The organism is Clostridium boliviensis (assembly GCF_033342255.1).
GTDB lineage: Bacteria > Bacillota > Clostridia > Lachnospirales > Lachnospiraceae > Lacrimispora > Lacrimispora boliviensis.
This window is the reverse complement of the sequence record NZ_JAWONS010000124.1, coordinates 1-57,671: the sequence shown is the minus strand read 5'-3', so window position 1 is coordinate 57,671 and position 57,671 is coordinate 1. Positions and strand designations below refer to the sequence as shown.

Below are 57,671 nucleotides of genomic sequence, written 5' to 3'. Positions count from 1 at the left end.
GATTTCAACTCCGACCTGGCAAATTTATTCAAGTGTGCAAAGGAGCAGACTCTTGACCTGGTTCGGGAGCTGAACTTTTTGCCGCTGAACAGCCGAGATGAATTTAGTGTACTGCGCAGGTATCTCTCAAAGAAGGAATTCACCAGCGAGTATCTTTCAAAGGAGCTGGATCTTGCTGAGCGTCACCTACCTCCACCTGATTATGAGGACATACAGCAGATTCTAACGGAGCAAGCGGTAATGAATGACGTCAAGCGTGCCGCTGCATTTTTTAAGCTCATTCGCTACAGCTACGGAAGCGGCTGTACCAGCTTTGGCTGTCAGCCTTTCGATATTCGAAAGACCTTCCATCTGCTATGGCAGGCCAACCTTCGTTTAAGGGACACAGTCATTGAAAACAAGGACTTTGAAGATCTCATCCGGCAGTACGACCGGGAGAATGCCTTCATTTACTGTGACCCTCCTTACTACCAGACAGAAGGACATTATGCGGTAGAGTTCAGAAAGGAAGATCATTATCGCTTGCGGGATACGCTGACAGTCTGCAAGGGTAAGTTTTTGGTCAGCTACAATGACTGCGAATTTATCCGGGAACTGTACCAGGGCTTTCACATTGAAGCAGTCAGCCGTCTAAATAATCTGGCACAGAGATATGACAACGGAAGTGAATACGCGGAGGTATTCATCTCCAACTATGACACCGGGGAACGGTTGAGGGATAGGCCAATACAAATGAATCTTTTTGATCCTGAACTTTTTTTCAGTGAGTCTTAACCGGAAAAAACAAATATGAAGGAGAAACTTATTTTGAAAATTATGAAAACAAAAGCGGCAGTCGACCACCACGGGCTTCTGACTATTCCTGTGATTCCTGCCGGACTTAACCCTGGTGAACAGGTTGAAGTGGTGCTTGCATCCAGTGGAGATGAAGCAGCTCCACTTCTTTTACTTACGCAGGCAGGGATTGAAGTTGCCATACCACTGTGCGCTCTGCCGGAGGAGGTTACGCTGGATGAGAAGGATGAACCAGAGGATGAGGACGGTCTGAATCTTCCCGGAGAGGTGCTGGAGGGGGCGGGGATTTCTGCAGACAGTGATTTGGAAATCATCTGCGGCGATGGTGCGATTGTTATTTTAGCCTCGGATATTTTAAAACGTCTGCCGGAGGAACTAGCGGGGCTCTTTCAGGAGCTTGGAATTCACCCCGATACCATTCGGGAGGTAATGAGGAAGGAAGGATACTATTTATGAATTCAAAAAAAACATACCGAATTATTGACTGCAAGGGCCGTGTACTGATTCCAAAGGAGATGCGATCCGCGTCTGGATTGGACTATGGCGATATCGTAAAGATGAATGTCCGACAGGGTGCAGTCAGTATTCAAAAGGTGGAGCTCATCGAGGTGGGAGATCAGTCCCCGGAAGCGGTGGAAGCCTTCGTCCGTGCAGCCATTAAGCAAATGCCGGACGGCACACGTCTTGGACTGATCGGTGAATTGACTGAGCTTCTTAAGCAGCGGAAGGAGGACTAAGCTATGGAAGAAAATATGCTTTTTACCCCTCTGGATTGCCGGCAGATTGGATATGACTTTTCTATTGCCGGCAAGGTTGTCATACTTTGCGCCTCTTCTCTGCCTGAAAATGATAGAAGTGCGGAGAATCAGCTGTATTTTTGTACCGGAGGTTTCGGCAGCAAGCCCAATCCCAGCGGACGGGCGGTTTTTGCCGTGTCTCTGGAAAACGGGGAGCAAACGCGCTGGAACCGCAGCGATATCATGGGCATTGCAAAGCCGGAAATTCTCACAGACCATGCCAGGCTCCAGCTTAGTCAGATACGCCCGGCAGGAGCGCTGGATTTAAAAAGCCATCAACCGCAATACAGTGGCTATTGTTTTCTGCCAGATGGTCGCTACACCTCCGGCGTATGGCTTTGCAGCCAAAAGGAAATGCAGGAATTTGTTGAAATGCAGATGGATTACCAGCATAGAATTATGATCTGCGACCGGAATGACTTCTGCGTATTTGAGATGCAGGAGGGAAAGCTCCTTTATCCAACGCAGGAAATGCTGGAAGCACATCAAAAGGAACAGGAGCAAAATGGCGGCATGGAGTTTAAGCTATGAAGATTACATACTTAAATGCTTTTATCAAAAAAATGAAAGGAAGGTACTCTCATGACAGATAAAAAAAAGAAGAGGGTCGGCGTGCTTGCCATCCTCCTTCTATTCCTGCTGCTTGGCGGCGGTTTTTTTATTTATACCCAGGAGCGTCCGGAATTGTTTATACCGAAGGATGAAGTTATTACCCGCGGTGAATTTGCCGCAATTTTAGTACGAGACATTCCGTTGGATACGACGGATGCAAAAATGGATACAGCCAACTTCCCGGATACCCGCGGTCACTGGTCGGAGAAGTATATTGAGGCACTCATCAATGCGGGAATCATTGATCCTGCTGATTATCCGGATGGCTTTAAACCAGATGAACCAATTACCCGTGCAGAGATTATCAAGATGCTGGTGCGTATCAGCGGAAGGGATGAGGAAGCCAAGAATACCAAAGGTCACAGTGGATATGACGATGACAAGGATATCAAAAATGGTGATAAGGGCTACGTCATTATCGGCAGGGAGGATAACATTATTGGAGATGAGGATGGCGGCAAATTGAAGCCGAATAAACCAATCACCAAGGGGGAAGCAGAAAAAATGATTGATAAGACAAAGCCGCTGCCTATTCCAACCTCTGAAATACCCAAACCAACTCCAGAGCCCACTACGCCTGTTCCAGTGGAGTCAACGCCAATGCCGGTGGAGCCTACGCCAGAGAAGCCTACACCTACACCAAAACCCGGACGGGATTCGGATGACCACGGTGATTCCGGCGGTGGCTCCTATTCCTATCCAGATACGCAGGTGCGCTTTGAATTTCCCGTCACCGCTCATACCGATACTGAAATTAAAATCATGCCGGTATGGAAATACATGGAGAGCTTTTCCTGGTCATTGACGAAAACCACTGCAGATGGCTCCGAACAGCCAATGGAGCTTGCAGGTATCGGCACTCTCGGTCTGGAGGGAGGAACGCTCCAATTTAGGGAGCCAGGAAAATACACCCTGACCGCAGCTGCAAAAAGTATCAGAGGAATAGAAACTCTGCTGGCTAAAACAGTGACCATTTACCCGACGATTTACCTGACCTTTGCCCTGCCTGATACGACTCATACAGACAAATCCGTTACGCTGGACTATTCGTTGGAAGCACTCTATGGATATGACATTGTGTGGACGGCAGAAAAGGACGGAGAAGCGGTTCAGCCAGCCGATATTCTGGACGGTACTCTCTCTAATGAGGGAGGCAGCTTTGTCTTTAAAAGCAAGGGCACATACACCCTAACTGCAACGATCATGGATGAAACCGGGCGCATCTTTATCCATACGGAAAGAACAAGAGTCTATCCTGTCGCGGAGATTGCATTCACGCTTCCAGAAGCGTCTCACACCGATACCGCCTTGGAAGTTACTGCAGCACAAACGAATGCAGATGGATTACCTGTGGTCTGGAGCTTAATGAAAAACGGCGGATCGGCTGAAATCAAAGACGAGCTGGAAGGTTCCCTGACCAATGCGGGTGGAAAGATTCGATTTAAGGACAAGGGCGTGTATCGGATCACCGGAACGCTAACTGATGAAACCGGCAGAGTCTTTGAGGCTTCGCAAACCATTATTATTTACCCGGTAGGCTCCGTAGGTTTTTACCTGCCAGATATTACGCACACGGACAAGAGTGTTCAGGTAGAAGCTACATTCCAGAATCTTGGGACTTCTGAAATCCAGTGGTCACTGACCCGAAACGGTGAAGACATCCCTCTTTCTGATTATATTGAAGGAACGCTGACCGATAAAAACAGTACTGTCCGCTTTAAGAAAAAGGGAGATTATGTTTTAAAAGCTGCCTTTACAGACCCTGCCGGACGCAGCTACAGCTATACCTCACCCATTAAGGTTTATCCGGTTCCAAGTATTACCTACCAGCTGCCGGAAACAGCCCATACGGATACCCCCGTTTCTGTGATTCCCAAAACCATAGATTTGGATGGTTTAACTGTGGAATGGCTGTTAGAGAATAGCTTTGGATTCCAGAATCTTGCGACTTATCTTGATGATGAGCTGACAAATAACGGCGGAACCATCCGCTTTAAGCACGCCGGAGTTTATGAGCTCATTGCAAGAATCACCGATGAAACCGGGCGTGTATTCCTGTATGAAACTGGAGGGAAAATTGAAGTACTTCCGGTACTGTCTCTTTCCTTTGAACTTCAGGAAGCGACTCACACCGACCGAACGATTGACCTGCGCACTCGCGGTAACAATAACACACTGCCGATAGAATGGACGCTCACAAAGGATGGAAATCCTGCGGAACTTACCAATGCGCTGGAGGGCAGCCTGAATGCCTATGGCGGGAAAATCTGTTTTAAAGAAGTGGGAACTTATACCCTGACAGCTTCTATAACGGACGCATTGGGGCGGATATTTTCCTACAGTGCAAGTACTACAGTCTATCCAGTTCCTGCGATTACGCTAAATGTACCTCTCGTCTGGTATACAGGTGAAGCTGGAACAGTCACCGTCAGCGGTACGGACCTGGAGAATCTCACTGCCAGCTGGAAGATTATTCAGGACGAAGGAGGGGTGGAGCCTTATGGAGTCTACGCCTCCGGAACCCTTACCAGAATGGGCGGAACAATTACATTCCCTGCAAAGGGGAAGTATCAGCTGATTTTGACAATGACAGATCCTGCCAGCCGTACCTACGAAAGAACCCAAAGCTTTACCGTATACCCAATCCCTGATATGAACATAAATATTCCAGCATTGACCTACAGCGGAGATTCTATAGCGGTCGATGCCACAGGTTCCGAGCTGGATAATATGAGTATAGCATGGCTCCTTTCAGTGGATGGCGGGGCAGCAAAGCCCTATACCCAGCATGCTGAGGGCTCTCTTTCTACTGATGGCGGGAATCTGCGTATCTCTACAGACAAAACAATAGCTGTAAAGCTGATGGCAGAGGTAACTGATTCCAACAGTCGGAACTTCACCTTTACTTCCAATACCGGAACCATCAAGCCCATTGCCAGATTCCCGTTTACGGTTCCATCTAACGTTCACATTGGTTCCAGTTTTCAAGTATTCCTGCCGTCAGCTACCGGACTGGACGGTAGAATCCTTTCTTGGTCATTAACAAAAGGAGGCAGTACCGCCAGCTATACCGGAAGCCTATCTAACAGCGGCGGTAATATTTCTATCAATGTCACAGGAAGCTATATCCTGACAGCCAGCACTACTGACAGCATGGGCCGAACCTTCAGCTATTCCCAGAGCTTTGCGGTCACTAATAATGCGCCGAACAAGCCTGTAGGATATGCCTCAGTCTATAGAACTGCTCGGAGCGGTAAGCTGTTGGTAAACATTACAGCATCAGCAACAGACCCGGATGGTGATGCAGTAACGCTGGAATACTCCGGTAACACTGCTGATAGCTACTATGCTGTGGGTACCCATACCGTTAGGGTTCGTGCCAAAGATGCATGGGGGCTGTATTCCGACTGGATGGATATTACCTTTACCGTAACCAATTCTGCACCCAGCACTCCAGTCATTACCCGAACACCAAACGGAAACAGTATAGCCCCTGGTGTTCCTGTCACCATTACTGCTTACAGCACAGACCCGGATGGTGATGCCATTACCTATATTTGGGAGGGACGCCCTGCTGAAACCAGCATAGCGTATCCGCTGGGCAAAAATGTGGTGCGGGTAAAAGCAGTGGATTCCACCGGAGCCGAATCCTCCTGGGCAGCCATTGTATTCTTTGTAGCTGACCCAAACCGCGGTGGAGGTATGACCCTGACCGGTCCGGAGTCAGTGATTTTAGAGCAGGGTATTTCCGGTGCAACCATCACCAATTATACCTTTACTGTGCCGCCGGTATCAGGGCATTCCGGCAATGACTATGGCCGTGTCCGAGGCTACAACATCCTGACCCGGCAGTGGGATCAGCTGGATTACGGAACAACCACCAACGGCATTACCTTCAGCCGTTCACTTTCACCCGGCATCTACAGTCAGCTGGAATTTTACTACTACACAAATCACAATTGCATGTACAACAAGAGCAATATTACCTACAGTGTTGAGTTTTACTTCCAGTAAGGAGGTATCTATGGAAGCAATCCAAATCAAAAAGAACCGCATCCTCTACTATGGAAACACTGCGGGGTACCTTGATGCCAAGAGGAATACGGCCATTGTTGATCCCATGTTTGAAAATGATGAGCTGAAATCCTATTTATCCAACGTCAGAGGACTTGATATCCAATGGATACTCGGCACCTTTGACTGTCTGGCGGTAGGAACGCCCGATTCGGATGGAAACCTTCAGGTACTGAAAAAATGCAGGGTGTATCAGCTAACGCCGGATACCAACGTGATTATGAAATTCATTGGTTATGATGATTTTAAGAAACGCTTCGGGGAACCGGACCCGGCAAGCTATCAGGTAGTATATGACAGCGAGGTGGAAACCAACGATCTGGAGGTGCTCTATACCAAATTTAATCTGGAGCATCTGAACGGCTATAGAGGGCACAGCCTTTCTATGTCAGATGTGATAGAGCTTTATGATGCTTCCGGCAGCACATTTCACTACGTCGACCGCTTCGGGTTCCGGGAGATAACATTTCAGGAACCGGAACTAGAACAGATGCAAGGTCCGCAAATGAATATGTAACCTAACATGCAGCCAAAAGGCTGTTTTTTTCATTTCAAATAATAGGAGGATATTGACCATGAGTAGAAACCAGGCAGTGCCCAAAACTCCTCAGTAGATTCAGCCACTGCCCATGAAGGTAGATGTAAAAATCGGCTCTATTCGTCCGGAGGACAATATACGAGCCATTGCATCCGTTAACTTAAATGACTGCTTTGCCATCCGTAACGTGAAGGTCATGAACAGCACCAAAGGTCTGTTTGTTGCCATGCCAAGATACAAGACTGGCAACGGCGAATACAAAGATATCTGCTTTCCGGTTACGAAAGTATTTCGGGAACAATTAAATCAGGCAGTTCTTCAGGCTTACGAACATGTTCTAACACAAAACCATGAACAAAACCAGCGGAAAGCGGAGATGCCCACTTCTGACCAAATGCCAGAACAGAATACTGGCATACAAATGACAGGGCTTTAAGGTTCAACGTTTTTTCATCTGATATTAAATAATTATTTTGGAGGGAAATTGTCATGAGAAATCCATTAAATAAGGTAAGATACAAAATGTCAAGTATTTCTATAACTATTGAAAGAAAGCTGGTATCTCTTTTTGACAAAACAAAAGACACTCTGACTGTTTCAAACGCATGGAAGCTTCTTAACTCCCAGCGTGGGGAAGGTTTTGTGGATACTGCTATCAAAATTTTAATTTCTGTAGTCATTGGTGCGTTGGTGTTGTCGGGACTCTATGCCCTGTTTGGAGAGACGGTATTGCCGACTCTGAAAGAGCGCATTGTAGATATGTTCAACTACGGTGGATAAGTGAAATTGTTTTCCGTGATATAATTTTTCTGTGTAATAAAGCACAGAAAGGATAAAAACATGGAAAAACGATTTCAAGTAAAAAGGTTTCTGTTTGAAACCTCAATGGATGTGGCGGTTTGTAGGTTCATGCTGACAGACCGCATCCTTCCCTTGCTAGTGCCCAACCAGTATATCGAAATGAAAAGTGTCAACAAGTTTGGTACAGGCAAAAATCGTGCGTATTTTTCAACTTCCTGCATGAAAAATACCAAGCGGAATATGACACAGCGACAAACAGACAGGTGCTAGCTTGTAGACTATCCCATCTATGGAGATAGGGAGAATCTTAAGATACTGAATCCACAGGAGAGTCTCTGATTCAGTACAATGACCAGCTATGTGAGTGCCATTACTGACTTTTATCGTTGGCTTGATCAGACCTATAGCAGTGAAATGGTGTTTTATGAGGGAGAACGAAGATGCAGGACGCAATCCTATTTTTATAGACAAATCTATTCATACAAGTATAAAGCCCTACAATGGGAAATATGTGGTTTTTATTCTGACATGGAAGCAGAATGGCGGAAATATGGAGCCAATCCTTCGCTCAATTCACATAGAAGATACGGGGGATTGCCGGATACCTTCTGAATTGCTTTGGAAACAACAGACAGCGGCTATGGAGTTGCAGGAATATCTGCCAGAGGAAAAGAGGGGCAATCTTTTTGTTTACCGCAGGGTATTGCACTACAAGAAAGGCGGCACTTCTTGTCCGGGTAGAATTCAAACTGTCTTTCAGAGCGTGGTAGAGTATCACTTTAAACGAATCTGCAAGCAGTACAATATCTGGGATGAAAGCGGAAAGATTTACAACCTGACCTTCCATCAATTTCGGCATAATGGCATTACTGTCAGGCTGGAGGCGGGCTTTACGCTGGAGCAGATAGCCGATATGAAAGGCCATCACGGAACGCTATGATATGGAATTCCTATGCCCACCATGACTTGAAGCCTAAGACCATCCTGTAAAAGCAGAAGTATGTGCTGGTTGAGCCTGCATCTAATGAAATTCCGTACATTCTCTTTGGCGGACGGATTTTGGGCATGGAGGAAGTGATGGAAAAAAGACTGCTGAAAAATCTTCGTGACCGCAGGGCTTTGGGTGGAATCTGCAGCGATGTTACCGACTGTAAAAGTGATATGTGGGATTGCGTGGAGTGTGAACATTTCATACCGGACAGAACTGCTTTCCTATTTTAAGGAGCAGGCTGATTCGTGGAGGACAAAGGCAGACCTTTTTTCAGAATTTCCGGTCATTCATGCCAATGCACTGAGAAATGCAGGGGTGTTTGAACGTACCGCAGCCAAACTGACAGGGGTGAGAATATTGAATAACAAAGTGCCAAAGGAACTTCAGGCAAAGCAGGAACAGCAGCGTCAAATCACAATAAACACCGTGTTGGGGGCGATTTCGGAATTGAGAGCCGAAGGCCATCAATTGACGATTAAAAATTTAATGGAGTATTCAGGGCTTTCGCGATCCGTCTTTGTCAAGAAGCATATCCGGGATGTTTTGGTCAGTCAAGGAATTGCGACAGAAAAGGAAAGCGGGTCGTCTCAGATAAAGAGTAAAGCCTCTTACGGGTATGCGCTGAAACAAAAGCTTGAGAAGAGGAACGACAGATTTTTCTGCTTAAGGAAGAAAGAATGAATGCGAATTGCTGCAAGGCAGATTGTTTTTCTTGATGCATAGTCAGTGGTCGGAGTAAGTAAACATATGTAATAAAATAAATAAATGGATTTTAGATAAAAATCACCATCTAATAAAATATAAAATTAGATAATGATTTTTATTTAAAATAAGATATAATATAATTAGGAAGATTCAATAGAAAGTTGGGAACAAGAGTCCCCGAACTTGGATATTATCTGATTGTGACAGATACGGATAAAACAGAGATGAATTACTTTGAGGGTCTAAGGGACAGTATACCGGCAGAACCGAAAGACCGTCTTGTGATAAAGGTTGAAAAGGCTAAGACTGTGGAACTTGTAGAACGTGTGTTGGAGCTTACCAATAAGGAACCGCAGTACCGAGTTCCCTGGATTGTCTTTAATAGAGATCAGGTGAAGGATTTTGGAGAAGAAGGAAAGGCGATTCAGATAGCGGAACGATGCTATAAGAAGTGTGTGGATGATGGGAAGGAAAAGCCATCGGAGATGTGGCCGGCCTGTATGGTGCAGCGGTTGGTGGAAGAGATACAGGAGAAAGTAGGGGAGAATGAAACAGGTACATGAATATATAGAAGAATGGTGTGGAAACGATAGTATTAAAAAGTATTTAGCAAATGTTATTCTTGCAAAGCAGGAAATAAATTTGGAAGAAATTATTGACAATATATTTGATATTTACAGAAACAAAAAAGATATTACTATAGTTGAACACGACAATGGGAAGAGCAGTCCATTACAATTATGTATTAACAATGTTAAAAGACCCCAAAATATAGGAGCGCTTTGCGATGAAACCGAATTTGAACTTGGGAAAAAATTGAATGTTTTTTATGGGGAAAATGGTTCCGGTAAATCCACATATGTAAAAATATTCAGAAAATTGTCGGAAAATTATTTTACTAATGCGAAGGATCTCAGTTTAAAAACCAATATATATAAAGAAAAAAACGAGAATCTGCAAAGTTTTTGTATCAGCTATCAAAATGGAGATAGTAAAGTATCCGAAGAAGATGTGGATATTAATGCGTACCACCGGGAATTATCTAAAATTAACGTTTTTGATTCGGATTCCTTGCAGCCGCTCTTAAATAAGGATTTGTCTTTCAGCATATTGCCAAAAGGATTGGATAATTTTGTGAAATTGACAGAACTGCTTGGTAATATAAAAAAGCAGATTTCAGAAAGGATACTGGTTTTAGAAAATGAAATGTCTGGTGTTTTTCAAGATAGTATGTACAAAGAAGTAATTGAAAAGATCAATGAAATAGCCGAAAAGGCAACGACAGAAAGTGATGTGATTGATTTCTTAAATAAGCAGTATACATTAAAAGAAAATTTACAGTTAGAAATCGAGAATAAACAGTTGTCGATATCTCAAATGAAAACGACAAATCAGGCCAATTTAATACAGATATTGAATGCTCAACAAATAAAATTGTCAGAATTATCAAATGCTTTCAAAAGTATTGAAAAAGACTTTTCAAATGAGAAAATATGCAATGTAGTAAAATTACAAGAGCAGTATAATAGATTGATGAGCGAAGAAAAAACTGAAAATGAAAGGTTAGCTACACAAGTCAATAATATTACTATTAATTCAGAATGGAATAGTTTTATAAAAGTAGCGCAAAAGTATTATAATTCTCAGAAACAAACTTTGCCTACAAGTGGGAATAGATGCATATTATGTGGCCGACAGATAGAGCAAGAACAGGAGGCCTTTATAAAGTTTTGCTTTAAACATTTGGAAGGTAGTGTAAATAGTCTGAAAAGCAAACTGGAAGGGGACATTAAGAGAGAGATTCCAACGGATAAGCATTTGAGGTTATCTGAAGCAGACAAACAATTATTTGATCAAGATAGAGCAATCCTTCTAAGTAAAATTGAAGCCATATTGGAATTGATTGAAAAGAACATCACTTTATTTAGAAATTGTGTAGACAATAATAAGGAGGTCCCGAATAGCTGTAAGATTGATTTTTCTGGTTTGATATTAGAGCTTGAAAAGGCGCATATGGAAGTGTCAGAGCGGTTAAATCTGTTGAGTAAGTCCAATGGCGAAATATTAGATAATATCAAAAAGCAAGAAAATGAATTAAGAGAATTGGAGAATGCCTGCTTATTATATGAGTCTCAATTAAAATTCAAACAGCTGTTTGACTGTCGGAACAAGAAAAAAGAATATGGCGAAATACAAAAGAAAATGAGAACAACTGAGCTTACAACAAAGTCACAAGAGGCTTTTAATGACCTAATTGGAAGTAATTATCAAAAGATATTCGAGGAATATTGTGTACGTTTAGGAATTAAAAATGTCAGTGTAAAACTTACTCCTAAAAGGGGAGAAACAAAAAGAAGTAAATATCTGGTTTCAGAAAACAATGCAATAACTGATATTATGAGCGAAGGGGAGCAAAAGGCCATAGCCTTGGCAGAATTTTCTTCGGACTTAAAAATCAGAGAAAATATGTGTACGGTGCTTTTTGATGACCCGGTCACTTCTTTTGATTATAAAAGAGCAGAAATTATAGCAGAAATCATATATGAAATTTCAAAAGAGAGACAGGTTGTTGTTTTTACACATAACATAATGTTTTACTATAAAATTTATTCGCTAATTGAAAAGGAAAAGGATAAAGAGAATAGACTTTTTAAAGTGGATGAGTTTGATAGAGACAATAAGGGCGTGATAAGCCATACGGATTCGGGCAGGCTTGAAAATTTAAAGGATGTCACGAATAGAATAACTAATAGCAATCAAATCATCAATAGTAAGAAGTGTATGGGCGATGAGTTAGAACGAAATTTGCAAATTACATATTCGGATATTAGGACTTGGTGTGAGCTGATTGTGGAGGAGGGATTTTTGCGCGGTATTATCAGACGGTATGAACCTAACGTGAGGTTTACAATGGTACCGAAAATAAATCCGGATTTCGTCGGTGAATTACCAAAAGTGCATTCATTATATGAAAAAGCGTGCAGATATATGACGGGACATAGCCAACCTGTAGAAACATTAAATACAAAACCAACCAGAGAAGAATTTAAAGAAGATTTTGTTTGCATTACAGAAATTTACGAGAAATTCCATTGAAATATATTTTGACTTGTAAAAGAAATATCAGATATATAAAATAGAAGGGTGGACGGAGGATTATGGGGCAAGTAGGTTTTGCTAAAGGACAACTAATAAGTGAAATGGCTGAAACAACTGGTTTTAAATCAGGGCTAAGTTTTTCTTATCAACGAATGTTAAAAATTGTATCTGATGAATGTAAAAGAATTTTAGAACGAAATTTGTATTCAGTTGTGGGGCTTAGGCCTGAAGAATATGAAGAAATATATTTTGATGTATTGCAAGGTACAGGATATGCCCCACAGACAGCTTCGCCATATATGCATCTTTTTTCATTAACTTTACAGGATATGTTTGCTGATGACAAAGAGAAATTTGATATTGGACTGAAAGTATATGAGGAATATGGAGTATGGATGAAAGAAGAAATAGATGCTCTGGAAAAAAGTGGAGAAATTCGCTATGGAATGATTATTTCACCTGAACCATATTTAGAAAGATGTAAAATAAAATATGGGAAATTTGGTTATGGGGTTGCTTTGCAAGTTTTAAAAAGTCAAATCAATTATCAAAAATATAGTCCTTGGTATTCTACCAGAAGAGTTAATTGGGAAAATAAAGTGGAATTAGAGGATTTATTTAAAAGTGAATCACTGAAAACTTATTATGGAAGTTTTATCGATCAAAGATATATTGATTATTTAAGTAATCATTTAGATGATATTGGAGAAATTCACTGGAGAAAATTTGAAGCGTTAACAGGAGAATTTTTCAAAAAAGAAGGATATGAAGTTACATTAGGACCCGGGAGAAACGATGGTGGTATTGATGTTCGGGTATGGAAAGAAAAAGAAGACAAAGAAAACCCACCGATGATTTTAATTCAGTGCAAACGGCAAAAAGACAAAGTTAAAAGCGAAATAGTAAAAGCATTATGGGCAGATGTATTATATGAAAAGGCAGAGTCAGGACTAATAGTTACGAGTAGTGAGGTTGCAATGGGTGCTAAAGAAGATTGTAAAGTACGTGGTTATAATATTGATTTTGCAGAAAAAGTTACTTTGCAAAAGTGGATTACAAGTATGAGGTCGAAGGATATTGAGATTATTGTATGAGGAATATATTACAAAAATATATTCTTTTCCGATCAAAAGAATAGTTTGACTACAAGAATGAAAATCTCTTAAATACTCTAAATAATTGACACGATTAAACTTAACGGTTTGGTCGTGTTTTTTATATATCAAAAATTAAGGAAAGGCAGGTAAAACAATGGTTTACACAAGTAACAGATTTGAGTTTTGTATTTATTTACAGGGGGATTTTCTCTATCGAGTGAATGAACGGTGCAGAAAAGTATTACCAACTTTGAAAGAGCGCATTATAGATATGTTCAACTATGGTAAGTGATTGGCCGCATCTGATACAGGGCGGCTTTTTTGTTGCTTTGCTAGTTGCAGCTGCCATATGGGATGCAAAAAAACAGATTATTCCTGACGTGATTTGTCTTGGAATTGCTCTGACCGGGCTTTTGGACTTTACACCGGAAAAATTGTTTGGACTGTTAACCGCTGCAGTGTTTCTGTTTCTCGCGCTTTTCCTGGGTGGTTTATTCGGCGGCGATATTAAATTTTCGGCCGCAGTGGGTCTGGTATTGGGCTTTCAAAAGAGTATGACCGGTATGATTTTAGGACTGATTCTAATGCTGACATTCCATATGATCCATACTCTGATTTTAAAACGGCACAGGAAGGATATAAAAAAATCATATCCCCTTGCACCTTTTCTTTCAATTGGCTGCCTTGCAGCTTATTTTTTATGTTAGGAGGAACATTCATGCGTTTTTTAAAGAACCGCACAGTACTTGGTATTATTTGTATTATGCTGGCATTACTTATCTGTTTTGGAATTACACCTCTCTATAACCAGAGTATATCGCAAAAAGCAACCATTGTCCGGGTGGTAAAAGAGATTGGAAGCGGAGAGGAGATTACTAAAGATATGGTTCAGTCGGTAGAAGTAGGTAGCTACAACCTACCGGAGCAGGTGGTTCGGCAAATGGATTCTGCCATTGGTAAGTACGCCGTAACAGCATTGTCACCTGGTGATTATATTCTCACTTCAAAACTGGTAACTGCTCCAACAGAGGAAAATAATTACTTATATGACCTTGATGGAGATAAACAGGCTATATCAGTCAGTATCAAAAACTTTGCACAAGGGCTATCCGGCAAACTGGCATCCGGTGATATTGTCAGTGTCATAGCATCAGATTATAAAAAACAGGGGGCAACCGTGATTCCACCAGAACTGACTTATATCAAGGTCATTGGGGTAACTGCAAGCTCCGGTTATGATACATATCAGAATAACATCGAATCCAATCAATCGGCAGAAAAAGAAAAGAAGTTACCTGCTTCTGTGACCCTGCTGGCTTCCCCGGATCAGGCGAAAATCCTGGCAGAGTTGGAAGTCGAGGGCAATATCCATCTTTCTCTTGCATATCGGGGGAGCAAAGAAAACGCAGATAAGTTTTTAGATATTCAAAGTAAACTATTGGAGGCTTTATATCCTTCCCTAAGCCAGAATAGTACCTCTCAGGTAGACAGTACAGTGCCAGAAGAACGTTCTTCTGGTGATACATCATCAAATGACAGCTCTGAAACAGACACATATGCCAATTCTGCTGTAGAACCGGAAAGTGGGGGGAATGAATGTTTAATTTTATGAAAGGAAGTCTTTTTTTCAGGAATCAGATGAAGCCATCCCAGGAGGACTTAAATCCAGATGTTCAGATGTTAGCGGTGTGGGGCAGCCCTGGCAGTGGAAAGACCACAGTCAGTGTACGGCTTGCCAAATATCTGGCTGCTCATAAACGCAATGCGTTGTTGTTTTTATGTGACATGACGGCACCGATGCTGCCATGCATATGTCCGCCGACAGATCTGGAATGTGAACGTTCCCTCGGAAGTATTTTGGCAGCAACTCATATTACAGATGAGCTTATTCGTCAAAACTGTATTACCCTCAAAAAGGTGGAGTATTTGACCATCATAGGAATGAAGAAGGGAGAAAATATGTATACTTACCCACCCTATACCACGGAGCTGGCGACGGAATTAATTAATCATCTGCGGGTTATTGCCCCTTATATTATCATTGATTGCAGCAGTCACATTGCCTATGATGTTCTTTCTGCTGTATCCCTTCTGGAGGCTGATTCGGTTCTTCGGTTGGTAAATTGCGATTTGAAATCAATCAGTTATCTGTCCAGCCAGCTCCCACTCCTAAAGGATCAGAAATGGGATGCGGATAAACAGTATAAGGTTGCATCTGATGTAAAACCAAATCAGGCAAGCGAGCATATTGAGCAGGTGCTTGGCAATGTAACCTTTAAACTTCCGCATTCTAATGAACTTGAGAAGCTGGGATTAGATGGGAACCTCCTTGGAGATCTTTCGCTTAAGGACAGTCGGGGCTTTCGGAAGGAGATAGCGGAAATCGCAAAGGAGGTGTTCGGCGTATGAGAAAAGAACCCGTACAAACGGATATTCTGTTAAATCAAAGCACAGACGGTAATCAGGAACTGTTTTTTTCTGCGGAAGGGTCGATCAGAGAGTTCCGTCAGGTGCTCAAAGAGGTGCAGTCCTATATTTCCAGTAAGTATGCAACTTTAATCACCGACGGAGATAGCGAAGAAGTCAAGTCCCAGGTGAAGCGCTATATCAGCAAATATGTTCAAGATTACCGCCTGGCAGTTGCCGAAATGACACAATCCCAGCTGGTTGATGCCCTTTACACTGAGATGGCAGAGTTTTCTTTCCTGACTAAATACGTTTTTGGTGCAGGAATCGAGGAAATCGATGTTAATGCCTGGAATGATATTGAGGTGCAGTATAGCAGCGGAGTGACCAAAAAACTAGATGAACAGTTTGAAAGTCCGGCACACGCGGTCAATGTGGTACGACGCATGCTTCATGTTTCCGGTATGGTTTTAGATAATGCAAGCCCTGCAATCTTGGGACATTTAAGTAAAAACATTCGAATTGCGGCTTTAAAATCCCCGGTGGTAGATAAGGAGGTAGGCGTAGCTGCTTCCATTCGTATCGTAAATCCTCAGAGTATGCAAAAAGCTGATTTTATCAAGGGTGGCACAGCCACGGAACCTATGCTGGATTTTCTTACGGAATGTCTGAGGTATGGTATTTCCGTATGCGTTGCTGGTGCTACCAGTTCCGGTAAAACTACACTGGCCGGTTGGCTGCTTACCACAATCCCAGACAATAAACGTATTTTTACCATTGAAAACGGTTCCCGTGAACTGGCACTGATCCGTAAAAAGGACGGCAAAGTTACTAACAGTGTAATCCATACCCTGACCCGGTTCAGTGAAAATGAAAAACAGAACATTGATCAGGATATTCTTCTGGATATGGCTCTGCGCTTTAATCCTGAAATCATCTGTGTGGGCGAGATGCGTGGACCGGAAGCCTATGCAGCACAGGAGTCTGCAAGAACCGGGCATACGGTGCTGACCACCATTCATTCAAATTCCTGTGAAGCTACCTGGCGCCGTATGGTTACCCTTTGCAAGCGTAAATACGATATGGCGGATAACACCCTCATGGATCTGGTCACAGAAGCCTTTCCTATCGTGGTATTTGCAAAACAGCTTGAAAATAAAAAACGGCGTATGATGGAAATCATGGAGTGTGAAATCCTACCGGATGGCACAAGAAACTATCGGAGCCTGTTTCAGTTTCAAATCACGGAAAACCGTGTAGAGGACGGAAACTTTATTATAAGTGGAAGCCATCAGGCAATACAAGGCATCTCTCAAAGTCTGCAGAAACGCTTTCTTGAAAATGGGATGCCGCAGGATACCTTAAAACGGATTCTTGGGCTGGGAGGTGACATAACATGACCACAATTCTTTTAGCCTCCTGTATCGGGTTAATAGCCAGCTTTTTCCTCTTATTAGGCTTAACTCCCATGGAATTTACAGATAGCCTGTTTGGATTTCTGACAAGAAAGAATAAGAGCATTCGTTCCGAAATCAACGAGGCGACCAAGCGGAAAAAGATGTCTCTTTTCCGGCGGGAGATTACAGAGATACAGGAAATTCTAAAGATTACAGAACGGAGCGGATGGTTTTCTCTTGTCTGTGCCGCCTCACTGTTAGGCCTCGCCAGCAGTGTCAGCCTTGCTATACTTATGAATAATGTGTTTCTTGTTTCAGTTCTGGCTGTCGGTATGATGTTTCTGCCATTCTGGTATATAAGGCTGACCGCCAGCCATTACAAAAAAAACATTGCGGATGAGTTAGAAACTGCTTTATCTATTATTACCTCAGCATACCTTCGGAATGAAGATATCGTTACTGCGGTAGAGGAAAGCGTCTCTTACTTAAATCCTCCTGTAAAAAGCGTGTTCGCTGGATTTTTGACAAAGGTAAAACTGGTTAATCCGGATATTGTAGAGGCACTTCATGGCATGAACTCACAAATTGAAAATGAAGTATTCCATGAGTGGTGTGATGCTATCGCAGCGTGTCAGTATGACCGGAGCTTAAAAACGACTCTGACTCCTATCGTAAGCAAGCTGTCCGATATGCGAATCGTTAACGCGGAGCTGGAGTATATGGTGTTCGAACCAAGAAAAGAATTTATAATGATGGCACTCCTTGTAGTCGGCAATATTCCCATTATGTACCTGCTAAACAGAGACTGGTACTATACTTTGATGCATACGGCAGTTGGACAAATTGTTTTGTCGGTATGTGCAGCAGCAATCTTTATTTCAACAGCCTTTGTGATTAAGCTTACAAAGCCCGTAGAGTACAGGAGGTGATGGGTTGATGGGACAACTATTTTTGGTTGGATTCCTACTTGCGGCAGGACTGTTCTTTCTTTTGGCAGATGTTTTGAAGCTCCCCACTTTGAGTACGTCAAAAGCTATGTGGGGAGCAGGAAGTAGCAGTAAAAGAGCTTCTGGAACCGTGGAAGCCTGTTTGATGTCCGGTGCAGTAAGGGTGTCGAAATACATTCGATTGGATGAATATAAGCACAGTCGTATGAGCAATGTTTTAAAAGCGGCAGGTTATTCTGTGACCCCGGAAGTATATGAGGCATATGCCATCACAAAGGCCGGAGCTATTCTGTCCGGAATTATTCCATGTCTGATTCTGCTTCCGTTACTTATTCCTATTGTGGTGTTCCTTGCGGTACTGTCATATTTCAAAGAGATACGAAAGGCTGACGAACAGCTGAAAGTAAAAAGGGGTCAGATTGAAGGAGAACTGCCGCGGTTCGTGGCAACCATAGAGCAGACCTTAAAAGCCAGTCGTGATGTACTGGCGATGTTGGAAACATACAAGAAGAACGCCAGCTCTGCTTTTGCTCAGGAGCTGGATATACTGACGGCCGATATGCGTTCCTCCAACTATGAGGCAGCACTTACTAGATTTGAAGCAAGATTTAATTCACCCATGTTATCCGATGTAGTCAGAGGACTCATTGGCGTCCTAAGAGGAGACGATAGTGCCGTATATTTTCAAATGCTGGCTCATGACTTCAAAGCGCTGGAACTTCAGCGTTTAAAAGGTCAGGCGCAGAAAGTCCCTCCGAAGATCCGTTTGTATTCCTTTGTGATGTTGATGTGCTTTCTACTAACCTATCTGGTCATCATTGCAATACAGATTATGGATTCTTTAGGCAGCATGTTTTAGGAGGGATTTATGGTTAAAGATGAAAAGAGACAGAAAGAGGATAGTGGGAGCATGTGCTATGGCGTATCATGTTCAGAGAGTGGGAGAGATGGAGGACGCTATGTTTTAAAACTTGGACGAGGTGGTACATCTATACTAAAACTCCTGCGTTCTCAGTGTGGGGAGGGATATGTTGATGTGGCGGTACTGGTTCTGTGTGTTATGCTGGTGATTGCCGCCGGTGTCAGTGTTCTGCCGGTATTTATCTCCAAAAACAAGCTGGACATCTATGCAAGTGAGCTTTGCCGTGAAGCAGAAGTAGCAGGAGGTGTTGGGACGGAAACCACCCGTAGAGCACAGATATTAACGGAACAGACAGGTCTTAAACCGGATATCTCATGGTCCCAGACTGGAAAAATCCAGCTGAATGAAGAGTTTACGGTAACTTTAACCATGCAGACAGATATTGGGATTTTCGGAGGTTTCGGCAGTTTTCCTATCACTCTGGCAGCTAAGTCATCTGGTAAAAGTGAGGTGTATTGGAAGTGACAACTGTTAAAGTCGGTGATATACTAAAAAGTAAGAAAGGTTCGTCTTTTCCTCTTACTGTCGCAACAGCCCTTGCCCTTTTACTACTTCTGTGTGTTATTTCGGAGGGCCTCCGATTGATGATTGTCGCACAAGGTGTTCGTGATGCAGTACAGTCCGCTGTGATTTCGACTGTAAATGACAGCTATGATGACGTATATCACGGTGTAAGGGAAGGTTACTCGGGAGCATATCAGCCGTTTGCGGATGATTTTGAGGAAAGTTTGGATTATGGTGATATTTACAGTCGTTTGGATCAAGTGCTTGGATTAAGACAGGAAAAGGGATATCATGTGAAATATGCCGGGAGCACAGCCGAGTTCCGATTGTCAGCTCTATCTGTCAGTTTAGATAACATGCCGTTTGCTCCTGCAATTCCTGACAATTCAAATGGTCTTTTGGTTGATACGACAATACGGTTGGAAGTTCCGGTATCTTTTGGAGGAAATTTCCTTCCGCCAATGACAATAAATCTGAAGGTTATGGCTAAATATATGCCTTTATTTTAAGTTCTCACATATGTACCATAGACTTGCGAAAGTAACTGTGGTAATGTGTGTTACTGAATAAAGGAGAAACTTATACTGAAAAAGGGGGAGATTTGAATGAAACTATCTGACAGCAAAAAGAAATGGTGTATTGTCACAGGAATCGGTTTTATGTGTATCATCCTGGTAATTGCAATTGTTTCCCGATTTAAGACGGAGACACTTGTTGAAGCAGAGGCAACTACCGCTGCGTTGAAAACAACTACAGATTCTCCGACCATTTCAACACAGAGAGTCACGGGAGAGGAAACGACAACTCCGGTTACTACGCAAGAAGTAAGCGTTCAGCCGATTACTTCCACAGAAGCGGGTATACAGAATATGGATACCGGAGATTCAAGTGGTACCGAGCAGAGTATTCAGCCAGAGGTAACAAAACCCGCTGAACCTATAGAAGAAGCAAAAAAAGATCCGACTAAAACACCAAGCGGAGAAAAAGTAACTACCGCGGTGCAGGCGGAAGAGAATAAGGTTCAATCAACGACTGCACCTACGCAATCACCATCAGAATCAGAAAATAATCATGAAGGGGAAATTTATGTTCCAGGTTTTGGTTGGGTAGAAGACAATGGCGGAGGCGTATCTCAAGAGACTATTGAGGATATGTACGAAAATGGAAATAAAATTGGTTCAATGGATTAAAAGTAACAATTATCAGAAAATGCATCGCCTCAAATTTAGGGGTGGTGCTTTTTTTGTGGAAGGGAGCAGTATGAGAGGTATTTTTCATCTGATTCTTATGATTCTTATGGTGACCTTATCTCCAGTAACAGCCTATGCAATCGGCGATGGAAATATTGACAATGGTGCTGCGTCCGTAAGTGCGTAGAAATACTATGCACGCGGATTATTAAGAAATCTGTCTTTGGCAAGACAGTTGTGTAAAAGTATCAAAGGTTATTAAATTAACCGCACGATTACCAACAGACTTATCTGCAATGGAAACAACGCAGGGAGTGTAGCATGTCTGTAACGCTGTAAATGAGCCTAACTATCATGGCTTAGATGTAACGGCAAGGTAAAAAGTTAGATATGAGGATAAAAGTTTTATTACTTGAATGACAGTCTGAGGTGGCATAGTCGAGCCGCTGACGTAAGGATAGTTGTAAAGTCAGAGTGATGTTGAAATTGCATACCCGCCCACGTGCAAGTGTTCATGATACTAACATCAACCACCCATAATAAATGGGAAAAGGCGAACGTCATATCCGACAATCTAACAAGCTATGTTCTTAATGGTCTAAACGGAGATTGCCTAAATCGGAACGCTATGTAAATAGCTATGTGTAATGCCGCAAGGTGATAAATTTCAAGGGGTGAAACTCAAGAAAGATGACACTGAATATCCGACAAGGTAACAGAGTTCCCATAGTAGTCTGCGACTGGGTAATGCCAGTTACACGAGGTGAAACTCCTCATGGCGAAGGGGAACAGTTTATCTTTTAATACAAATTGAAGAAAGGTGCGTGAGGCATTGAGAAATCCGATTGATGTATTAAACAGTTTGAAGTCAAAAGCCTGCCAAGAAAGCTACAGGTTTGAAAGACTGTATCGGAATCTGTATAATCCTGAATTCTATCTTTTAGCATATCAAAATATCTACGACAAAGAGGGAAACATGACAGAGGGTACAGACGGCAAAACCATTGACGGAATGGGTATGAACAGGATTAACGGACTGATAGAACAAATGAAAAACCATAGCTATCAGCCCAATCCTGCACGAAGAATTTACATCAAAAAGAAAAACGGTAAGCTACGTCCCCTTGGGATACCGTCAGTTGATGATAAGCTGGTGCAGGAAATTGTCAGAATGATTTTGGAAAGCATTTATGAGGATACCTTTAGCAAAAATTCTCATGGGTTCAGACCGGAGCGGAGCTGTCATACAGCTTTAAAGCAAATCAAATGTGAGTTTACAGCAGTAAGGTGGTTCATTGAGGGCGATATTAAAGGTTTCTTTGATAACATCGACCACCAAATTATGGTGGCACTTTTGCGTAAAAGAATACAGGATGAATATTTTTTGGCTTTGATATGGAAATTTCTAAAGGCAGGATACCTTGAAGATTGGGTGTACAACAAAACCTATTCGGGCACTCCGCAAGGCTCTATCATCAGCCCCCTATTGTCAAATATTTATTTAAATGAGTTTGACAAATACATGGAGTCCTACAAAAAGGGCTTTGATAAGGGAAATGGAAGAACAGAAAACCCCGAATACAGGCATTGGGAATACAAGTTAAGGTACATTCGACACAAAAAGTATCCAAAAGCTAAATGGAAAACATTGACCGCCGAGGAAAAGAAACCTGTTATCAAATATGCCAAAGGATTGAAGAAACAAATGCACACTCTGCCCTACTCTGACCAAATGGATGAGGGCTATAAACGACTGGTGTATGTTCGTTATGCCGATGATTGGCTGTGCGGTGTGATTGGAAGCAAGGAAGATGCAGAGAACATCAAAGCTGATATTAAACGTTATCTGTATGAAACGTTAAAGCTGGAACTTTCTGGTGAGAAAACACTTATCACTCACAGCAGCAATGACAAAGCAAAATTTTTGGGGTACGAAATCTATACAACCAAGGACGAAAGCATTAAACGTCATAAAAACGGAAAAACAAGACGTACACGCATGGGCAGAATACAGCTCTATATTCCAAAAGAAAAATGGCTTAACAAACTCACTGAATACGGCGCTCTGCAAATCAAATATGACAAGAATAACGGCAATCGAGAAATCTACAAACCTGTTCACAGAAATTATCTAGTCAACAACGACGACCTTGAAATACTCATGCAATACAATTTTGAAATCCGTGGTATGTATAATTATTATTGTATTGCGGATAACGTGAGCGTGCTGAACAACTTCTTTTACGTGATGAAATTCAGTATGTTTAAAACCTATGGGCGAAAATATCAAAAACGCATAGGTCAAATCAGAAAACAGTTTGGGTATGACAAGAAATTCGGGGTGGAGTATGAAACCAAAAAAGGCAAGCAGAAAATGTTTTTTTATAACGAGGGTTTCAAAAAGGAAAATATGCAAGTCGTAACCTCCGCCAGCGTTGACAAAGTTCCGTCAATTAGCAGAAGATATGGGCGTTCCGGCATGATTGCCAGATTAAAAGCCAACAAGTGTGAATACTGCGGTGCGACAGATGTACCAATGGAAGTCCACCATGTGAAAAAGCTTAAAAATCTAAAAGGCAAGAAAAATTGGGAACGTCACATGATTGCTATGAGAAGAAAAACAATGGTGCTCTGTTTAGAGTGTCATCAAAAATTACACGCAGGAAAATTAGACTGAAAATTGATAGATAAATGGAGAGCCGTATACATCGAGAGATGTCAGTACGGTTCGGAGGGGAGTGTCTGAAAACCTACCGCTTTAAAAGGCAGTAAGGCGTTGGGCGCTTACCCTGTGAGGAAGCATGGGACAGGGAACCTCACAAAACAGTTGGACTCCGGGAATGGAAGGGGTTCGGGTAACTGTGGTGGAAGATGAGAGTCGAAAACCGGTCACGACACCCATTGATCTTACAAATAAGAGATTAAGCAATATTTCTTATTCGTTTGGAAAGGTTTGTAAGCTTTCTTATTCGGGTGGATCGGTGCTTAGTTTGAATACAGGAGTATATGTGTGTAAGAAACCGGATCAGTCACTTCCGAAGATTATCAGTTCCCAAAGTCTTGGAGCAGCCAGCATTGAGGCGATAAAAAGTTATTTCACAGATGAGCAGGTCATACGAAGTATCGCTAAACAGACCGGAATGGATTTTAATGTATTGATTGGAGGAAGGTATAAGCTGTTGCTGGAACCAATTATATATGTTAAATTTCAGGGATTATATATGGCAATGACGGCAACAGAAGCAGCCATGTATGATGAATTAACAAGCGGAGCGGTACGTGCTGTGCTTCCAACGTCTGCTTTTCAAAACTTACCTCTTTCCATGTTTTTGGAGGCGGAAGATTTGGGGTATCCAGCATGGAGTGGACCAAAAACAGGTATTCGAACTAATCAGGAAATAAAAACAGCCTTGGGTTTGGGGATTGTTCGATTTAAAGAGACAGATATACCGCCAGAAGCTGAGGATTATGATTACGAATATAGAATCAACACAGAGGTGATTACCTCAGTAACTGTTAGCGGTGGGCAGGCTGATCCAGATAATCCTGTAAAAGTTAAATTTACTGTTGGGAGTGAGATTTATACAGTAAGTGGTGTGTATTATCCGGAGGGAGATAGTCAGTTGGTTTGGGTAAGGTGGACGACACCTTCTACTCCGCAGACCATGATTATCCGTGTATCTGCGACAGGAGGAGGTGTGGTGAATAAGGGGACAATTACCGCAAAGATTGTAGACCTGTTAGGAAACGATCCTCCTAATCCACTGGCGGGTGATCGTAACGACTCATACACCGCCTCATCTATACCAAATAATATTCAGAAGACCTCGGCGTCATGGGGAATCTGGCACCCATGGTGGCAGGAGAATTGGGTGTGGCATGACGGAGATGACGATGATGATGGGTATTGGGAAGATGAGGGCTGGTGGAAATTTGACTGGAATTCATATAGTGCAAGTCTTTCGGCCTCTATGAGTATCACTCCGGATGAAAAAGACCCAACTGCTTCAGACAAAGATTTAAAAAGTGGATACGGAATCAATCAAGCTACAACTGCTCATGTTAGTACCAATCAATCATCAGCTGTGACGAATGCACAGACGGCCTTGACTTATTTACCAGAATTTAATTACCAGAACTATTGGAGGCTGCTTGATCAGACTCAGTCTGGATATTATGCAAAATTTGAATTTCCGAAAAATAAATTTTCAACTTATAAACGGCGGACGCATTTTACTCCCATATGGATGCCAGACGGCAGATATACACCGTATACATGGCTTTTTGATTGCTGGACCCCTGATGGTATGCTATCCATGAATCTAACTGACTCGGTGTATATTCATGGAAGTCTTTGGGATGATTGGCATATCGCTCCTGTAATGCCCTGATTGGCAGAAGGAAAGAGTGCACTGTTAACTTGGTGGTCTATTTTAAAATTAAAGAAAGAGGTGCAATTTCAATGAAGCTAAAACGTATCCTTGTAATCCTTAATATAGTATTGTTGTTGATTTTCCTGTTTGGAATGACTGCACTCGCTGCTGGAAGCGGTGATGTTGCTGGAGCCGTTGAGAGCACATGGAATGATGCGTCCAGCCAAATAAAGACTGTTGTTAACAAGGTGGTATTTCCAGCTATTGACTTAATTTTAGCAGTCTTCTTTTTTGCTAAACTTGGAACTACATATTTTGATTATCGTAAGCATGGTCAGTTTGAATTTGCTGCGCCTGCTATTCTTTTTGCTTGCCTTGTTTTTACATTAACTTGTCCTTTATATATCTGGAGCATTTTGGGTATATAGGCAAAGCAGGAGCCGTTGCATCTTTGTTTTGATGCAACGGCTCAACTTCGTGATAAGTCGTATTATATTGTGTGGTGAAATTAAACACTAACAGAGGGTGTGTTCATAATCTCCTTACTAGAGCAATTTTCACAAGATTAATTCAGTTCTGGGTTTAGCACGGCATCAGTTAAATTCAGAAGGACTCATGTATTTATGAGGGCTGGTGGAATAACCATTTTGAAACTTTACGGTCATGTACAAGGTTTCTTTGTCGCTTTCAAGCTTGACATAGCAAACGCCATTATCAAACTTATTGGTAATGTCAACTTTTTGATCGAACCAGTAAACTAAAACGGAGCCGTCATCCTTATATTCCACTTCTGGGGCTGTCAACTGTTCCATAAGATCTTCTTCCGACGCAGGTATTTCAGTTCCGTCAGGTGCAAATGCAACCCCGCCTCCACCTTGATGCTTCACATTTCCTTCGCTGTCAGTGTAGTCCATGCGGTAACTTCCACTTCCATCGAACTGAATAGTAGCCTCCGTTTGGTCACCGTGAATCCAAAGCTGGAAGATGCGCTGAATTCCACCTACATCTGAGGCATATGCAGCTGTGGCGCTGCCCAAAATCATCACACAGGCAGCAACAGAAGCAATCATCGTATTGAATTTGTGCTGTTTATTTGTTCTTTCCATTATTTCTGCATCCAAAGAAAAATCTTTAGAGGAATGAATTGCAGAAAACGCCTGTTTATATTTTTCCTTATTCGTCATCTTCCCATACCTCCTTTAGTGTGTTGCGAAGCGACATTCTCCCGCGTGACAACCTTACCTTTACATTGCTTGGTGTCACCCTCAAAATATTCGCAATTTCATTTACTGAATAATCCTCGTAATAAAACAGATGAATGACGATACGATACTTTTCCGGAAGTTTCATCACTGTTTCTAATAAGTCGGAGGACTCTTCGGACTCAAACGTCAATGTTTCTATGTAATCCTCCAATGGCATTGAATTCCGTCTGAAAAAAGTATTGTTCTTATTCTTTGCTTTGTTAATAGCCACCCGGATGAGCCAAGCGCGAATGTGCTGCTCTGATTCAAAATCTTTTTTGTGTAATAAATACTGGATGAAAGTATCCTGAACAACATCTTCGGCATCATGTACGCTTTTACACATATTAAATGCCACAGCATAAATACTGTTCCGATATTTTTCAATTAGTATTTCAACTGATGGTTTCATAAGTGTTCTCCTTGATCTGTTTGAAAAGCTTTTCACCAATAATACAAATGAAAATAATAAAAGGTTACAAGACATCTTCAAATTTCAAAAAAAAATTAAAATAGTAGATAGAACTGATTCTCTGAATGAGTTCAGTTCTTTTAAAAAACAGTGTTATTTTTTAATCACAATTTTTCGAACTGTTGATCACCTTGCACTTGTGTATAAGTTTCGCGGCACAGCAGTCTGCTTTTTAATCATTTTACTATAAATCGAAGATCCTATCCACCAGCTTCATGAAAACATTGACTGAGGCATCTTAGGCATATAGGCAAAGCAGAAGCCGTTGCATCTTCGTTTTGATGCAACGGCTCAACTTCATGATAAGTAAGATTTTATTTGGTTGGACTATTTTTCAAAATCTCGTGTAATGCTTATTTTATTCGCTCAATGATTTTCTCAAATCTATAACAAAGCAGAAAAGCACAGAAAGTCATATCTCCCTGTGCTTATATTTTTCCAGTTGCTTATTACTGTTACAGGACATCCATCATAAGCTGAAATATTTGTTTGCTAGTTTCTGGATCACGGCACCTAAGCCTGTCAATTAATTCATCAGTAAAGCCTTGAGCAAACACTGCCGCAATTGGAGCAAGCAGAAACCGCTTTTTCAGCCTTAAGTTGAGTTCTTCCATAAATGGTTCGCCTACTATCTGAGAAATTTGGTTATAAAACTCCTTTAGTTGGAAGAAATCAATCACATCCTCTATAATTTTTACTTGTTCTTTTACGAAGCACTCAGTTGCATAAGCCTGCAGTTCGTCTTCAAGAAAAACAAGAAGCATATACAATTGCGTGTTATATTCCTGAAAGGATAATTTTTTTCTCTGCATTTCATAAGTTTCCAATATCCGTTGATAAAGAGGAGGCGGATTATTTGGCTCAGTGCCGTCCAGTACATGAAGGCATAGGCTCTGGAATTCACCGCACCCCATAAAGCCATCGCTAGCGGCCTCATAAGTAAGTACTGTGTTGACGCCCTCGAAAAAGAGAGAGAGGTAGCAGTCCAGCAAATAGCCTTGTGTTCCAAGTCTCTGCCGGATCTGCTTGGCAAGCCTTAGCAGTGACAAGAGGGAGTCTCCAGAGTAATCAACCTCCTGCCTTCCCAGAAAACTGGATTTGTGTTCAAAAATATTCATAGTATCCCGACCTTTCATAATGTGGTCGGGAATTTCCCGTATTATAAAAGCGCATGCAAAGGTGGGGGTAAGTACACCCCATTTCCCATGCACACGCTTGTTTTTTCATCTTGTGCCGCACCGACAGATGAAGTATAATAATCTTGTCGTGGTGCCGCTTTGCGGTTGTGCTGGGTGGTCGAATCACCTTAGCGCAGGGTTGGTGTGTTGCGAGCACATCAGCCTGCCATGACGTTTTTTATTGTCGAGGAAACCCCGCCAATACCATGTAAGCTCAGAAAAGATAAAATGTCAAGTAATGCTTTCCGAATCTCTCGGAGGGCTTTTTTTAATTTAATGAAATGGAAGTTAATTAGATGTAAACTGACTTAATTTGTATTGATAGGAGCCTGAAAGGGCTCCTTTTTTGGAGGTGATGCCATGTTCATATGGGACTTTGTAGCCGATACGGTGCTGGGTCAGATTCTTGATTGGATTTATAGTCAGATTATAGGATTTCTCGGAAATTTCTTTTCTGCCATGGGTGGTATGGGGGCAGAGCTGTTCGAGATGAGCTGGGTTAAGTCAATTGTGCTATTTTTTGTTTACCTGTCTTGGTCGCTCTATGGCACTGGGCTGGTAGTGTCCATGTTTGAATGTGCGATTGAATATCAGTCCGGAAGAGGAAGTATCCGAGATACTGCTCTTAATGCTATTAAGGGCTTTATGGCGGTAGGACTGTTTTCTACAGTTCCGGTAGAGCTTTACAAGCTGTCTATTTCTCTGCAGAGCAGCCTGGCAACTGGCATAACCGGCTCTGGAAGCGGGTTAAACACTCTTGCAGGCAACATTATAAGCGAGCTTTCCGCAGCAGGCAGCCTTGAAAGTGCAGGCAGCCTTGGTGTTTTCGGCGGGCTGGGCATTATCACCAGCCCCATCATGATGCTATTTATCCTGATTATGATGGGTTATGCCGTAATCAAGGTGTTTTTTGCAAATCTTAAGCGCGGAGGAATCCTGATCATTCAGATTGCAGTGGGGAGTCTATATATGTTTTCTGTTCCCCGTGGATACATTGATGGTTTTACTGGCTGGTGTAAGCAGATTGTAGGTCTGTGCCTGACTGCTTTTCTGCAGGCCACCATTCTCATTGCAGGTTTGATGGTGATTAAGGATAATGCTCTGCTTGGGTTAGGTCTGATGCTGGCAGCAGGAGAAATTCCCCGGATCGCCGGAGCTTTTGGGCTGGATACCAGTACGAAAGCCAACTTTATGAGTGCCGTCTATGCAGGGCAGACAGCCATGAATATCACAAAGACCATTGTAAAGGCGGTGGCAAAATGAAGCTGGTATATATCTGTTCCCCCTATGCAGGTGAGGTTGAACGAAATATAAGGTTTGCACAGGAAGCCTGCCACTATGCCATCTCGCAGAACTGTGCCCCGGTGGCGGTGCATCTGATTTATCCTCAGCTGCTGGATGATATGGTTCCTAAAGAACGGAAAATTGGAATTCAAATGGGACTTCGGATACTCATTACATGTGAGGAATTATGGCTGTGCGGTTCCTGCATCAGCACCGGAATGCTTTACGAGCTTAAAGAGGCCGAACAGCTGGGTGTACCAGTTAGGAAAGTATCAGAAGAGGAAATTATGGAGCATAGCAAAATAAGAAAGGAATTTATGTCAGAGGAAGGGCCATCCACCGGAATACGATATTGATAAAGCCGTTAACTCTCGGCAGCCTATATGATGGACTGTAGCGATTCCCTGTGTGGAGCATGTGCTCCGGGGAATCGCCTATTTACTAAATTTAGAAAGGAACAGGAGGAATACGCATGTACATCTATCCGGATAACTTAAAATCAAGGGCCACACTCTGGTTGTGGCAGCTGCGGGATATTGGCATCATCGGAGTGGGACTTTTAATATCTGTGTTTGCATTTGTGCAGCTGTGGCTTTTGCCACCTATTGTGATTACCGCCCTTTATGCCTTTTTAACAATTCGTTTTGATGATATCAGCATCCTTGACTTTATTAAATATTCCTGCGCTTTCTTTTTAACGAAACAGCAGACCTACGAATGGGGGTATCCAAAATGAGTAAAGAACAGAAAAGTACAAGACAGCGTCAGGTCACCCGTCAACTAATTGGAACCAGAGAGGTGATGGATTATTGTCTTGAAACCTACAGGAGCGATCGTCTGGTATATTTTATGATTAAGCCCACAAATATTTCTGTTCTATCAGAAGAAAGTATATCAGCTCGTATATATGCGTTGATGACTGTTCTCAAAGGCTTCGCTGAGCTAGAGTTCCTTTGTCTCAATAGCCGGGAAAGCTACGAGGATAATAAGCGATTTTTGCGAAGCCGTATGGATCAGGAAGATAAATCGGCTGTGCGGAAGTTGCTGGAGTTGGATCTTCTTCATCTTGATCGTATACAGGTGCAGATGGCAACTGCGCGGGAGTTCCTCGTCATCATACGGCTTTGTAACGAAAAGGAAAGCGAGGTTTTCCCTTATTTAAATCGCATAGAGAAAATCTTGAGGGAGCAGGAATTCATTGCACAACGAGCTAGCAAGGAAGATATTAAGCGATTACTGGCAGTCTATTTTGAACAGAATGTTACAACCGAAAAATTTGAGGATTATGACGGTGAGCGTTGGGTGATACTTGGTGATTAATATCTTAGTCTTGCATTGAATAAATAACCAAAACATGGTAAAATATCATATTAGGAACAGAGAAGAAAGGAGTGGATAGCTTGGATTATAAAGTATTGCTTCAAAAGAGAGATGACTACGAACAAATTAAAGATTCACTCCCTGAAATAACGGTAAAAAGCTACGCTCAGCAATTTGAACTACAATATACACATAATTCAACAGCAATTGAAGGAAACACACTTACCCTTTTGGAAACTAAGGTGGTATTGGAGGAAGGTCTGTCCGTAGGTGGAAAAAAACTTCGGGAAATTTATGAAGTCATCAATCATAACAAAGCCTATCAGTATGTAAAAAACTGTATCTCGGAAAAGAAGCCTTTGGACGAGCATATCATTAAGGACTTACATGCTATTTTAATGGAGAATATTATGATTGGAGGAATATATCGGAACGTAGATGTTTATATTTCTGGTGCCTCCCATACACCACCAAGCCCTAACGAGATGTATCGTCAGGTAAAATCATTTTATATGGATTTGCAGGATAGAGCAATAGAAAATGTAATTGAGCTTGCGGCTTGGACCCATGCTGAGTTTGTGAGAATTCATCCGTTTGCGGATGGAAATGGAAGAACCTCCAGATTGATTATGAACTATCAGCTGATGGCTCATGGCTTTTTGCCAATATCTATCGCAAAGGAAAACCGTCTGGAATATTTTAATGTTCTGGAAGCTTATGCAGTAGAACGGGATATTAAACCATTTTCCAATATGATTGTATCCCTAGAGGAAGAGCAGCTTGACCGCTATCTTGGAATGGCAATTTCACAGGAACAAACACAGCAACAACAATTTTAAAGAGAAAGACCTCCAGTAATAATGGGGGTCTTTCTCTTTGCCAATTTAATATTTTGCATCCGCAAGCCGTCACTTTTTAGTGGCGGTTTTTTTGATTTAAATCAAACGAAAGGAGTTTGCCCATGTCGAAAAAAAGTAATTCTAAGAGTATATCGCAGAAGGATATCCAAATTCAGGAGTTTCTTGATATGATTGCGCCCTCGGTAATCAAATTCAATACCGATCACTTTATCTGTGGTAATACCTATCGGTGCGTTTGGGCACTTCGTGAGTACCCAACCGCTACTGATGAGCAGGCCATCCTCCGTCATCTTGGTGAAAAGGACAGTGTGACGCTGCACCTCTATACCCGTCATGTTACCCCGGTAGAGGAAAAGAAGATCATATCAAATGCTGCAAACAAAAACCGTATGCAAAGTACCAGTACACAGGATTTACAGCAGACGGTCACAGCGGAAAGCAATCTGCATGATGTTGCGACTATTGTGGCGCAGATGCATCGGAGCCGGGAACCACTGCTTCATGTTGCTGTGTATATAGAGCTGACCTCTCATGACTATGACCAGCTGAAGCTCTTACAGACGGAGGTTTTAACCGAACTCATCCGGAGTAAGCTCAACGTGGACCGCCTGATGCTGCGTCAACAGCAGGGATTTCAATGTGTCATGCTCTCCGGCTATAACGTATTCGGAGATCAGTTTGAACGGGTGCTTCCTGCCAGCTCGGTCGCAAACCTGTATCCCTTTAATTACTCCGGCAAGACCGATCCCAACGGCTTCTATCTTGGTCGGGATAAATTCGGCAGTAATATTCTGGCAGATTTTAACCGCCGTGCTGATGACAAAACCAATGCTAATATCCTCATTCTTGGAAATTCCGGTCAAGGAAAAAGTTACCTTCTAAAGCTTATTTTGTGTAATCTGCGGGAATCCGGCATGCACATCATTGGACTAGATCCCGAAATGGAATACGAGGAACTGACCCTCAATCTCGGTGGCTGCTTCATCGACCTCATGTCTGGAGAATTCATTATCAATGTATTGGAGCCCAAAAGCTGGGATGATACCGGCGATCCAAAAGATACAGAGGCACCCCAGGCATTCCGGCAGACCAGCAAGCTCAGCCAGCACATCAGTTTTCTAAAGGATTTTTTTCGCACTTATAAGGACTTTACTGACAGAGAGATTGACACAATCGAAATCATGCTGGGGAGGCTTTATGAAAAATGGGGTATCACCGATCGAAGTAATTTTGACCGATTAAAGCATACGGATTACCCCATTCTTTCTGATTTGTACGACTTCATTGAAACGGAATACAAGAACTTTGATGAAAGTCACCGACAGCTTTATACAGCAGATTCTCTGCGGGAAATTTGCCTTGGACTTCATTCCATGTGCAAGGGAGCAGAGTCAAAGTTTTTCAACGGCCACACCAACATCACCAGCAATGATTTTATAACTTTTGGTGTTAAGGGTGTGTTAAATGCCAGTAAAAATCTGCGAAACGCCTTACTGTTCAACGTGCTGTCCTATATGAGCAATGAGCTTTTAACTACCGGGAACACCGCTGCCAGCATTGATGAACTGTATCTGTTCCTGACGAACCTAACCGCAATTGAATATATCCGCAACTTTATGAAACGTGTACGTAAAAAGGAAAGTGCCGTCATTCTTGCTTCGCAGAATCTGGAGGATTTTAATGTAGAGCATATAAGAGAGTTGACCAAGCCCCTGTTCTCCATCCCGACGCACCAGTTCCTTTTTAATGCAGGCTCCATTGATGCAAAATTCTATATGGATACCCTCCAGCTGGAGAAATCCGAATTTGAGCTCATCCGTTATCCCCAGCAGGGTGTGTGCCTTTATAAATGCGGCAATGAACGCTATAACCTGATGGTTCATGCACCGGAGCATAAGGCAAAGTTATTCGGAAAGGCAGGCGGTCGCTGATGACTGTCCGGAATATATGGCGAAGGGAGTATAACTCATGGACATGAAGGAACAGCGGTTTGGCATTGAAATTGAGATGACCGGCGTGACTCGTGAACAGGCAGCAAAGGTTGCGGCCGAATACTTCACAACTGCCAGCCATTACGACGGCACTTGTTATGATACCTATTCTGCGTTGGATTCTCAGGGGCGTAAATGGAAGTTTATGAGTGATTCCAGTATTACTGCACAGAAAAAATCTGGACGTCAAATTGTTTCCGCTCCGAGTGAATACAAAACCGAGATGGTCAGCCCTATCTGTCGCTGGGAGGACATCGAAACGGTGCAGGAGCTAATCCGCAAGCTTCGAGAGGCTGGTGCAATCACCAACAGCTCCTGCGGCATCCATGTACACGTGGACGCCTCTCCCTTTAATGCAAACACGCTTCGGAATATCACCAATATTATGGCAGCCAAGGAGGATATGATTTATAAGGCTCTGCAGGTGACTGTCGATAGACAGCACCGATGGTGTAAGCCGGTAGAAAGCCGCTTTCTGGAGGAATTAAACCGTAGAAGACCTAAAACTCTGGATCAGGTCAGCGGCATCTGGTATAACGGCACGGATGGCAGCCATGAGCATTACCATGACAGCCGCTACCACTGTTTAAATCTGCACAGTGTATTCCAGAAGGGTACGGTGGAGTTCCGTTTATTCAACAGCACTACCCATGCCGGCAAGATCAAAGCGTACATTCAGTTATGTATGGCGGTTTCCGCACAGGCCCTGAATCAGCGCTGTGCTAGCCGAACCAAGACACAGACCACCAACGAGAAATATACATTCCGCACTTGGCTGCTGCGCCTTGGTCTTATTGGAGATGAATTCAAAACCGCAAGGCTGCATCTGTTGGAACATCTGGATGGCTGTATTGCCTGGCGTGACCCGGCACAGGCCCAGCAGCAAAAAGAACGATTACGGCAGAAAAAAGAACGGCATTTAGAGGAGGAACAGAGCGTTTCGGCGCAGACGGAGTCAGTAACAGAATACGAAACAGATCAGGCCGGGGAAGAAGAGCAAAGCCCCGGTCTTACTATGTCCATGTAGAAGGAGGAATGCCTAAATGAAAAAAGAAACCTTATATATTGCTTATGGCAGTAATTTGAACCTTACTCAAATGGCCTATCGGTGCCCTACTGCAGAGGTAATAGGTACTAGTGAAATGAAAGATTATGAGATGCTGTTCCGGGGGAGTCGCAGTAGTGCTGTTGCAACTGTGGAGCCTCTTATCGGTGCAAGGGTTCCGGTTCTCTTGTGGAAAATTCGTCCCCAAGATGAGCTTGCTCTTGATCGGTATGAAGGATATCCGAATTTTTACCGAAAGGAGCTGTTTCCTGTGGAGTTAGGCGGCAGATCAGTAAATGCCACGGTGTATATCATGAATGATGGGCGCCCGTTTGGAGCCCCTTCGGATTATTATCTTAATACCATTCTGGAGGGTTATCACTCGGCTGGTTTTGATACGGACTTTCTGGAACAGGCAGTGGAAAAATCGATTCAGTTAGCACAGAGTCAGGAACAGTATGAGCAGCAGCAGGGGAATCTGTTCGGACAGAAATGGTGGTAAAAAATAAGTTTTACTGCCCTTTTAGGATAATTCGTGTGTATGTTTACAAAAAGGAGGTGCGGCCATGGCTGATCCCGTAACGATTACTATAGCGGCAAAGGCAGCAATTATGGCAGCTGCAGATAAACGGACATGGAAGGCGGTGGGTGTTCTCATTGCCGCGATTTTAACACCTTTTATCCTGATTATTGTCATGATTTCCAGTCTTTTGTCTGGAACTGCGAACCATAACAACGCCGCTGTTCAGCTATCCTTTCATAACGGAGTTATTACAGGTCAGGTGCCGGAGGATTATCGAGAATATATTGAGGACATGCGTAAAAGTTTTTCTAAGCTGGATGTGATTATTGCTGAAATCACATTGATGATTGAGGAGGGAAGTCTTGACCCTGTACAGGTTAAGGCTATTTTTTATTCTCTGTATTTCGGCGCTGAATCCTTGCGAGGAATTGATTATCAGTCATTTACTGACTGCTTCGTTCGCTACGAGGAACGCACTCGTACATGGACGGATGAGGACGAAGTGGAGCATGAGGAGACCTACACCGTAGCGGTGCCGCTTACTTCCCTTCCAGTAATTTATAGAAATTTAGAAAGTACACTCGGACGCAGAATTTCTTATGAAAATCAGGCAAATGCCTCGGAAATTTATTACCGGGCCTTGTATGGAACCGGCGCAGCAGGCGAAGGAGACCGATTTGATCAGTGGTCGGATTGGCTGCCGGAACAGTTTGTCAATCCCACCTATGATCTGACTGCCGGAGAAACTGGTTCCCAGGCTGTTCAGCTTGCGCTGTCCCGTCTGGGAGATCCCTACTCACAGGAGCTTCGTGGTCAGGCAGCTTATACCGACTGCAGTTACCTTGTACAGTGGATATACCATCAGCTGAGGGTTAATCTTCCTGGTACCGCTGCTGAGCAGGGAAAATATTGTGTCAACAATGGTCTGACCGTTTCGAAAGCCGATCTTGCTCCAGGTGATCTTGTGTTTTGGAGCCACAAAGTAAACGGACGTTATCTCAATATTACTCATGTGGGAATCTATGCCGGCAATGGCAAGGTAGTGGACGCCTCATCTTCCAGAGGACGGGTTGTGTACCGGGACCTGTTTGATGCAGACAAACAGGTGCTGTATGCAAGACCTTATGCGAAAAATACGGCAAATTGAAGACCGTAATTGCTGGAAATAGAAATTAAAATTATAGGAGGAAAAGCAATGAGCATGTCAGAATTAAAGGTATCTTTTCCGTCGGAAAAACTGGAAGCACTCCGTTTTTTTATGGACAAAAAGGAGCTCACCATTGAACAGGAGCTGAAGGATTATTTGGACAAAACCTATGAAAAAGCAGTTCCTGCGCAGGTGCGGGAATATGTGGAGAGCCGCATGGAGCAGGTGTCTGCGCCGCAGGAAGGCCAGGATACATCCTCTGTAAGAGAACGACCAGAACGACCTGTCCGTCAGAATCGACGCCAGAGGGAGCAGGCAGCTGCGGAGATACAGACAGAACAAGTGCCATCCGAAACACCATCAGAGGATTCTCAGGAGGAAACGCCGGGTATGACTATGGGGATGTAACTGTAACCGCAGAAAAAGAAAAGGAGGTTTCTGCCATGATCAAGTTTGGAATAGACAATGGAAACTACAATACAAAATCCTCGGACGGTCTGCTTTATGCTTCTGGTTTTACTGTAAGTGACCGGGAGTTTTTAACTCCGGAGCTTCAGCTGTTCTATGAAGGCAGCTATTACGCCATCGGAGAGCGACGTCTGCGTTTTCAACAGGATAAGACAATGGAGCAGGACACTTTTATTCTCACCCTGCCAGCTATTGCCGAAACTATGAAACGTGTTGGTATAACGGATTCAGATATTATGCTTGGTGTAGGGCTTCCCATCGACAGTTATGGTACACAAAAAGAAGCGTTTCGGCGGTATTTTCTACAAAATGTGTCCTTTGAGTTCGAAGGTACAGCATACCAATGTCGTATTTCTGACTGTAAAGTGTTCGCCCAGGGACATGCGGCACTGTGCCGGTATTATCCTCGTTTGCAGGAATACAGAAGCATTACCCTCGTTGACATCGGCGGTTATACGGTGGATGTTCTCACAGCCCATAATTTCAAGCTGGAGCGTGCAAGCTGTGTTAGTCTGCGTTTGGGAACGATCATCCTCTACAGCCGCATTCAGGACGCTCTGCAGAAAAGCGGCATTCTGCTTTCGGATGCTTTGATCACTGACGCTATCCGAGGGAAAATTCAACACACTGATCATAAGAAAATTGAAGAAACAGTGGAGTATGAAGTGTTTGCCTACTGCAAGGAACTGCTGAACGCTCTGCGGGAACGAGGCTTGGATTTAAGGCTCCCTACTGTGTTTGCAGGCGGCGGAGCGGAGCTGCTGGAATCCCGGCTGCGAGGAAATGAGATTAATATTGTTGCTGTGCTGAACCGGTTTGCCAATGCGGACGGGTACAAGCTCCTGCTGGGATAAGACTATGCGAAAACGATACTATTTATCTTTTGATATGGACGATCTCAGACACCAGGAAGCAGAGCGGCTGTTCACGCAGCAGGCCAGCCGTCACCGAACTGAATTTGTGGTGTCCAGTATTCTAACCGCTAAACAAAACAGTCTTATGGAACAAGTTGTGCGACAGGCAGTTCGAGAGGAAATAAATCAGCTCTCATTGAGAGTTACTCCTCCACAAGAGGAGCGGGCTGTGGCAGCACAGCTGGAGGAGCTTCCCGGCAGTCTGATACATGCACTTGAGGATTTCTAGCACACTGATGTTTAACCCAGAAGAAAGGTTGCACCAACTTGGCTCAAATTCATAGCCAGTTGCTTAAGGTGTTTATGATGAATGCACCTACTTGGCTTACTTAAATGGAGGTTAAATATGAAAACAACTCTAATCCAAATATACTACGGACTGGAGAAATTGGAAGCTCTGCGGCAGTATCGAAATGACGCACAAATAAATGAAGATATGGAGGGTGTGCTTCAGGCTCTCTATGAAAAGAATGTTCCTGCAGAGGTTCAGGAACGTATTGAATCAGCAGGCAACATATAGGAATTTACTCTTTAATTCCTAAAATATTAAAGTGGTCAGAATCGTCAAAACTGTGAAAAGAAAAATTACAAAGAACAGGAGGATTTGCACAATGGAATTTAAAGAATTTATGGAAGAAGTAGAACGGCATATCAAGGAATACCTGCCTGAGGAATGGAAAAATGAAGAGGTATCGGTTCGTCAGCAGCTAAAAAATAATGGCATTCAGTTATATGGAATGAGTATACGGATACCCGGAAGTGATCTTACTCCGCAGATATACTTAGATAATGCCTACCAATTTTACAGCATGGGTGTCAGTATGGAGGAAATCCTAAAGAAGCTTGCGGAACAATACTTAGAGTCAGTGGAAGCAGCACCGAATCTTGGCATACATAATTTTAACTACGAAAATTGGAAAGACAGTTTGTTTATGTGTGCGATAAATGCTGATAAGAATCGGGAACTGCTGTCCTCTGTCCCCCATCAGATAGTAGAGGATTTGGCTGTTGTATACCGTTATTTAATTGAAGAGGATGGAGGTGTTTTTGGTACGGTACTAGTCAATAATAATCATTTAAAGTTGTTGAATATTGATTCGGAGATGCTGCATGAACAGGCTGAAAAAAGTATGAAGCAGCTTATGCCATATGAGTTTCATAGTATGGACTATGTAATTGCGGATATGATGGGATGTCCCATAGAAGAGAGTCAGCTCAGTATGAAAAACAGCTTTATGTTTGTATTGAGTAATAGCAAAAAGTGGCAGGGAGCTTCTTATCTGTTCTGCCCAGATGTATTGGAAACAGTTTCAAAGGAGCTTGGCGGAAACTATCTGATTCTTCCATCATCGATCCATGAGTTAGTTTTGATTCGTGAAGAAAAGGAAAGAGGAATTGGGGATTTAAAGGATATTGTATGTGATATTAATCAAAGCCAGGTTGTTGAGGAAGAACGTCTTTCTAATGAAGTTTATCGGTATGATGCGGAAACAGGAAGTATATCAATGGTATCTCATGGAGAAATACAGCAGGGCATGCATCTGGAGATGTAATGGTGAAAAAATATTTTACCCACTCAGTAAAGCATGTAACAACATGGAGAAAAGATTCCCCCGGTTGCCGCCTGTATGCCCCTGTGATGCCTTTATCTATCCGGAGCGGAATGATGCGCCATAAGACAGTAAAAGCCCCCGTTGCCGCCTTTAACACCAAAATACGGACAGTGGTAAGAACTCCAAAACTGGGGTGAACCATAGGGTCGAAAATGATGCAGGTTAAAGGCAGGTGGTCGCTTTGCGCCCGCCTGCCCAAAACATCGCCCCGCAATGCGGGTCGTGGACGTTTAAAAGGGTGCACCTAAATGGGACGTTGGTCACCTCCTGGGTGGTTCCAACCCCTCTCAATTATGTATTTTCCTTAGTAAAACAAGGCTTTTCCGGGGTGCACCTGTCAGGTGGTTCCCGTATATTTAACAAAGGAGGTCAACTATGAGCGAAGAAATAAAAACCAGAATCCCGCTCTGGCTCTATCCTAATACCATTAAAGGGATAGATGCGATTTTAATAAAAGATAACTGTAAGAGCCGAAGTGAATTTATAGAAAAAGCAATCCGGTTTTACAGTGGATATATTGCCGCAGAGGATGGAATGAAGTATCTTCCCACCGCCATTACCTCTGCTATGTCGGGGATTGTAAACACCTCGGAGAACCGAATGTCAAGGCTGATGTTCAAGCTGGCAGTAGAAATGAGTATGATGATGAACATTCTTGCCGTTAATGCAGATTATGATGAAAATACTTTACATAAGCTTAGGGGTAAATGTGTAGAGGACGTAAAGCGTTCGGTTGGTTCTGTGACCTTTGAAGATGTAGCTAAATTCCAAAAGCGTGATTGACCATGCCCAGGATTATCTTTAAATGCCGTTATATAAAAAGTGCGGCAAATCATGCAGAAAATCTGGTAACCTACATTGCCACGCGGGATGGTGTAGAAAAACTTCCAGAGCGCATGCGAAACCGTCCTGCCACACAAAAGCAGAAGTTTCTGGTGTCGGATATTATTGTTCGATTTCCGGATTCCACAGGACTGTTTGAGTATGAGGATTATCTGGCGAATCCTACTATGGAAAACGCCTCTGAGTTTATCTCGGCTGCATTGGATCAAAACCTAGACCAGCTGGCGCATCAGGAAGTATATGTTGACTATATTGCCACACGCCCACACGCTGAACGGTTAGATGCCCATGGTCTGTTCTCTGATGAGGATATACCGCTGTCGCTATCACAGACGGCACAGGAGGTTGCTGCTCACCTCGGTAACATCTGGACACCTATTATTTCCCTGCGGCGAGAGGAAGCTGCCCGGCTTGGCTACGACAATGCCGCTGCGTGGATAGCCCTCTTGCGCCAGCAAAGAAATATTTTTGCGGAACAGATGAAAATCGCATCGGTGAACCTGCGCTGGTACGCTGCCTATCACGATGAAGGACATCACCCTCACTGCCACATGATCGTGTATTCGGTCGATCCACGTGAGGGCTTTGTAACCAAGCCCGCCATTGAAGCCATGCGAAGCAGTCTGGCAAGGGAAATCTTTCAGCAGGATCTGCTCCAAATCTATACCGAGCAGACGCAGCAAAGAAAAACGCTGACAGCACAGAGCCGGGATACCCTCCAGGATCTTCTGAGGCAGATGCAGGCGGGAAATTGTGATAATCCGGTTTTGGAAAATATGTTGACTCAGCTTGCGGAACTACTTCGGCGAACATCCGGCAAAAAGCAATATGGCTATTTAAAAGCACCGGTCAAGAAACTGGTAAACCAGATTGTTGACGAGCTGACGAAGGATGGACGTGTATCGGCAGCTTATGTCCAATGGCAGGAGCTGCGAAACGAGGTGCTACGTACTTACAAGGATGACCTTCCCGCGCCGCTGCCGCTTTCCCAGCAGAAGGAATTTAAGCAGATAAAAAACATGATAATTTCGGAGGCGGTCAGGTTGTGCAATCAGGAGGTCGTTTTTGAAGGAGATGAACAGGCGGAACTGCTTCCAGAGGAAGAAAGCATTATAGAGGAAGCAGTAATCATGAATCATATAGAATCAATTGAAGAAGACGGTTTTGTTTTTCTTAATACAGATGAAGAAGGGGAAATAAAAGCGTTGGAGCTTGAATCCGGGGCTGGACATAGCTCTGAATCATCATTGACTGAACATTCTAATAGCATATCTCCAGTATCTGCCTTAAGTACAGTGCCAAAAAAGCCATACATTGCATGGAACAGCCGCTATAAACAGGCCCTTACCTATCTTTATGGTACGGATATCGCAGCGCCGGATTTTGATCAGGCTCTGCCCTTATTTTTGCTAGAAGCAGAGGACGGTAATGCCCTTGCCATGCATGATCTGGGACGGATGTTTACTGATGGGTTAGGTGTGGAAATGAATACAGAAACTGCTTTTGTTTGGTACTCCAAAGCGCTTGCTGCTTTCTTGGCGATTGAAGCCAAAAAGGAACATCGGTATGTAGAGTACCGCATTGGCAAACTGTATGCAGCAGGGCTTGGGACGGAACAGGACTATGTGGAAGCGGCAAACTGGTTTAAGGAAGCAGCCGCCAAGAACCATAAATACGCTCAATATTCTTTGGGAGTTCTCTATTATAGGGGAAGGGGCGTAGAACATAATTTAAATACCGCGTTTCAACTGTACCAAAGTTCTGCTAAACAGGGTATGCCCTATGCAGACTATGAGATGGCAAAGATGTATCGGGACGGAATTGGGACAGCACGGAATACTGAGGAAGCACAGCTGCACTTTAAGGCTGCTTTCCATGGTTTTCAGCAGATGGAACGACAAAGCCGTGATGATAAGCTTCAGTACCGCCTTGGTCAGATGCTCTATACCGGAACCGGAACGCAAAAGGATATGGACGAGGCAATCTACTATTTAGTTCATCACGGAATTGCTGCTGCAACATCAGATTTTATAATGAAATGGTTGGCAGATCATAAAATACAACTGAACATTTGTCCCACAAGCAATGTCATGCTGAATGTGGTACATAATTATAAAGACCATCCCATTAAACTACTCTATCATGCCGGAGTACCTGTAACAATAAATACTGATGACTTATTAATTTTTAATCAGTCAGTAAGTCAGGAATATATAAATCTTTATACTTGGGGTGTTTTAAATGAAGATGAACTAGATACTATTCGTCATACTGGGTTAAATCAAGATCCAGCCAGTCGTAATAGGTGATGAGAAATTGGCTCTTATTGACTGTGGATTTACGGGGGTTCTACCTGTAATCGAACTTACCTGAAGAACAAAGCAAACTGCATAATTGATGCAACTTCCCATTATGTTTATGAAACTTATGAAAATCTGGAATATAAAAAGAGGTATGTTGCTTATAAGGAGGGATAGAAGAAAAGGTCTAGAAGTTGTATGCGCAGCATCTTTAATCATAGAGTGTTTGGATAGAGGGGGTTACCCTGCAGGGGCAGCAGCATAGATTCATTAGCTTTAGTGCAAAAGCTGGGATATCATTTTGACAAGGAACAAGAAGTCATTGTAAGGCATAAAGACGGTTCATATTTATTAATGCAAAGTAGATGAATGGCCAGAAGCTCCTAGAGGAGATAATTCATTGGCTGGTGCAAGATATATGGCATTGGGTAACAACTCTGGGGGTGGCAGCTCCTAGACATCGGCATTATCGGTATGGAAGAACCACCAGATCGATTATGAACTATTAGCTGATTATCTATGGGGTCTTTCTCTTTTCCATTTTGACATCAACCGTTAGCCGTCACTTTTTAGTGGCGATTTCCAACCCAGTGAGCCATCACGCCGATTTTTGGATCACTTACCTAAAGATTAGCTTATAATACGCACAGAGTGGTGTATGAAGAATATAATATAATCGAGTATACTTTAAATATATATGTACTAGAGTACTTTCGGAAACTAATGAACAATAAGTGATATTTTATGCAATAACCTACATACTAGACTTTAGTACGTATATTTTAAAACAATAAAGCTTCCCTTCGGCAGATTTTTAAGAATTATCGATGATTATGGTTAGGCAGCCTCTTTGAAAATCCCATAGTCTTTACAATCTCTGGATGTCCATATGGAAACTTTTTTTCCTTACCGGATTTCTTGGAAGGTCGTTTGTTTTAAGGGAGAGGATAGAGGTGTTTTCTGTCAGACTTGTCCAGATTTTTATGATGCAGCCATAGGCGGTCATAAGTTTGGCAAGAGAATCAGAATAAGAATTAAGTCTTTTACGCTGTGCATTGCTATAATTATAAAAGGAGATGTTATAAATGACAAATAATACTGATTTTTCTTCACCGTCCTTACAATATGCGTTTGATGTTAATAATAGTCATTTGTATGTAAAAGATAATCAAAATTTTATTAATATATTAGGTAAAGAACAGCTTAACTCGCTCGAAAACACCTCACTGCTTGATATATATTTGAGTGTAAGTAATATTGTAGAACCACATTACCATCCAAATGCAGCTGAATTAGTCTATTGTATATCTGGAGCTGCTATTGTATCTATACTTAACCAATTTACAAATGAATTAAAAAATTTCCCTATCACGCCTGGTCAAGTAGTCAATATACCGCGTGCCTGGTGGCATTATGAAGCAGCTACAATGAATCATACTCATCTTCTGGCGATTTTTGATGCTCCAAATCCCCAAGTCATACTAGGTTCTAACATCTTAAAATTTACTCCTGATGAAATTATGTCAGAAACATATTGTATAAATGAAGATCAGTGGAAAACCATCACTGAAAATATAAAACCTAACACGTATATAGGACCATATGAGGACTGCCGTGAGGCAGGTTATATCAATTATCAAGACGATACTTCTAACTATCAAAGCTTATATAAACAGCAACAACCTCGAAAGGGTCGTTATCCGTACGTCTAATTGAACCAGCTCACTGCAAGAAAGGTAGAGTATGCCGACCATCGTAAAGTGGAGGAAGAAATCATCCGGGCAGAGGTGAAAATATGCGAATTAAATAGGTACAGAGCTTTCATCCAGACTAAAAAGCAGATCATTCCGCCAAGAGAATGGTCTGCTCTTTTCATTGACTGTGCCTGGGTTCCTGATGCACCGTGAAGGAGAACTCCTCACTCTAAGAAAAACTTATGATTCTTAGAGTAACTGGGGAAGAAATAATTTTGCCAGCCCTAAGAATATAAAGAATCCCCCAACATCGGTTGCTGTTGTTAGAAAAATGGAGGAGGACACTGCAGGATCCAGCTTAAATTTCTTGAGTATCAATGGAATTAAGAATCCAAATAATCCAGCAATAGTAAGGTTTCCAATCATTGCAGCGAATATTATAAATCCTAAATAAAGATTGTTGTACTTTACGAACAGGATTAACCCAGTTATAAGACCAGTTGCTGAGCCGTTAATAAAACCAAGAGCAATCTCATTGAGAACATATTTCCAGTCTTTCTTGAAATCAACTTCGCCTAGTGCTATGCTTCTTATGACTATTGATAAAGTTTGTGATCCTGCATTGCCGCCCATACCTGCAACAATCGGCATGGCAGCAGCCAATGCAACTACCTGAACAATAACATCTTCAAATAACCCAACAGTAAATGATGCTAAGAACGCTGTAATTAAATTAATGAAGAGCCAAGGCAATCTGCGTGTAATAGAAACACTCAACTTACTGCCAACTTTTTCGTCTTTGCTTACACCTGAAAGCATCAGTAAGTCTTCGGTTTGCTCTGCAACGATAACGTCAATAACATCATCTGTCGTAATGATTCCAAGCAGTGCTTTTTTTCTATTTATAACGGGCAGTGCTTTTAAGTCATATTTTGACACAATAAGTGATACTTCTTCCTGGTCTGTTTCCGGAGATACAGTGAGTATGTTTTCATTCATAATATCTGAGAGTGTATTTTCATCTGGTGATATTAAGATGTCTCTAAGATCTACAGAACCAATTAGTTCATTTTTATTATTGATAATGAAAATCGATTCAATAACTTCAGTCTTTGGACCGATTTCTTTAATTTTCTGCAGGGCATCTTTAATACTTAGGTTTTGCTTGAGTGCAATATACTGTGTAGTCATAATACCGCCAGCAGTATCAGGTGCAAAACCTAATAACATCTGAACCTCTCGCGAATCACGCTCTTTCATCAGCTTTAATAATTCTTTTTTTTCATAAATGCTGATAGCACCAAGTATATCAGCGATATCATCCGTTGACATTAATGAAAAAACCTGAATTGTTTTAGATGGACCCAGAATGTCAATGAGTCTGAGCTGCAGACTTTCGTCAGCTTCTTCGATTATGGAAGCCAAATCTTCAAGAGTCAATAAGTTCAAAAATATTGTTAGTTCATGATCTTCAAAATCTGATAAGGCAGTTGCAATATCAATTGCATATTCTGAAGCAAATAGTTCATGCAGTTTTTCTGCATTTTGATTTTCAATAAATGATATTAACAGTTCTTTTAATTCAGTTAAATTCATCGTTATACCTCCATGTTTTTGATTGTAGCTGGTATAACGGATAATAATTAGGAAAAAGTGAATATCATTTTAATTAACAGCCCCTGTATAATAGGTATGAACAAATTGAAAACGCCATATCCAATACTGAGATATCAATATTACAGCATGTAGTTTGAAAATGAGATCGCCCCTCTAAAGAATTATCGGTTATACCATTACTACTGTGCGTATCCAATTGCATTCACCTCGCTTTTATATAGAAGAATTAGGTATTGCCATAGCTTTTTTATTATATATTTAAGAAATTGAAATGTCAATTGAAAGAGAAGCTTAAGTACCTTTGCGTTTGTTTCATCTGTTGGAGTTTGTTTGATTAGCATGCGTTTCCATGGCCTCAGCAAAAGCTGCGGCAGTATGTCTTAATATTCCACTTTACCGTTGGGAAAAGATATCTTTTATAATCTAAATTGATTAATAGTTATTCTTACAATGGAAGCAGCGGGTTACCAGGGCGGAGAAGTTACCCCTCTTTTTGCAATTGGATCAAGCTTGGGAGCTGCCTTGGCTGTAGTGTTAGGAATGCCCATCGAATTTGCTGCCGCATTGGGGTATGTGGCAGTTTTCGGAAGTGCAACGAATACTCTTTTAGCTCCCGTTTTTATAGGGGCTGAAGTTTTCGGCTATTCTTATATGCCATATTTCTTTATAGTATGCTGTGTGGCCTATATATTTAATGAAGATAAATCTATTTATACAGCGCAGAAAAAGCTGCATACAGGATTTTTTAGAATAAGAGATATAGATTCAAATTGACATTTATGGATATGACTGTTAAAATATCGATAAATGTAGATGCATTAAGCTAATTAAATTAAAAAAGTATAGTTAGAATTAGTGAATACTCAAAAGCTGATTTCAACATTTGATGTAAAAATAAAAATTTAATACAGGAGGAACGTGTTTTGGAAAATGAGATGATGAAAAATAATAAAAATTCGTGGGTAAAAATACTGATTGTAATTTTAGCGTTAGTAGTTGTGGCAGGTATATATGTATATAAAAAGGCAGAGGAAGATAAACTAAATAATCAGAATACAGCTCAAACAGATTCTGTAAATGCAGGAAAAGAGAGTACAGATGGAGAAAACTCATTATTAGAAATATCCTCCGTTGATTTAGATAAAATCAAGTCTTATGGACTTCCTTTTGTTATCGACTTTGGCTCGGATTCTTGTATACCTTGTAAAGAAATGGCGCCGGTTTTAGAAACATTACATGAAGATTTACAGGGAAAAGCAATTGTACATTTCGTAGATGTTTGGAAAAATACAACTGCAGCAAACAATTTTCCGGTATCTGTTATTCCGACGCAAGTATTTTTTAATGCAGATGGAACCCCTTTTGTACCAAGTGATGAACTTGCACAGGAAATACAATTTACTATGTATAGCTCAAAAGATACAAAAGAGCATGTGTTTACTGTTCATCAGGGTGGTATTACCGAAGAGCAAATGCGAAAGATATTTGCTGAAATGGGGGTTGAGTAAAGGTGAATGAAATACTTGAATCTTTATCAGTGATGATAAAAGATAGTATGTGGCTGGCACCACTATTAGCAATAGTGGCAGGAGCATTGACTTCTGTAACGCCTTGTTCCTTATCGACAATACCGCTCGTCATCGGAGTGGTAGGCGGAACGGGTCAAAAGGATACAAAGAAGGCTTTTAAACTGTCACTGACTTTTGCTTTGGGAACTGCAGTTACGTTTACTACATTAGGAACATTGGCATCTCTTGCAGGCAACTTAATCGGGACTTCTGCAAAGTGGTGGTATATTGCACTGGGTATTCTGATGTTAATGATGGCGTTACAAACATGGGAAGTATTTAATTTTATACCTTCTACCTATTTAATTTCAAAAAACAAAAAGACCGGCTATATAGGAGCATTCATTGCAGGCGTATTAGGAGGAATATTCTCTTCACCATGTTCGACACCAGTCTTAATTGCATTATTAGCCATTGTTGCTGGCAGAGGAAGTGTTGTATGGGGAATTTTACTTTTGCTATTGTATTCTATTGGTCACGCTATATTAGCTGTAGTTGCAGGTACAAGTGTTGGATTTGTACAGAAACTTTCACATAGTGAGAAGTACGGAAGATTCAGCAGGGGCTTAAAAATCGTAATGGGCTGTGCTATATTAATTATAGCATTTTATATGTTTTATCTGGGATTTTAGAATGGAAGGTGATCACATGGGGTTACAAAAAATATATATAGAACTTACTGATAATTGTAATTTAAATTGCAAAATGTGTTACAGGAGATCATGGGGAAATCTGTTCGGTGACATGAAAAACGAAGTATTACACAAATTGGTAAATGAGATTAAAGAGCAGGATGAAGTGAGAGAGATTGTTATAGGAGGAATAGGGGAACCTACATATGCCGGGAATTTTAAAAAGGCTTTGGAATTGCTGAAAGATTATAGTATCACTGTAACTACGAATGGCACTTTAATTAATGAAGAGTTGGCAGAATATTTGATTCAATATGTTGATAATATAACTGTATCAATTGATGGAACTCCGGACACATTTCAGGAGATAAGAGGAATTGACTTAAGTTTGGTTGAAAATAATATTAAAATGCTAAATATGCTAAAAGGCAGGTTTAATTCGAAAAAACCTGTTGTAGAAGTACAGTTCGTATTATCAGATGAAAATAAGAACGATATTTTCAAGGTAATTGATATAGCCAAAGAATTAAAAGCGCACAGATTCATTGTATCCAATATGATTCCTCAACTAGAAGCAAATAAAGATTCTATCTTATATACAAGATATGAAAATTTAGAAATAAAGAACTTATTTCAAAAGATAATACTCTATTGTATGAAAAAAGGTATCATGGTTTCACTTCCTGATTTTGAATTGAAAACAATAAGAGAGTGCAGATTTATCGAAAATTCGTCCGCCTATATTTGTTCCTCTGGAGAGGTATCTCCGTGCTATCGATTTTCTCATGATTATACGGAATACGTATTTGGCAGGAAAAAACAAATTAAAAAATTTGTATTTGGAAGTTTGGAACTGGAATCTTTGAAAGATATTTGGGATCATGAAAATTATGCTAAATTCAGAGAGCGCATTACTAACAACAAATATCCTTCCTGTTTGGACTGCAATTTCGTTGATGGTTGTGATTATGTAACAGGTATTGAAGATGATTGCTTTGGATTATCTCCGTCTTGCGGCGATTGTCTGTGGAGCAGAAAGTTTACCCAGTGTCCATAGAGTGGAAAAAATTATAGAGAATAGAGAAAGTTGCTTTATAAGGTGGTTGCTGCTGTGGAAGCGGTGGTGGGTTTGACTGTTTTCTTGCCAGAAGGCAGGTGGGTGAAGCTGCCATTGAAACTTATAAATGCAAGAAGGTCTTGGCAGGATACCATTCCATGTTAAGACCTTCTTTTAAAATAACTGTTGCAAAATACAACAGTTGTATGATATCATGCTTATGAGGTGACAAAATGATTAATCAAGGAAGTGATGTTTTACGTGAGCTGATTCGGATGCTCGTCAGAGATTTAGGTATTCTGGAAAAAAGTGATGCCTCCTGTTGCGGAGTCAGTTTGGCACAGTGCCATGCGATTGTCGAAATCGGACGCAAAGAAACAATCTCATTGGTTGATCTGGCTGGTTTGTTAGGATTAGATAAAAGCACGATGAGCCGGACCATCAATAATTTGGTAGAAGCGGATTTGGTTCAACGGGATTTGGATACGGAAAACAGGCGCTATGTAGTCATTCAATTAACTGAAAAAGGCATTGCTGTATTCAGAAATATTGAAGAAAGTATGGAAGACTATTACAAGGGTATTTTTAACTCAATTCCAATGAAGAAAAGAAAACAGGTGCTTGAGAGTCTGCAGCTTCTTAAAGATGCGGTCGAAAGTAATAATTGCTGTTAATTAATCATGGGTAGATGGAGCTTTTGCAGGTGCGCATATTAAGTTATACAAATAGGGAGAAAAGATGATGAATTATAAAATTGATGAGATGAAAGCAGCTGACTGGACACAGGTAGCAGAGATTTATGAAGAAGGAATAAAGACTAAAATTGCTACGTTTCAAAGTGAAGCACCAAGCTGGGAAGACTGGAATAAAAGTCATTGTGAATCCTGCCGCCTGGTAGCCAGAGCCGATGATGATATCATTTTTGGCTGGGCAGCTTTATCCCCTGTTTCCAGTCGTTGTGTTTATGCAGGGGTTGCAGAATTAAGTATCTATATTGGAAACAGGTATCAAGGTAAAAAGATAGGCACAGCACTTCTTGAAAAATTAATTGAACTTTCAGAAAATTATGGGTATTGGACATTGCAATCGGGGATTATTAAAGAGAATACCCCAAGCTTGAATTTACATAAAAAATGTGGCTTCAGGGAGATCGGTTATAGAGAAAAACCTGGCAAAATGGATAACGGAAAGTGGCATGATGTAGTATTAGTCGAACGAAGAAGTAAACTCATTGGCTAAAACATAAAAAAATATCAGACGATCAGGTTTGATATTTTTTTTATTAAATACATATTGACAAATATCGATTTAATGCTATAATTTACATATCGATGGACTTAAATATGTAAAGGAGTTTGACTTGAAAGAAAAGGGGAGTAATAACATGGATAGTAAAAGTAAAAACAAACTGATTATGATTTTGGGCTTAATGGCGTTCCTTGCAAATGGAGATAATTATGCCGCAGCACCATTAATCATCAATATTTCAAAAGACTTAAATATTTCAGTAAGTACAGCAGCAATATCTGTGACAGCTTATATGCTTGCATTTGGTGTATTTACACTGATATTCGGGCCTGTGTCAGACCGGTATGGCAAAGTGAAAATAATAAATATAGCAGCAATCGGAACTTCTGTTTTTAGTATATTAGGTGCATTTGCATTTAATTTACCGTCCCTTATATTTTTCAGGGCCATGAATGGTGCATTTGGTGCCGGTATTTTTCCGGTTACTATGGCATTAGTCGGACAAAGCTTTGATGATAAGAATCGGCATAAAGCCCTCGGTAAGGTTATGGGACTTATGTTTTTAGGAGCAGCTACAGCCTCTGCAATTGGTGGTGCGTTATCCTATTTTGGTTCATGGAGACTGGTTTATCTCATATATGGAATAGGAGAATTTGTACTTTCTATAATTATGCTTAAGATTTTGGAGCGGGATAAACCGGTAGTTGAAACACTGGATTTTGTGAAAGCATATAAAGAACCATTGACAAACTTTAAATTTATGAGAATTGTACTTATCGTATTCTTTTTGGGATTCAGTGTTTTTGGAAGCTTTACTTATTCGGGAACATTAATACAGGAAATCACAGGGTATAATATACTGATTGTTGGATTGGTTCTTTCTTTATTTGGCGTCGGTACGGTTATAGGCGGGAGAATGGCACCAAAGTTGAAAGCAAAGCTGAAAAATGGATTTTTAGTTTTAGCAGGACTGATAGGAGCGACATCCTTGTATGCGCTTTCAACCGTTACAAATGCCTGGCTGCTGGGATTGGCTCTGTTTGGCTTTGGATTAGCTTTTATTTTCCTTCAATCAACACTGATTTCAACGGCTCAGGAGCAATTGCCGAAAATGAGAGGAACTGCAATGTCTCTTACTTCCTTTAACATGTTTGTGGGTGGTGCCGTGGGCACAAGCTTAAACGGGATGATTATAAGAACTTATGGTGCTTCAAGAATCTTCCTGGTCACGGCAGTCCTCCTTTTGGTAGTTTCAATGTTTGCAGCATTCTTCGTAGCAAAATTTGAAATGAGTAAAATGAAATCAACACTACAGTCAAATTAAAGGGAGGCTTGTGTATGGATACTTATATCTTTTATGGGATTACCATCATTCTGTTACTTATATCATTTTTTAAAGATAAAAAGAAAACAAAGATGGCACTGAAAAAAGCCTGGAAAGCGTTTGAAAATATTCTTCCTGAATTTTTAGTTGTAATATTATTGGTTGGCGTCATGCTGGCGGTATTAAATACGGAGACCATTACCAGAATCATAGGATCGGATTCAGGCTTTTTAGGAGTAGGAATTGCTGCAATTGTTGGGGCTATAACGTTGATTCCCGGATTTGTAGCATTTCCTATGGCAGCGCTCCTTCTACAGGGAGGAGCCGGATACATGCAGATTGGAGCATTTGTTTCAACCTTAATGATGGTTGGAATTGTAACAATGCCGGTTGAAATTAAATATTTTGGCAGGAAAGTTACGATAATAAGAAATATTTTAGCCTTTATATTTTCCTTTATCGTTGCATACGTGATCGGATTGGTGGTGAATGGAATATGAAAAAAAATTTAAAGAGATACCGGGCATTTCTTGTAGTACTTGTATTCATCGCTGTATTGACAGTTGTAAATTATAAGTTAGGGCTCAAAGCATTGACCATTTCTGCAAATTCATTTAAAGAAATGCTGTTTGTAATACCGCCTGTATTTGTATTGCTTGGCTTACTGGATATATGGGTTCCGAGAGAAACCATGGTTAAATTTATGGGAGAGGGATCGGGTATTAAGGGAGTCATTTTATCCATTCTGCTGGGGTCGGCTGCCGCCGGGCCATTGTATGGTGCATTTCCCGTTGCAGCTGTTTTTATGAAAAAGGGTGTTAAGTTTATGAATATACTTATATTCATAGGCGCGTGGTCAACTACAAAGATTCCGATGTTTTTATTTGAAATAGCTGCATTGGGAAATAAATTTGCGGTTACAAGGCTGCTCGTGGACATTCCCGGAATTATAGTGATTGCCTTTATCATTTCCAGATTTGTTTCAAAAAAAGAAGTAGAAGAAATTTATGCAAGAGTGGAAAAGATAAATAAATAATTTACCTGATGCAATTAATTAACGATTGACATTTATCGATATGTGAGATAGGATAAAATTATCATATCGATAAATACAGATAAGAGGTAAATACAATGATAAACCAATATGAAAGAGATGCAAAAATCTTTAAAGCACTTTGTGATCCCAATCGATTAATGATTATTGAAATGTTACAGGGCGGAGAAAAATGCGCATGCAAAATACTTGAAGATTTAAATATTGTACAGTCCACTCTATCTCACCATATGAAAATACTATGTGAGTCTGGTTTAGTGGAAAGTACCAGGGTAGGAAAGTGGATGCATTATTCATTAAGTAAACAGGGATTTGAAACAGCAACAGCCCGCTTATCTGAAATTGCAAAGAGTATTAAATAAATAATTACTGTATTATTATTCTATTGAATGCCTGCTTCATAGTGGCTGCTTAGGCGGTACTGATGAAGCAGGCATTTACTGTATTTGACGGAAGCTGCTATAAGGAAAGAAATACAAAGTGTGGCTCTTAATCTTGTCTGCTATAGGAAAAATAAAAAATTTTACATAAAAACAACATAAAGATTACACAATACACATTGACAAATATCTATATGCTCTTTATAATAAGGACATAGACAAATATCTATATTAAAAATCCTGGAATATAAAAATGGAGAAGACAAAATGGATCTGCATGCAGACTATGCACCAGTATTTAAAGCATTAGGTGATGCTACAAGACTAAAAATTATAGAAATGTTATCCTGCGGTGAGCTATGTGCATGTGATATTCTGGAAAGTTTTGAAATAACACAGCCCACATTATCCTACCATATGAAGATTTTGACTGATTGCGGTCTTGTAAAAAGCCGAAAAGAAGGATCGTGGATCCGATACAGTAATAATACCGACTTAATTGAACAGATAAAAATTTTTGGGGATAAGATCACAACAGAACAGGAAAGCTGTATCTGTAAATGCTCGAAGGAGGACAATCGATGCGATTAATAATTATTGGTGCAGTGGCTGCAGGAACTTCAGCCGCCGCAAAAGCGAGAAGAAATGATGAGAATGCTGAGATTATTATCTATGACAAGGACAGCTACATCTCTTATTCAGGATGCGGAATGCCTTATTATATCGGTGGTGAGGTAGAGGAGGCCCAAAAACTTACTCCCAGAGATCCTGCTTTTTTTAAAAGTAAATATAATGCAGATATTTTCATAAGACATGAAGTGCTGTCCATTGACCATAAAAATAAAACACTGGATATAAAAAATATGTCTACCGGTGAGATCTTCCAGGACCATTATGATAAGCTTGTAATTGCTGCCGGCGCTGCCGCTGTTATACCGCCAGTCAAAGGAGCAGATCGAAAGAATGTATTTACCTTGAGAAATATCGGGGATATGAATCAAATCAAGGATTTTATTAATGAATACGCACCAAAATCAGCAGTTATTGTTGGAACTGGATTCATAGGTTTGGAGGTCTGTGAAAATTTAAAAGAGCTTGGTATTGATGTTACGCTTATAGAGAGACTTCCGTGGGTGACACCAGGTCTTGATGGAGACATGGCAGTATATGTGGAAGACCATTTAAGGAAAAGCGGTGTTAAGCTCTATACGGGCATATCAGTTGCAGAGATAAAAGAAGATAAGGTGATTCTGGAAGACCAAAGACAAGTGCAGGCTGATTTTGTACTTCTGTCAACCGGAGTAAGACCGAATACAGAATTAGCAGCAAAAGCAGGAATAGAACTGGGAGTAACAGGAGCCATTAAAGTAAATGAAAAGATGATGACAAATGTAAAAGACGTCTATTCCTGCGGTGACTGTTCGGAACAGTTTCACGTAGTTACCGGCAAACCGGTGTATCGTCCAATGGGCTCTACCGCCAATAAAACCGGAAGAATTGCAGGGGATGCAGTGACAGGAGGAAATTTATCCTTCAGAGGTATTCTTGGAACCGGTATTTTCAAAGTATTTGATATGACGGCAGCGATGACTGGATTATCAGAGAAAGAAGCAAAAAAGGAAGGGTATCATGTTGAAGTCTGTCACAATATTAAACCGAATAAACCGGAATATATGGGAGGCAGGGAAATGGTCATCAAGGGAATCGCCGATAAAGATACCGGCAGACTTTTAGGTGTCCAGATTGTTGGTTTTGAAGGCGTTGATAAAAGAATTGATGTATTTGTTACAGCAATTACTTATAAAGCACATGTAGAAGACTTATTTCATCTCGATTTGGCATATGCACCTCCGTTTTCCACCACAAAAGATCCGGTTATGTATACGGGCATGATTTTAAATAATGCGATTAATTCAGACAGAAAGCTTATCACTTCTGATGAACTGGAAGAGTTGATAAACTCCGGTAAGGACTGCCAGTTAATAGATGCCAGAGCCGCTTCACAATATGAGCAGGACCATATAGAAACGGCGGTAAGCATACCCCATGCCAGGTTAAGGGATACGCTGGATAAACTGGATAAAGATACCATAACTGTCACTTATTGCAACAAAGGGGTTACCGGTAATGCGGCGCAGAATATTCTGTTGAACCATGGGTTTAAGGAAGTTTATAATTTGTCCGGCGGACATAAAAATTATAGAAAAAGCAGGAAATCATAGTAACATATGATTTCTCCGTGCATAGTATATGCATATATGCTCATATAAATATTTACACAGGAAGGGGTGAAATCGTGGTCGATATTTTTAAAGCACTAGCAGAAGAGAGCAGGTTAAGAATCCTGGCTTTACTGATGGAAAGAGAAATGTGTGTCTGTGAGATAGAGGTCTGTTTAGATATGACGCAATCAAACGCTTCCAGGCACTTGACCGTACTTAAAAACTGCGGAATTCTTAATTGTTATAAGAAAGCACAATGGGCATATTATAAGATTAACGGCAGTTTTAAAGAAGAAAACAAAAGCCTGTGGGAGTATCTGCAGCAAAAGCTTATTGAGTTACCAACCTATCAGGCAGATCATGAACAATGTGAAAAGTACAAAACCATTGATGTCTGTGCAAATTCGAAAATAATACATTGAAGGAGAGAAAGAAATGAATAAAGAAATATCAGCAGAAATTGGTTTTTTTCAGAAATACTTAACGATATGGGTAGCATTATGCATGATTACCGGAGTATTGATCGGAAAGTTTCTGCCGGCAGTACCTGCGTTTTTTAATCAGTTTGAATATGCGAATGTATCCATTCCTACAGCAATACTGATCTGGGTCATGATTTACCCAATGATGATGAAGGTGGATTTTGAAAGCGTTAAAAATGTAAGAAAAAATCCAAAAGGATTATATTTGACATGGATTATCAACTGGTTCATTAAGCCTTTCACCATGTTTGCAATCGCTTCTTTCTTTTTCTATGTTGTATTTAAGGGATTGATTCCTGCAGAGTTAGGAAAAGAATATTTAGCAGGAGCCGTCTTGTTAGGGGCCGCACCCTGTACTGCTATGGTATTTGTCTGGAGCCAGCTGACAAAAGGAAATCCTGCCTATACGGTAGTGCAGGTAGCGACCAATGACCTGATTATTCTGGTTGCGTTTGTACCCATAGTTAAATTTTTACTGGGAGTGAGTAAGGTGTCCGTTCCCTGGGATACTCTGATTATATCAGTTATCCTGTTTGTGGTAGTTCCTTTAACCGCTGGTGTATTAACAAGAATGTATATTAGTAAGAAGAAAGGAACAGAATATTTTGAAAATCAGTTCCTGCCCAAGTTTGATAATGCAACGATAGCCGGTTTATTACTGATGCTTGTACTTTTATTCTCCTTCCAGGGCGATGTTATTTTAAACAATCCCTTGCACATATTACTGATAGCAGTGCCATTGACCATACAGACATTTTTTATTTTCTTCATTGCCTATCTGGCAGCAAAGGTACTGAAGCTTCCTCACAACATAGCAGCTCCGGCAGGTATGATCGGCGCCTCCAATTTCTTTGAACTTGCTGTTGCCGTTGCAATCGCCTTGTTTGGTATGGATTCTCCGGCAGCACTGGCTACTGTTGTTGGCGTTTTAACTGAGGTTCCAATCATGTTAATTCTTGTTAAAATTGCAAATAAGACTGCTCATTGGTTTCCAAAGAATTCAAAAGTAATTGAATAATAATATAAAAAATGAAAGGAAGTATTACAATATGAAAAAGATGCAGATATTTGAACCGGCTATGTGCTGTTCAACCGGACTTTGCGGCGTTGGAGTCGATCCGGAATTATTAAGAATTTCTACCGTATTAAACACACTGAAGAATAATGGAGTGAATGTTGACCGGTTTAACCTTTCAAATGAACCTCAGGAATTTGTAACGAATAAAATTGTAAACAGCTTTGTTAAGGAAAAAGGGGTAGAAGGTTTACCGGTTATTGTTTTAGATGGAGAAATTATTATAACTGGAAGATACCCATCCAATGAAGAATTTGTAAAATTGCTTAATGTGCCGGAAAATTATATTGGAGAAAAGCCAGATTCCGCAGCAAGTAAGAAAACACAGGGCTGTGGATGTTCCGGAGGGGATTGCTGCTGTTAGAAGGAGTGAAAGGGAGTTATAATGGAAAACTTTAATATACAAGAAGCAGTACTCACAAAATATCTTTTCTTTACAGGAAAGGGTGGAGTAGGAAAAACTTCAACAGCCTGTGCCACAGCGGTGTCCCTTGCTGATGCAGAAAAAAAAGTTTTGCTGATCAGTACAGATCCGGCATCGAACCTCCAGGATGTATTTGAGACAGAATTGGACAATAAAGGCGTTCCCATACATGAAGTTCCTAATCTTGTGGTAGCAAACTTAGACCCCATAGAAGCAGCTGCAGAATATCGTGAAGGTGTAATCGCACCATACCGCGGTCAGCTGCCTGAGACTGTGTTGGAAAATATGGAAGAACAGCTTTCTGGTTCCTGTACCGTTGAAATTGCAGCATTTAATGAATTTTCCAAATTTATTACGGATGAAAAAGTTCAGGAAGAGTTTGATTATATTATATTTGATACTGCACCGACAGGGCACACACTAAGGATGCTTCAGCTTCCGTCG

The 57,671-nt window shown here is 41.4% G+C and carries 65 protein-coding genes (1 of these 65 running past the window's edge); 61 read left to right on the top strand and 4 right to left on the bottom strand.

The window, feature by feature from the left end; translation table 11 throughout:
- The 26 genes from RZO55_RS08670 to RZO55_RS08545 all read left to right on the top strand — a co-directional run.
- Positions 1-774, top strand: partial view of a DNA adenine methylase gene (locus tag RZO55_RS08670; protein WP_318063882.1) — the 3' portion only. The gene continues 159 nt to the left of window position 1, outside the view; only the last 774 of its 933 coding nucleotides appear in the window; the start codon falls outside the window, past its left edge; the stop codon is at positions 772-774.
- Between the two features lie 42 nt (positions 775-816).
- The gene (locus RZO55_RS08665; RefSeq protein ID WP_318063914.1) at positions 817-1,251 is read left to right on the top strand and encodes a hypothetical protein; all 435 of its coding nucleotides are present in this window, start codon (positions 817-819) and stop codon (positions 1,249-1,251) included.
- The gene (locus RZO55_RS08660; protein WP_312501481.1) at positions 1,248-1,532 is read left to right on the top strand and encodes an AbrB family transcriptional regulator; all 285 of its coding nucleotides are present in this window, start codon (positions 1,248-1,250) and stop codon (positions 1,530-1,532) included. The genes RZO55_RS08665 and RZO55_RS08660 overlap by 4 nt, the downstream gene beginning before the upstream one ends.
- 3 nt (positions 1,533-1,535) lie before the next feature.
- The gene (locus tag RZO55_RS08655; protein ID WP_318063881.1) at positions 1,536-2,123 is read left to right on the top strand and encodes a hypothetical protein; all 588 of its coding nucleotides are present in this window, start codon (positions 1,536-1,538) and stop codon (positions 2,121-2,123) included.
- Between the two features lie 51 nt (positions 2,124-2,174).
- Positions 2,175-6,218, top strand: coding sequence for an S-layer homology domain-containing protein (locus RZO55_RS08650; RefSeq protein WP_318063880.1), 4,044 nt, complete (start codon positions 2,175-2,177; stop codon positions 6,216-6,218).
- A gap of 10 nt (positions 6,219-6,228) precedes the next feature.
- Entirely contained in the window at positions 6,229-6,795 is a 567-nt protein-coding gene (locus tag RZO55_RS08645; RefSeq protein ID WP_318063879.1) for a YodL domain-containing protein, read from the top strand.
- Between the two features lie 112 nt (positions 6,796-6,907).
- Positions 6,908-7,252: a SpoVG family protein gene (locus tag RZO55_RS08640; protein ID WP_318063878.1), complete on the top strand. Its 345-nt coding sequence runs from the start codon at positions 6,908-6,910 to the stop codon at positions 7,250-7,252.
- A 53-nt stretch (positions 7,253-7,305) separates the two neighbouring features.
- Positions 7,306-7,596 (top strand): DUF6133 family protein, encoded by a 291-nt coding sequence (locus RZO55_RS08635; protein ID WP_318063877.1) that lies wholly within the window; start codon positions 7,306-7,308, stop codon positions 7,594-7,596.
- Positions 7,597-8,041: 445 nt separating this feature from the next.
- A complete protein-coding gene (locus RZO55_RS08630) occupies positions 8,042-8,557 on the top strand; it encodes a site-specific integrase (protein WP_318063876.1) in 516 nt (171 codons plus the stop codon).
- A gap of 137 nt (positions 8,558-8,694) precedes the next feature.
- The gene (locus RZO55_RS08625; protein ID WP_318063875.1) at positions 8,695-8,838 is read left to right on the top strand and encodes a hypothetical protein; all 144 of its coding nucleotides are present in this window, start codon (positions 8,695-8,697) and stop codon (positions 8,836-8,838) included.
- Positions 8,798-9,289 (top strand): DUF6262 family protein, encoded by a 492-nt coding sequence (locus tag RZO55_RS08620; protein WP_318063874.1) that lies wholly within the window; start codon positions 8,798-8,800, stop codon positions 9,287-9,289. The genes RZO55_RS08625 and RZO55_RS08620 overlap by 41 nt, the downstream gene beginning before the upstream one ends.
- 185 nt (positions 9,290-9,474) lie before the next feature.
- Complete coding sequence (locus RZO55_RS08615) at positions 9,475-9,876, top strand: RloB family protein (protein WP_318063873.1); 402 nt, start codon at positions 9,475-9,477, stop codon at positions 9,874-9,876.
- Positions 9,860-12,409: an AAA family ATPase gene (locus tag RZO55_RS08610; protein ID WP_318063872.1), complete on the top strand. Its 2,550-nt coding sequence runs from the start codon at positions 9,860-9,862 to the stop codon at positions 12,407-12,409. Before RZO55_RS08615 ends, RZO55_RS08610 begins: the two co-directional genes overlap by 17 nt.
- Before the next feature lie 62 nt (positions 12,410-12,471).
- Positions 12,472-13,506 (top strand): restriction endonuclease, encoded by a 1,035-nt coding sequence (locus tag RZO55_RS08605; RefSeq protein WP_318063871.1) that lies wholly within the window; start codon positions 12,472-12,474, stop codon positions 13,504-13,506.
- Between the two features lie 284 nt (positions 13,507-13,790).
- Positions 13,791-14,216, top strand: coding sequence for a prepilin peptidase (locus RZO55_RS08600; protein WP_318063870.1), 426 nt, complete (start codon positions 13,791-13,793; stop codon positions 14,214-14,216).
- An 11-nt stretch (positions 14,217-14,227) separates the two neighbouring features.
- A complete protein-coding gene (cpaB, locus tag RZO55_RS08595; protein ID WP_318063869.1) occupies positions 14,228-15,121 on the top strand; it encodes a Flp pilus assembly protein CpaB in 894 nt (297 codons plus the stop codon).
- Positions 15,106-15,918: a nucleotide-binding protein gene (locus RZO55_RS08590; RefSeq protein ID WP_318063868.1), complete on the top strand. Its 813-nt coding sequence runs from the start codon at positions 15,106-15,108 to the stop codon at positions 15,916-15,918. The genes cpaB and RZO55_RS08590 overlap by 16 nt, the downstream gene beginning before the upstream one ends.
- Entirely contained in the window at positions 15,915-17,315 is a 1,401-nt protein-coding gene (locus RZO55_RS08585; RefSeq protein WP_318063867.1) for a type II/IV secretion system ATPase subunit, read from the top strand. The genes RZO55_RS08590 and RZO55_RS08585 overlap by 4 nt, the downstream gene beginning before the upstream one ends.
- Complete coding sequence (locus RZO55_RS08580) at positions 17,312-18,241, top strand: type II secretion system F family protein (protein WP_318063866.1); 930 nt, start codon at positions 17,312-17,314, stop codon at positions 18,239-18,241. The genes RZO55_RS08585 and RZO55_RS08580 overlap by 4 nt, the downstream gene beginning before the upstream one ends.
- Before the next feature lie 7 nt (positions 18,242-18,248).
- A complete protein-coding gene (locus tag RZO55_RS08575) occupies positions 18,249-19,118 on the top strand; it encodes a type II secretion system F family protein (protein ID WP_318063865.1) in 870 nt (289 codons plus the stop codon).
- 132 nt (positions 19,119-19,250) lie between these two features.
- The gene (locus RZO55_RS08570; protein WP_318063913.1) at positions 19,251-19,646 is read left to right on the top strand and encodes a DUF4320 family protein; all 396 of its coding nucleotides are present in this window, start codon (positions 19,251-19,253) and stop codon (positions 19,644-19,646) included.
- Between the two features lie 119 nt (positions 19,647-19,765).
- Positions 19,766-20,194, top strand: a complete 429-nt coding sequence (locus RZO55_RS08565; protein ID WP_439100037.1) for a hypothetical protein — start codon at positions 19,766-19,768, stop codon at positions 20,192-20,194.
- A 96-nt stretch (positions 20,195-20,290) separates the two neighbouring features.
- Positions 20,291-20,875 carry a DUF6550 family protein gene (locus RZO55_RS08560; protein WP_318063863.1) on the top strand — a complete coding sequence of 195 codons (585 nt, stop codon included), beginning with the start codon at positions 20,291-20,293 and terminating at the stop codon, positions 20,873-20,875.
- Positions 20,876-21,707: 832 nt separating this feature from the next.
- A complete protein-coding gene (locus tag RZO55_RS08555; protein ID WP_318063912.1) occupies positions 21,708-23,552 on the top strand; it encodes a reverse transcriptase/maturase family protein in 1,845 nt (614 codons plus the stop codon).
- A gap of 124 nt (positions 23,553-23,676) precedes the next feature.
- A complete protein-coding gene (locus RZO55_RS08550) occupies positions 23,677-25,266 on the top strand; it encodes a DUF8195 domain-containing protein (protein ID WP_318063862.1) in 1,590 nt (529 codons plus the stop codon).
- A 71-nt stretch (positions 25,267-25,337) separates the two neighbouring features.
- Positions 25,338-25,676, top strand: coding sequence for a DUF3852 domain-containing protein (locus RZO55_RS08545; protein ID WP_318063861.1), 339 nt, complete (start codon positions 25,338-25,340; stop codon positions 25,674-25,676).
- A 165-nt stretch (positions 25,677-25,841) separates the two neighbouring features.
- On the opposite strand, the gene RZO55_RS08540 is transcribed toward RZO55_RS08545, so the two are convergent.
- The 3 genes from RZO55_RS08540 to RZO55_RS08530 all read right to left on the bottom strand — a co-directional run bounded on the left by RZO55_RS08540 (position 25,842) and on the right by RZO55_RS08530 (position 28,100).
- Positions 25,842-26,432 (bottom strand): hypothetical protein, encoded by a 591-nt coding sequence (locus RZO55_RS08540; RefSeq protein ID WP_318063860.1) that lies wholly within the window; start codon positions 26,430-26,432, stop codon positions 25,842-25,844.
- Positions 26,422-26,904: an RNA polymerase sigma factor gene (locus RZO55_RS08535; RefSeq protein ID WP_318063859.1), complete on the bottom strand. Its 483-nt coding sequence runs from the start codon at positions 26,902-26,904 to the stop codon at positions 26,422-26,424. Before RZO55_RS08535 ends, RZO55_RS08540 begins: the two co-directional genes overlap by 11 nt.
- A 515-nt stretch (positions 26,905-27,419) precedes the next feature.
- Positions 27,420-28,100: a hypothetical protein gene (locus RZO55_RS08530; protein ID WP_318063858.1), complete on the bottom strand. Its 681-nt coding sequence runs from the start codon at positions 28,098-28,100 to the stop codon at positions 27,420-27,422.
- Between the two features lie 402 nt (positions 28,101-28,502).
- Between RZO55_RS08530 and RZO55_RS08525 the strand changes: the two genes are divergently transcribed.
- From RZO55_RS08525 to RZO55_RS08435, 19 genes are all read left to right on the top strand, one after another.
- The gene (locus RZO55_RS08525; protein ID WP_318063857.1) at positions 28,503-29,405 is read left to right on the top strand and encodes a conjugal transfer protein TrbL family protein; all 903 of its coding nucleotides are present in this window, start codon (positions 28,503-28,505) and stop codon (positions 29,403-29,405) included.
- Positions 29,402-29,782, top strand: a complete 381-nt coding sequence (locus RZO55_RS08520) for a DUF7768 domain-containing protein (protein ID WP_318063856.1) — start codon at positions 29,402-29,404, stop codon at positions 29,780-29,782. Before RZO55_RS08525 ends, RZO55_RS08520 begins: the two co-directional genes overlap by 4 nt.
- A gap of 116 nt (positions 29,783-29,898) precedes the next feature.
- Entirely contained in the window at positions 29,899-30,162 is a 264-nt protein-coding gene (locus tag RZO55_RS08515) for a hypothetical protein (protein WP_026889870.1), read from the top strand.
- Positions 30,159-30,746, top strand: coding sequence for a hypothetical protein (locus RZO55_RS08510; protein WP_318063855.1), 588 nt, complete (start codon positions 30,159-30,161; stop codon positions 30,744-30,746). Before RZO55_RS08515 ends, RZO55_RS08510 begins: the two co-directional genes overlap by 4 nt.
- An 80-nt stretch (positions 30,747-30,826) precedes the next feature.
- On the top strand, positions 30,827-31,585 hold the full coding sequence (locus tag RZO55_RS08505; protein WP_318063854.1) for a Fic family protein: 759 nt from the start codon (positions 30,827-30,829) through the stop codon (positions 31,583-31,585).
- Between the two features lie 122 nt (positions 31,586-31,707).
- Entirely contained in the window at positions 31,708-33,537 is a 1,830-nt protein-coding gene (locus tag RZO55_RS08500; protein WP_318063853.1) for a VirB4 family type IV secretion system protein, read from the top strand.
- Between the two features lie 37 nt (positions 33,538-33,574).
- Entirely contained in the window at positions 33,575-34,624 is a 1,050-nt protein-coding gene (locus tag RZO55_RS08495) for an amidoligase family protein (protein WP_318063852.1), read from the top strand.
- A 16-nt stretch (positions 34,625-34,640) separates the two neighbouring features.
- Positions 34,641-35,144 (top strand): gamma-glutamylcyclotransferase family protein, encoded by a 504-nt coding sequence (locus RZO55_RS08490; protein WP_318063851.1) that lies wholly within the window; start codon positions 34,641-34,643, stop codon positions 35,142-35,144.
- A 64-nt stretch (positions 35,145-35,208) separates the two neighbouring features.
- Complete coding sequence (locus RZO55_RS08485) at positions 35,209-36,312, top strand: C40 family peptidase (RefSeq protein ID WP_318063850.1); 1,104 nt, start codon at positions 35,209-35,211, stop codon at positions 36,310-36,312.
- Positions 36,313-36,360: 48 nt separating this feature from the next.
- Entirely contained in the window at positions 36,361-36,720 is a 360-nt protein-coding gene (locus RZO55_RS08480) for a DUF6103 family protein (RefSeq protein ID WP_318063849.1), read from the top strand.
- A 35-nt stretch (positions 36,721-36,755) separates the two neighbouring features.
- On the top strand, positions 36,756-37,634 hold the full coding sequence (locus RZO55_RS08475; protein WP_318063848.1) for a ParM/StbA family protein: 879 nt from the start codon (positions 36,756-36,758) through the stop codon (positions 37,632-37,634).
- A 4-nt stretch (positions 37,635-37,638) separates the two neighbouring features.
- Positions 37,639-37,923, top strand: a complete 285-nt coding sequence (locus RZO55_RS08470) for a plasmid segregation centromere-binding protein ParR (RefSeq protein ID WP_318063847.1) — start codon at positions 37,639-37,641, stop codon at positions 37,921-37,923.
- Between the two features lie 117 nt (positions 37,924-38,040).
- Positions 38,041-38,214, top strand: coding sequence for a DUF6103 family protein (locus RZO55_RS08465; RefSeq protein ID WP_318063846.1), 174 nt, complete (start codon positions 38,041-38,043; stop codon positions 38,212-38,214).
- A 91-nt stretch (positions 38,215-38,305) separates the two neighbouring features.
- On the top strand, positions 38,306-39,247 hold the full coding sequence (locus RZO55_RS08460) for a DUF5688 family protein (protein ID WP_318063845.1): 942 nt from the start codon (positions 38,306-38,308) through the stop codon (positions 39,245-39,247).
- A gap of 435 nt (positions 39,248-39,682) precedes the next feature.
- Positions 39,683-40,090 carry a hypothetical protein gene (locus tag RZO55_RS08455; protein WP_318063844.1) on the top strand — a complete coding sequence of 136 codons (408 nt, stop codon included), beginning with the start codon at positions 39,683-39,685 and terminating at the stop codon, positions 40,088-40,090.
- Between the two features lie 2 nt (positions 40,091-40,092).
- The gene (gene mobP3 / locus RZO55_RS08450) at positions 40,093-42,459 is read left to right on the top strand and encodes a MobP3 family relaxase (RefSeq protein WP_318063843.1); all 2,367 of its coding nucleotides are present in this window, start codon (positions 40,093-40,095) and stop codon (positions 42,457-42,459) included.
- Positions 42,460-42,568: 109 nt separating this feature from the next.
- Positions 42,569-42,715, top strand: coding sequence for a hypothetical protein (locus RZO55_RS08445; RefSeq protein ID WP_318063842.1), 147 nt, complete (start codon positions 42,569-42,571; stop codon positions 42,713-42,715).
- Positions 42,716-43,535: 820 nt separating this feature from the next.
- Positions 43,536-44,162: a cupin domain-containing protein gene (locus RZO55_RS08440; RefSeq protein WP_318063841.1), complete on the top strand. Its 627-nt coding sequence runs from the start codon at positions 43,536-43,538 to the stop codon at positions 44,160-44,162.
- Positions 44,163-44,357, top strand: a complete 195-nt coding sequence (locus tag RZO55_RS08435) for a hypothetical protein (protein ID WP_318063840.1) — start codon at positions 44,163-44,165, stop codon at positions 44,355-44,357.
- A gap of 36 nt (positions 44,358-44,393) precedes the next feature.
- Here the strand turns inward: RZO55_RS08435 and mgtE are convergent, their stop codons facing one another.
- Entirely contained in the window at positions 44,394-45,740 is a 1,347-nt protein-coding gene (gene mgtE, locus RZO55_RS08430) for a magnesium transporter (RefSeq protein ID WP_318063839.1), read from the bottom strand.
- A gap of 471 nt (positions 45,741-46,211) precedes the next feature.
- Here mgtE and RZO55_RS08425 point away from each other — a divergent pair, with 471 nt between their 5' ends.
- The 16 genes from RZO55_RS08425 to RZO55_RS08350 all read left to right on the top strand — a co-directional run.
- Entirely contained in the window at positions 46,212-46,535 is a 324-nt protein-coding gene (locus tag RZO55_RS08425) for a chloride channel protein (protein ID WP_336624281.1), read from the top strand.
- 149 nt (positions 46,536-46,684) lie between these two features.
- On the top strand, positions 46,685-47,269 hold the full coding sequence (locus tag RZO55_RS08420) for a thioredoxin domain-containing protein (protein ID WP_318063838.1): 585 nt from the start codon (positions 46,685-46,687) through the stop codon (positions 47,267-47,269).
- Between the two features lie 2 nt (positions 47,270-47,271).
- Positions 47,272-47,961 carry a cytochrome c biogenesis CcdA family protein gene (locus RZO55_RS08415; protein WP_500683306.1) on the top strand — a complete coding sequence of 230 codons (690 nt, stop codon included), beginning with the start codon at positions 47,272-47,274 and terminating at the stop codon, positions 47,959-47,961.
- Position 47,962: 1 nt separating this feature from the next.
- Positions 47,963-49,018 (top strand): tungsten cofactor oxidoreductase radical SAM maturase, encoded by a 1,056-nt coding sequence (locus RZO55_RS08410; RefSeq protein ID WP_318063837.1) that lies wholly within the window; start codon positions 47,963-47,965, stop codon positions 49,016-49,018.
- A 233-nt stretch (positions 49,019-49,251) separates the two neighbouring features.
- Positions 49,252-49,692: a MarR family winged helix-turn-helix transcriptional regulator gene (locus RZO55_RS08405; protein WP_318063836.1), complete on the top strand. Its 441-nt coding sequence runs from the start codon at positions 49,252-49,254 to the stop codon at positions 49,690-49,692.
- Positions 49,693-49,759: 67 nt separating this feature from the next.
- Positions 49,760-50,257: a GNAT family N-acetyltransferase gene (locus RZO55_RS08400; RefSeq protein ID WP_318063910.1), complete on the top strand. Its 498-nt coding sequence runs from the start codon at positions 49,760-49,762 to the stop codon at positions 50,255-50,257.
- A 145-nt stretch (positions 50,258-50,402) separates the two neighbouring features.
- Positions 50,403-51,590 carry an MFS transporter gene (locus RZO55_RS08395; RefSeq protein WP_318063835.1) on the top strand — a complete coding sequence of 396 codons (1,188 nt, stop codon included), beginning with the start codon at positions 50,403-50,405 and terminating at the stop codon, positions 51,588-51,590.
- A gap of 14 nt (positions 51,591-51,604) precedes the next feature.
- Positions 51,605-52,090: a permease gene (locus RZO55_RS08390; RefSeq protein WP_318063834.1), complete on the top strand. Its 486-nt coding sequence runs from the start codon at positions 51,605-51,607 to the stop codon at positions 52,088-52,090.
- On the top strand, positions 52,087-52,626 hold the full coding sequence (locus RZO55_RS08385; protein ID WP_318063833.1) for a permease: 540 nt from the start codon (positions 52,087-52,089) through the stop codon (positions 52,624-52,626). Before RZO55_RS08390 ends, RZO55_RS08385 begins: the two co-directional genes overlap by 4 nt.
- Positions 52,627-52,721: 95 nt before the next feature.
- Positions 52,722-53,006 carry an ArsR/SmtB family transcription factor gene (locus tag RZO55_RS08380; protein WP_318063832.1) on the top strand — a complete coding sequence of 95 codons (285 nt, stop codon included), beginning with the start codon at positions 52,722-52,724 and terminating at the stop codon, positions 53,004-53,006.
- Positions 53,007-53,291: 285 nt separating this feature from the next.
- Positions 53,292-53,615, top strand: a complete 324-nt coding sequence (locus RZO55_RS08375) for an ArsR/SmtB family transcription factor (protein ID WP_318063831.1) — start codon at positions 53,292-53,294, stop codon at positions 53,613-53,615.
- Positions 53,606-55,246 (top strand): FAD-dependent oxidoreductase, encoded by a 1,641-nt coding sequence (locus RZO55_RS08370; protein WP_318063830.1) that lies wholly within the window; start codon positions 53,606-53,608, stop codon positions 55,244-55,246. Before RZO55_RS08375 ends, RZO55_RS08370 begins: the two co-directional genes overlap by 10 nt.
- Positions 55,247-55,320: 74 nt before the next feature.
- Positions 55,321-55,668, top strand: a complete 348-nt coding sequence (locus tag RZO55_RS08365; protein WP_318063829.1) for an ArsR/SmtB family transcription factor — start codon at positions 55,321-55,323, stop codon at positions 55,666-55,668.
- Positions 55,669-55,681: 13 nt separating this feature from the next.
- A complete protein-coding gene (gene arsB, locus RZO55_RS08360) occupies positions 55,682-56,746 on the top strand; it encodes an ACR3 family arsenite efflux transporter (protein ID WP_318063828.1) in 1,065 nt (354 codons plus the stop codon).
- A gap of 31 nt (positions 56,747-56,777) precedes the next feature.
- A complete protein-coding gene (gene arsD, locus RZO55_RS08355; protein ID WP_318063827.1) occupies positions 56,778-57,167 on the top strand; it encodes an arsenite efflux transporter metallochaperone ArsD in 390 nt (129 codons plus the stop codon).
- Positions 57,168-57,188: 21 nt separating this feature from the next.
- The coding region (locus RZO55_RS08350; protein WP_318063826.1) for a TRC40/GET3/ArsA family transport-energizing ATPase at positions 57,189-57,671 on the top strand (483 nt) is incomplete at its 3' end.

Bases quoted from the DNA above. Each gene is read 5' to 3' on its own strand.
- RZO55_RS08665 (WP_318063914.1), top strand. From the start codon at position 817: ATGAAAACAAAAGCGGCAGTCGACCACCACGGGCTTCTGACTATTCCT.
- RZO55_RS08660 (WP_312501481.1), top strand. From the start codon at position 1,248: ATGAATTCAAAAAAAACATACCGAATTATTGACTGCAAGGGCCGTGTA.
- RZO55_RS08655 (WP_318063881.1), top strand. From the start codon at position 1,536: ATGGAAGAAAATATGCTTTTTACCCCTCTGGATTGCCGGCAGATTGGA.
- RZO55_RS08650 (WP_318063880.1), top strand. From the start codon at position 2,175: ATGACAGATAAAAAAAAGAAGAGGGTCGGCGTGCTTGCCATCCTCCTT.
- RZO55_RS08645 (WP_318063879.1), top strand. From the start codon at position 6,229: ATGGAAGCAATCCAAATCAAAAAGAACCGCATCCTCTACTATGGAAAC.
- RZO55_RS08640 (WP_318063878.1), top strand. From the start codon at position 6,908: ATGAAGGTAGATGTAAAAATCGGCTCTATTCGTCCGGAGGACAATATA.
- RZO55_RS08635 (WP_318063877.1), top strand. From the start codon at position 7,306: ATGAGAAATCCATTAAATAAGGTAAGATACAAAATGTCAAGTATTTCT.
- RZO55_RS08630 (WP_318063876.1), top strand. From the start codon at position 8,042: ATGAGGGAGAACGAAGATGCAGGACGCAATCCTATTTTTATAGACAAA.
- RZO55_RS08625 (WP_318063875.1), top strand. From the start codon at position 8,695: ATGGAAAAAAGACTGCTGAAAAATCTTCGTGACCGCAGGGCTTTGGGT.
- RZO55_RS08610 (WP_318063872.1), top strand. From the start codon at position 9,860: ATGAAACAGGTACATGAATATATAGAAGAATGGTGTGGAAACGATAGT.
- RZO55_RS08605 (WP_318063871.1), top strand. From the start codon at position 12,472: ATGGGGCAAGTAGGTTTTGCTAAAGGACAACTAATAAGTGAAATGGCT.
- RZO55_RS08600 (WP_318063870.1), top strand. From the start codon at position 13,791: ATGGTAAGTGATTGGCCGCATCTGATACAGGGCGGCTTTTTTGTTGCT.
- cpaB (WP_318063869.1), top strand. From the start codon at position 14,228: ATGCGTTTTTTAAAGAACCGCACAGTACTTGGTATTATTTGTATTATG.
- RZO55_RS08590 (WP_318063868.1), top strand. From the start codon at position 15,106: ATGTTTAATTTTATGAAAGGAAGTCTTTTTTTCAGGAATCAGATGAAG.
- RZO55_RS08585 (WP_318063867.1), top strand. From the start codon at position 15,915: ATGAGAAAAGAACCCGTACAAACGGATATTCTGTTAAATCAAAGCACA.
- RZO55_RS08580 (WP_318063866.1), top strand. From the start codon at position 17,312: ATGACCACAATTCTTTTAGCCTCCTGTATCGGGTTAATAGCCAGCTTT.
- RZO55_RS08575 (WP_318063865.1), top strand. From the start codon at position 18,249: ATGGGACAACTATTTTTGGTTGGATTCCTACTTGCGGCAGGACTGTTC.
- RZO55_RS08565 (WP_439100037.1), top strand. From the start codon at position 19,766: ATGATTGTCGCACAAGGTGTTCGTGATGCAGTACAGTCCGCTGTGATT.
- RZO55_RS08560 (WP_318063863.1), top strand. From the start codon at position 20,291: ATGAAACTATCTGACAGCAAAAAGAAATGGTGTATTGTCACAGGAATC.
- RZO55_RS08550 (WP_318063862.1), top strand. From the start codon at position 23,677: ATGGGACAGGGAACCTCACAAAACAGTTGGACTCCGGGAATGGAAGGG.
- RZO55_RS08545 (WP_318063861.1), top strand. From the start codon at position 25,338: ATGAAGCTAAAACGTATCCTTGTAATCCTTAATATAGTATTGTTGTTG.
- RZO55_RS08540 (WP_318063860.1), bottom strand. From the start codon at position 26,432: ATGACGAATAAGGAAAAATATAAACAGGCGTTTTCTGCAATTCATTCC.
- RZO55_RS08535 (WP_318063859.1), bottom strand. From the start codon at position 26,904: ATGAAACCATCAGTTGAAATACTAATTGAAAAATATCGGAACAGTATT.
- RZO55_RS08530 (WP_318063858.1), bottom strand. From the start codon at position 28,100: ATGAAAGGTCGGGATACTATGAATATTTTTGAACACAAATCCAGTTTT.
- RZO55_RS08525 (WP_318063857.1), top strand. From the start codon at position 28,503: ATGTTCATATGGGACTTTGTAGCCGATACGGTGCTGGGTCAGATTCTT.
- RZO55_RS08520 (WP_318063856.1), top strand. From the start codon at position 29,402: ATGAAGCTGGTATATATCTGTTCCCCCTATGCAGGTGAGGTTGAACGA.
- RZO55_RS08515 (WP_026889870.1), top strand. From the start codon at position 29,899: ATGTACATCTATCCGGATAACTTAAAATCAAGGGCCACACTCTGGTTG.
- RZO55_RS08510 (WP_318063855.1), top strand. From the start codon at position 30,159: ATGAGTAAAGAACAGAAAAGTACAAGACAGCGTCAGGTCACCCGTCAA.
- RZO55_RS08500 (WP_318063853.1), top strand. From the start codon at position 31,708: ATGTCGAAAAAAAGTAATTCTAAGAGTATATCGCAGAAGGATATCCAA.
- RZO55_RS08495 (WP_318063852.1), top strand. From the start codon at position 33,575: ATGGACATGAAGGAACAGCGGTTTGGCATTGAAATTGAGATGACCGGC.
- RZO55_RS08490 (WP_318063851.1), top strand. From the start codon at position 34,641: ATGAAAAAAGAAACCTTATATATTGCTTATGGCAGTAATTTGAACCTT.
- RZO55_RS08485 (WP_318063850.1), top strand. From the start codon at position 35,209: ATGGCTGATCCCGTAACGATTACTATAGCGGCAAAGGCAGCAATTATG.
- RZO55_RS08480 (WP_318063849.1), top strand. From the start codon at position 36,361: ATGAGCATGTCAGAATTAAAGGTATCTTTTCCGTCGGAAAAACTGGAA.
- RZO55_RS08475 (WP_318063848.1), top strand. From the start codon at position 36,756: ATGATCAAGTTTGGAATAGACAATGGAAACTACAATACAAAATCCTCG.
- RZO55_RS08470 (WP_318063847.1), top strand. From the start codon at position 37,639: ATGCGAAAACGATACTATTTATCTTTTGATATGGACGATCTCAGACAC.
- RZO55_RS08465 (WP_318063846.1), top strand. From the start codon at position 38,041: ATGAAAACAACTCTAATCCAAATATACTACGGACTGGAGAAATTGGAA.
- RZO55_RS08460 (WP_318063845.1), top strand. From the start codon at position 38,306: ATGGAATTTAAAGAATTTATGGAAGAAGTAGAACGGCATATCAAGGAA.
- RZO55_RS08455 (WP_318063844.1), top strand. From the start codon at position 39,683: ATGAGCGAAGAAATAAAAACCAGAATCCCGCTCTGGCTCTATCCTAAT.
- mobP3 (WP_318063843.1), top strand. From the start codon at position 40,093: ATGCCCAGGATTATCTTTAAATGCCGTTATATAAAAAGTGCGGCAAAT.
- RZO55_RS08445 (WP_318063842.1), top strand. From the start codon at position 42,569: ATGAAACTTATGAAAATCTGGAATATAAAAAGAGGTATGTTGCTTATA.
- RZO55_RS08440 (WP_318063841.1), top strand. From the start codon at position 43,536: ATGACAAATAATACTGATTTTTCTTCACCGTCCTTACAATATGCGTTT.
- mgtE (WP_318063839.1), bottom strand. From the start codon at position 45,740: ATGAATTTAACTGAATTAAAAGAACTGTTAATATCATTTATTGAAAAT.
- RZO55_RS08425 (WP_336624281.1), top strand. From the start codon at position 46,212: ATGGAAGCAGCGGGTTACCAGGGCGGAGAAGTTACCCCTCTTTTTGCA.
- RZO55_RS08410 (WP_318063837.1), top strand. From the start codon at position 47,963: ATGGAAGGTGATCACATGGGGTTACAAAAAATATATATAGAACTTACT.
- RZO55_RS08405 (WP_318063836.1), top strand. From the start codon at position 49,252: ATGATTAATCAAGGAAGTGATGTTTTACGTGAGCTGATTCGGATGCTC.
- RZO55_RS08400 (WP_318063910.1), top strand. From the start codon at position 49,760: ATGAATTATAAAATTGATGAGATGAAAGCAGCTGACTGGACACAGGTA.
- RZO55_RS08395 (WP_318063835.1), top strand. From the start codon at position 50,403: ATGGATAGTAAAAGTAAAAACAAACTGATTATGATTTTGGGCTTAATG.
- RZO55_RS08390 (WP_318063834.1), top strand. From the start codon at position 51,605: ATGGATACTTATATCTTTTATGGGATTACCATCATTCTGTTACTTATA.
- RZO55_RS08385 (WP_318063833.1), top strand. From the start codon at position 52,087: ATGAAAAAAAATTTAAAGAGATACCGGGCATTTCTTGTAGTACTTGTA.
- RZO55_RS08380 (WP_318063832.1), top strand. From the start codon at position 52,722: ATGATAAACCAATATGAAAGAGATGCAAAAATCTTTAAAGCACTTTGT.
- RZO55_RS08375 (WP_318063831.1), top strand. From the start codon at position 53,292: ATGGATCTGCATGCAGACTATGCACCAGTATTTAAAGCATTAGGTGAT.
- RZO55_RS08370 (WP_318063830.1), top strand. From the start codon at position 53,606: ATGCGATTAATAATTATTGGTGCAGTGGCTGCAGGAACTTCAGCCGCC.
- arsB (WP_318063828.1), top strand. From the start codon at position 55,682: ATGAATAAAGAAATATCAGCAGAAATTGGTTTTTTTCAGAAATACTTA.
- arsD (WP_318063827.1), top strand. From the start codon at position 56,778: ATGAAAAAGATGCAGATATTTGAACCGGCTATGTGCTGTTCAACCGGA.